The sequence below is a fragment of the Komagataeibacter xylinus genome (assembly GCF_009834365.1).
In the GTDB taxonomy this organism is placed as follows: Bacteria; Pseudomonadota; Alphaproteobacteria; order Acetobacterales; family Acetobacteraceae; genus Komagataeibacter; species Komagataeibacter xylinus_D.
This window is the reverse complement of the sequence record NZ_CP041349.1, coordinates 1-57671: the sequence shown is the minus strand read 5'-3', so window position 1 is coordinate 57671 and position 57671 is coordinate 1. Positions and strand designations below refer to the sequence as shown.

General features: G+C 58.6%; 48 protein-coding genes and 10 pseudogenes (1 of these 58 running past the window's edge). 32 read left to right on the top strand and 26 right to left on the bottom strand.

Features of this window, described 5'->3' with window-relative positions; all coding sequences use genetic code 11:
* On the bottom strand, positions 1 to 765 hold the 5' end (the start) of the coding sequence (gene betC, locus FMA36_RS17095) for a choline-sulfatase (protein WP_110560939.1). Its footprint begins 768 nt before the window's first position; 765 of the gene's 1533 nt are visible here — the first part of the coding sequence; its start codon is at positions 763 to 765; its stop codon lies off the left edge, out of view.
* Between the two features lie 121 nt (positions 766 to 886).
* Here betC and FMA36_RS17090 point away from each other — a divergent pair, with 121 nt between their 5' ends.
* Together FMA36_RS17090 and FMA36_RS17085 are read left to right on the top strand one after the other, a co-directional pair.
* Complete coding sequence (locus tag FMA36_RS17090; protein ID WP_110560940.1) at positions 887 to 1813, top strand: LysR substrate-binding domain-containing protein; 927 nt, start codon at positions 887 to 889, stop codon at positions 1811 to 1813.
* Positions 1814 to 1982: 169 nt separating this feature from the next.
* Positions 1983 to 2339 (top strand): annotated as a pseudogene (locus FMA36_RS17085) (IS3 family transposase); the annotation flags it as partial.
* Here the strand turns inward: FMA36_RS17085 and FMA36_RS17080 are convergent.
* Positions 2265 to 2627 carry an MFS transporter gene (locus tag FMA36_RS17080; protein ID WP_346766534.1) on the bottom strand — a complete coding sequence of 121 codons (363 nt, stop codon included), beginning with the start codon at positions 2625 to 2627 and terminating at the stop codon, positions 2265 to 2267. The pseudogene FMA36_RS17085 and the gene FMA36_RS17080 overlap by 75 nt on opposite strands.
* Before the next feature lie 324 nt (positions 2628 to 2951).
* On the opposite strand from FMA36_RS17080, the gene FMA36_RS19815 reads away from it, so the two are divergent.
* Positions 2952 to 3113, top strand: coding sequence for an SDR family oxidoreductase (locus FMA36_RS19815; protein ID WP_346766533.1), 162 nt, complete (start codon positions 2952 to 2954; stop codon positions 3111 to 3113).
* Between the two features lie 176 nt (positions 3114 to 3289).
* On the opposite strand, the gene FMA36_RS17070 is transcribed toward FMA36_RS19815, so the two are convergent.
* Entirely contained in the window at positions 3290 to 4141 is an 852-nt protein-coding gene (locus tag FMA36_RS17070; protein WP_159264183.1) for a helix-turn-helix transcriptional regulator, read from the bottom strand.
* A 94-nt stretch (positions 4142 to 4235) separates the two neighbouring features.
* Between FMA36_RS17070 and FMA36_RS17065 the strand changes: the two genes are divergently transcribed.
* Positions 4236 to 5123 (top strand): SDR family oxidoreductase, encoded by an 888-nt coding sequence (locus FMA36_RS17065; protein WP_159264181.1) that lies wholly within the window; start codon positions 4236 to 4238, stop codon positions 5121 to 5123.
* Between the two features lie 66 nt (positions 5124 to 5189).
* On the opposite strand, the gene FMA36_RS17060 is transcribed toward FMA36_RS17065, so the two are convergent.
* The gene (locus FMA36_RS17060) at positions 5190 to 6251 is read right to left on the bottom strand and encodes an aldo/keto reductase (protein ID WP_159264178.1); all 1062 of its coding nucleotides are present in this window, start codon (positions 6249 to 6251) and stop codon (positions 5190 to 5192) included.
* 103 nt (positions 6252 to 6354) lie between these two features.
* Between FMA36_RS17060 and FMA36_RS17055 the strand changes: the two genes are divergently transcribed.
* Entirely contained in the window at positions 6355 to 6894 is a 540-nt protein-coding gene (locus tag FMA36_RS17055) for a TetR/AcrR family transcriptional regulator (protein ID WP_159264177.1), read from the top strand.
* Between the two features lie 109 nt (positions 6895 to 7003).
* On the opposite strand, the gene FMA36_RS17050 is transcribed toward FMA36_RS17055, so the two are convergent.
* From FMA36_RS17050 to FMA36_RS17040, 3 genes are all read right to left on the bottom strand, one after another.
* Positions 7004 to 7144, bottom strand: coding sequence for a hypothetical protein (locus FMA36_RS17050; protein WP_159264175.1), 141 nt, complete (start codon positions 7142 to 7144; stop codon positions 7004 to 7006).
* Between the two features lie 731 nt (positions 7145 to 7875).
* Positions 7876 to 8652 carry a segregation/condensation protein A gene (locus FMA36_RS17045; protein WP_159264173.1) on the bottom strand — a complete coding sequence of 259 codons (777 nt, stop codon included), beginning with the start codon at positions 8650 to 8652 and terminating at the stop codon, positions 7876 to 7878.
* Entirely contained in the window at positions 8642 to 9979 is a 1338-nt protein-coding gene (locus tag FMA36_RS17040) for a site-specific integrase (RefSeq protein ID WP_206065356.1), read from the bottom strand. Before FMA36_RS17040 ends, FMA36_RS17045 begins: the two co-directional genes overlap by 11 nt.
* A 433-nt stretch (positions 9980 to 10412) precedes the next feature.
* Here FMA36_RS17040 and FMA36_RS17035 point away from each other — a divergent pair.
* From FMA36_RS17035 to FMA36_RS17015, 5 genes and pseudogenes are all read left to right on the top strand, one after another.
* Positions 10413 to 11854, top strand: a pseudogene (locus tag FMA36_RS17035) (tyrosine-type recombinase/integrase).
* An 86-nt stretch (positions 11855 to 11940) separates the two neighbouring features.
* Positions 11941 to 12788, top strand: a pseudogene (locus FMA36_RS17030) (ketopantoate reductase family protein); the annotation flags it as partial.
* 428 nt (positions 12789 to 13216) lie between these two features.
* A complete protein-coding gene (locus FMA36_RS17025) occupies positions 13217 to 14998 on the top strand; it encodes an ATP-dependent nuclease (RefSeq protein WP_159264171.1) in 1782 nt (593 codons plus the stop codon).
* On the top strand, positions 14991 to 16775 hold the full coding sequence (locus tag FMA36_RS17020; protein ID WP_159264169.1) for an ATP-dependent helicase: 1785 nt from the start codon (positions 14991 to 14993) through the stop codon (positions 16773 to 16775). The genes FMA36_RS17025 and FMA36_RS17020 overlap by 8 nt, the downstream gene beginning before the upstream one ends.
* 542 nt (positions 16776 to 17317) lie before the next feature.
* A complete protein-coding gene (locus FMA36_RS17015; protein ID WP_159264167.1) occupies positions 17318 to 18430 on the top strand; it encodes a hypothetical protein in 1113 nt (370 codons plus the stop codon).
* Positions 18431 to 18682: 252 nt separating this feature from the next.
* On the opposite strand, the gene FMA36_RS17010 is transcribed toward FMA36_RS17015, so the two are convergent.
* The 3 genes and pseudogenes from FMA36_RS17010 to FMA36_RS17000 all read right to left on the bottom strand — a co-directional run bounded on the left by FMA36_RS17010 (position 18683) and on the right by FMA36_RS17000 (position 22210).
* Positions 18683 to 20077: a hypothetical protein gene (locus FMA36_RS17010; protein ID WP_159264165.1), complete on the bottom strand. Its 1395-nt coding sequence runs from the start codon at positions 20075 to 20077 to the stop codon at positions 18683 to 18685.
* A gap of 475 nt (positions 20078 to 20552) precedes the next feature.
* On the bottom strand, positions 20553 to 21533 hold the full coding sequence (locus FMA36_RS17005) for an AbrB family transcriptional regulator (RefSeq protein ID WP_240906612.1): 981 nt from the start codon (positions 21531 to 21533) through the stop codon (positions 20553 to 20555).
* Between the two features lie 78 nt (positions 21534 to 21611).
* Positions 21612 to 22210 (bottom strand): annotated as a pseudogene (locus tag FMA36_RS17000) (hydrolase).
* 86 nt (positions 22211 to 22296) lie between these two features.
* Between FMA36_RS17000 and FMA36_RS16995 the strand changes: the two are divergent.
* Positions 22297 to 22902 carry a TetR/AcrR family transcriptional regulator gene (locus tag FMA36_RS16995; RefSeq protein WP_159264162.1) on the top strand — a complete coding sequence of 202 codons (606 nt, stop codon included), beginning with the start codon at positions 22297 to 22299 and terminating at the stop codon, positions 22900 to 22902.
* Between the two features lie 159 nt (positions 22903 to 23061).
* Here the strand turns inward: FMA36_RS16995 and FMA36_RS16990 are convergent, their stop codons facing one another.
* Positions 23062 to 23955 (bottom strand): alpha/beta fold hydrolase, encoded by an 894-nt coding sequence (locus FMA36_RS16990; protein ID WP_159264160.1) that lies wholly within the window; start codon positions 23953 to 23955, stop codon positions 23062 to 23064.
* 954 nt (positions 23956 to 24909) lie between these two features.
* Here FMA36_RS16990 and FMA36_RS16985 point away from each other — a divergent pair.
* Both FMA36_RS16985 and FMA36_RS16980 read left to right on the top strand, forming a co-directional pair.
* Positions 24910 to 25848 carry a replication protein RepA gene (locus tag FMA36_RS16985; protein WP_010515665.1) on the top strand — a complete coding sequence of 313 codons (939 nt, stop codon included), beginning with the start codon at positions 24910 to 24912 and terminating at the stop codon, positions 25846 to 25848.
* An 87-nt stretch (positions 25849 to 25935) separates the two neighbouring features.
* Positions 25936 to 26619: pseudogene (locus tag FMA36_RS16980) on the top strand (IS630 family transposase); the annotation flags it as partial.
* On the opposite strand, the pseudogene FMA36_RS19580 reads toward FMA36_RS16980, so the two are convergent.
* The 3 genes and pseudogenes from FMA36_RS19580 to FMA36_RS16970 all read right to left on the bottom strand — a co-directional run.
* A pseudogene (locus FMA36_RS19580) lies at positions 26614 to 27157 on the bottom strand (transposase family protein); the annotation flags it as partial. The pseudogenes FMA36_RS16980 and FMA36_RS19580 sit on opposite strands and share 6 nt — an antisense overlap.
* A gap of 23 nt (positions 27158 to 27180) precedes the next feature.
* Positions 27181 to 27879 carry a hypothetical protein gene (locus tag FMA36_RS16975; RefSeq protein ID WP_159264159.1) on the bottom strand — a complete coding sequence of 233 codons (699 nt, stop codon included), beginning with the start codon at positions 27877 to 27879 and terminating at the stop codon, positions 27181 to 27183.
* On the bottom strand, positions 27876 to 28550 hold the full coding sequence (locus tag FMA36_RS16970) for a ParA family protein (protein WP_232275864.1): 675 nt from the start codon (positions 28548 to 28550) through the stop codon (positions 27876 to 27878). Before FMA36_RS16970 ends, FMA36_RS16975 begins: the two co-directional genes overlap by 4 nt.
* Positions 28551 to 29099: 549 nt before the next feature.
* Between FMA36_RS16970 and FMA36_RS16965 the strand changes: the two genes are divergently transcribed.
* The 11 genes and pseudogenes from FMA36_RS16965 to FMA36_RS16915 form a co-directional block, all read left to right on the top strand.
* Positions 29100 to 34199, top strand: coding sequence for a lactate dehydrogenase (locus FMA36_RS16965; RefSeq protein ID WP_159264158.1), 5100 nt, complete (start codon positions 29100 to 29102; stop codon positions 34197 to 34199).
* Between the two features lie 177 nt (positions 34200 to 34376).
* Entirely contained in the window at positions 34377 to 36254 is a 1878-nt protein-coding gene (locus tag FMA36_RS16960) for a ParB/RepB/Spo0J family partition protein (RefSeq protein ID WP_159264156.1), read from the top strand.
* Positions 36255 to 36437: 183 nt separating this feature from the next.
* Positions 36438 to 36776 (top strand): hypothetical protein, encoded by a 339-nt coding sequence (locus FMA36_RS16955; protein ID WP_159264154.1) that lies wholly within the window; start codon positions 36438 to 36440, stop codon positions 36774 to 36776.
* Positions 36769 to 37182, top strand: a complete 414-nt coding sequence (locus tag FMA36_RS16950; RefSeq protein WP_159264152.1) for a hypothetical protein — start codon at positions 36769 to 36771, stop codon at positions 37180 to 37182. The genes FMA36_RS16955 and FMA36_RS16950 overlap by 8 nt, the downstream gene beginning before the upstream one ends.
* A gap of 157 nt (positions 37183 to 37339) precedes the next feature.
* Positions 37340 to 38371, top strand: a complete 1032-nt coding sequence (locus FMA36_RS16945) for a phosphoadenosine phosphosulfate reductase domain-containing protein (protein WP_159264150.1) — start codon at positions 37340 to 37342, stop codon at positions 38369 to 38371.
* 31 nt (positions 38372 to 38402) lie between these two features.
* Positions 38403 to 38711 (top strand): DUF5983 family protein, encoded by a 309-nt coding sequence (locus FMA36_RS16940; protein ID WP_010515656.1) that lies wholly within the window; start codon positions 38403 to 38405, stop codon positions 38709 to 38711.
* 124 nt (positions 38712 to 38835) lie between these two features.
* Positions 38836 to 39384, top strand: a complete 549-nt coding sequence (locus tag FMA36_RS16935; protein WP_240906610.1) for a DUF3085 domain-containing protein — start codon at positions 38836 to 38838, stop codon at positions 39382 to 39384.
* A 184-nt stretch (positions 39385 to 39568) separates the two neighbouring features.
* Positions 39569 to 39724, top strand: coding sequence for a hypothetical protein (locus FMA36_RS19240; RefSeq protein ID WP_167518067.1), 156 nt, complete (start codon positions 39569 to 39571; stop codon positions 39722 to 39724).
* A 72-nt stretch (positions 39725 to 39796) separates the two neighbouring features.
* Positions 39797 to 40696 (top strand): ArdC family protein, encoded by a 900-nt coding sequence (locus FMA36_RS16930; RefSeq protein ID WP_159264148.1) that lies wholly within the window; start codon positions 39797 to 39799, stop codon positions 40694 to 40696.
* A 57-nt stretch (positions 40697 to 40753) separates the two neighbouring features.
* Positions 40754 to 41137 carry a hypothetical protein gene (locus FMA36_RS16925; RefSeq protein WP_240906609.1) on the top strand — a complete coding sequence of 128 codons (384 nt, stop codon included), beginning with the start codon at positions 40754 to 40756 and terminating at the stop codon, positions 41135 to 41137.
* A gap of 251 nt (positions 41138 to 41388) precedes the next feature.
* Positions 41389 to 41574 (top strand): annotated as a pseudogene (locus FMA36_RS16915) (IS3 family transposase); the annotation flags it as partial.
* A 22-nt stretch (positions 41575 to 41596) separates the two neighbouring features.
* Here FMA36_RS16915 and FMA36_RS16910 read toward each other — a convergent pair.
* The 3 genes and pseudogenes from FMA36_RS16910 to FMA36_RS16900 form a co-directional block, all read right to left on the bottom strand.
* Positions 41597 to 41722 (bottom strand): annotated as a pseudogene (locus tag FMA36_RS16910) (IS481 family transposase); the annotation flags it as partial.
* Between the two features lie 290 nt (positions 41723 to 42012).
* A complete protein-coding gene (locus FMA36_RS16905; RefSeq protein ID WP_159264144.1) occupies positions 42013 to 43047 on the bottom strand; it encodes a restriction endonuclease in 1035 nt (344 codons plus the stop codon).
* Positions 43048 to 43095: 48 nt separating this feature from the next.
* Complete coding sequence (locus FMA36_RS16900) at positions 43096 to 43629, bottom strand: hypothetical protein (RefSeq protein ID WP_159264142.1); 534 nt, start codon at positions 43627 to 43629, stop codon at positions 43096 to 43098.
* 364 nt (positions 43630 to 43993) lie between these two features.
* Between FMA36_RS16900 and ssb the strand changes: the two genes are divergently transcribed.
* The 3 genes from ssb to FMA36_RS16885 all read left to right on the top strand — a co-directional run bounded on the left by ssb (position 43994) and on the right by FMA36_RS16885 (position 46885).
* A complete protein-coding gene (gene ssb, locus FMA36_RS16895) occupies positions 43994 to 44464 on the top strand; it encodes a single-stranded DNA-binding protein (protein WP_159264140.1) in 471 nt (156 codons plus the stop codon).
* A gap of 580 nt (positions 44465 to 45044) precedes the next feature.
* Positions 45045 to 46244: a DUF3991 and TOPRIM domain-containing protein gene (locus tag FMA36_RS16890; protein ID WP_159264138.1), complete on the top strand. Its 1200-nt coding sequence runs from the start codon at positions 45045 to 45047 to the stop codon at positions 46242 to 46244.
* Positions 46245 to 46549: 305 nt separating this feature from the next.
* A complete protein-coding gene (locus tag FMA36_RS16885) occupies positions 46550 to 46885 on the top strand; it encodes a hypothetical protein (RefSeq protein ID WP_159264136.1) in 336 nt (111 codons plus the stop codon).
* A gap of 377 nt (positions 46886 to 47262) precedes the next feature.
* On the opposite strand, the gene pyk is transcribed toward FMA36_RS16885, so the two are convergent.
* From pyk to FMA36_RS16860, 5 genes are all read right to left on the bottom strand, one after another.
* On the bottom strand, positions 47263 to 48276 hold the full coding sequence (gene pyk, locus FMA36_RS16880) for a pyruvate kinase (protein ID WP_240906608.1): 1014 nt from the start codon (positions 48274 to 48276) through the stop codon (positions 47263 to 47265).
* A complete protein-coding gene (locus tag FMA36_RS16875; RefSeq protein WP_159264135.1) occupies positions 48269 to 49105 on the bottom strand; it encodes a sulfotransferase family protein in 837 nt (278 codons plus the stop codon). Before FMA36_RS16875 ends, pyk begins: the two co-directional genes overlap by 8 nt.
* A gap of 119 nt (positions 49106 to 49224) precedes the next feature.
* On the bottom strand, positions 49225 to 49938 hold the full coding sequence (locus tag FMA36_RS16870) for a helix-turn-helix transcriptional regulator (RefSeq protein ID WP_159264133.1): 714 nt from the start codon (positions 49936 to 49938) through the stop codon (positions 49225 to 49227).
* Positions 49939 to 49986: 48 nt separating this feature from the next.
* A complete protein-coding gene (locus FMA36_RS19575) occupies positions 49987 to 50496 on the bottom strand; it encodes a hypothetical protein (protein ID WP_159264131.1) in 510 nt (169 codons plus the stop codon).
* Positions 50493 to 51386: an IS5-like element IS1031A family transposase gene (locus FMA36_RS16860; protein WP_159264129.1), complete on the bottom strand. Its 894-nt coding sequence runs from the start codon at positions 51384 to 51386 to the stop codon at positions 50493 to 50495. Before FMA36_RS16860 ends, FMA36_RS19575 begins: the two co-directional genes overlap by 4 nt.
* A 434-nt stretch (positions 51387 to 51820) precedes the next feature.
* On the opposite strand from FMA36_RS16860, the gene FMA36_RS16855 reads away from it, so the two are divergent.
* Complete coding sequence (locus FMA36_RS16855; protein WP_159264127.1) at positions 51821 to 52255, top strand: hypothetical protein; 435 nt, start codon at positions 51821 to 51823, stop codon at positions 52253 to 52255.
* Here the strand turns inward: FMA36_RS16855 and FMA36_RS16850 are convergent.
* Together FMA36_RS16850 and FMA36_RS16845 are read right to left on the bottom strand one after the other, a co-directional pair.
* A complete protein-coding gene (locus FMA36_RS16850; protein ID WP_240906607.1) occupies positions 52249 to 52854 on the bottom strand; it encodes a nuclease-related domain-containing protein in 606 nt (201 codons plus the stop codon). The two genes, FMA36_RS16855 and FMA36_RS16850, sit on opposite strands and share 7 nt — an antisense overlap.
* 154 nt (positions 52855 to 53008) lie before the next feature.
* Positions 53009 to 53421 (bottom strand): annotated as a pseudogene (locus FMA36_RS16845) (winged helix-turn-helix transcriptional regulator).
* 100 nt (positions 53422 to 53521) lie between these two features.
* Here FMA36_RS16845 and FMA36_RS16840 point away from each other — a divergent pair.
* The 4 genes from FMA36_RS16840 (at position 53522) to FMA36_RS16825 (ending at position 56630) form a co-directional block, all read left to right on the top strand.
* On the top strand, positions 53522 to 54541 hold the full coding sequence (locus FMA36_RS16840) for a zinc-binding alcohol dehydrogenase family protein (protein WP_159264125.1): 1020 nt from the start codon (positions 53522 to 53524) through the stop codon (positions 54539 to 54541).
* 77 nt (positions 54542 to 54618) lie between these two features.
* On the top strand, positions 54619 to 55053 hold the full coding sequence (locus FMA36_RS16835; RefSeq protein ID WP_159264123.1) for a cupin domain-containing protein: 435 nt from the start codon (positions 54619 to 54621) through the stop codon (positions 55051 to 55053).
* A gap of 523 nt (positions 55054 to 55576) precedes the next feature.
* Entirely contained in the window at positions 55577 to 56257 is a 681-nt protein-coding gene (locus FMA36_RS16830) for a hypothetical protein (protein ID WP_010511735.1), read from the top strand.
* Between the two features lie 70 nt (positions 56258 to 56327).
* Positions 56328 to 56630, top strand: coding sequence for a hypothetical protein (locus FMA36_RS16825; RefSeq protein ID WP_159264121.1), 303 nt, complete (start codon positions 56328 to 56330; stop codon positions 56628 to 56630).
* A gap of 341 nt (positions 56631 to 56971) precedes the next feature.
* Here the strand turns inward: FMA36_RS16825 and FMA36_RS16820 are convergent, their stop codons facing one another.
* Both FMA36_RS16820 and FMA36_RS16815 read right to left on the bottom strand, forming a co-directional pair.
* On the bottom strand, positions 56972 to 57379 hold the full coding sequence (locus tag FMA36_RS16820) for a hypothetical protein (RefSeq protein WP_159264119.1): 408 nt from the start codon (positions 57377 to 57379) through the stop codon (positions 56972 to 56974).
* Between the two features lie 13 nt (positions 57380 to 57392).
* Positions 57393 to 57671: pseudogene (locus FMA36_RS16815) on the bottom strand (hypothetical protein); the annotation flags it as partial.

Genomic DNA, 57671 nt, shown 5'->3' with positions numbered 1-57671 from the left:
TGCCTGTGGCGTCGCTGGGTCGGCCGCAATGCCGCACGCCTCACGTATGCGGATAACGGCGGGATGAGGATCCTGTGCAAGGTCCACCTGAGGCGACGGAATGGGGACATCAGCATACCGGTCCCACCATTCCTGCCCGATATTGAACGGGTCATGTGGATGGGTGAAGGAGACCAGCATACAGAACGGTCGCCCATCGCGCGTACGGGCCAGATCATACAGCTTGCGGCGGGTGGCGAAGGCGACTTCCTCGTCATAATCGATCTGGTTGCTGCGTACGACCGGACCGGCCTGATGAACTGAATCCATGGAATGGTACCAGTCAGGCCGGATTTCCGGGTGCAGCCAGTCAGGCACCCAGCTGAAATCGGCAGGGTAGATGTCGGTTGTCAGGCGTTCCTCAAACCCGTGCAACTGGTCCGGCCCGACAAAATGCATCTTGCCCGAAAGGATGGTCCGGTACCCTGCAAGTCGTAGCCGGTGGCCGAATGTCGGGGTATCGGCGTGCCATTCACAGGCATTGTCATATACGCCGCTTATGGTGGGCAGGAGGCCGCTCATGAGCGCGGCCCGCGACGGACCGCATAACGGGCTGTTGGTATAAGCGTTACCAAACACCACGCCCTGCCCTGCCAGATCCGTCAGGTTGGGGACGATGACGGGCGATGGATCGCGACCGCCCAGAACTGCGGGCAGCAGCGCCGCCGTTAACTGATCTGCCAGCACTACAAGGAAATTGGGACGGTTGGGCTGCTGCTCGGGCATGGTTCTCTTCTCACGAATATACAACGAACTAAGATAGTGGTTTGTGTTATGGACTTAATATGCGACATTAAATGTGATTTGTGATGTTGTTTTGTTCTTATATCTTGTATAATTAATAATTATGACGGATTACACGGTTGATTATCTGATGGGCAATGCGCGGGTGCTCGAAGCGGCAGGCCGTCTGGGCAGTTTCAGCGCTGCTGCGGCCGAACTGGGCATGACCCAGCCCGCCGTCAGTCAGCAGATTGGCCATATCGAACGTGTCGTCGGTATGCCGCTGTTCATGCGCAGGCATCGCGGGGTTGCGCTGAATGAGGCTGGTCGCACGCTGGTCGCCGCGGCGTCGGAAGCACGGGCCACCATCAGGACCGCGCTAGAACAGGCTACGGCCGTTAGCCGGGATAGGGCCCTGAATGTGCTGACAGATTATGGTTTTGCCGCCAACTGGCTGATTTCCCGCCTGCCGGATTTTGAAAAAATCTGTCCGGGCGTAAAAATCCAGATCCTGACAACCCAAGCGCTGCAGGCCCAGCCCCCCTTGGGGATAACGGCGGATGTCTCCATCCTGTTTGAGGCTGCCGTCCGTAAATCAGGCGAAAACCGCATTACGCTGTTTGAGGAGGAAGTCTATCCGGTATGCAGCCCCGCCTACGCGCGCACCTATGGCCCTTTCACGACACTGGCTGATCTGGGACGTGCACATCTTTTGCACCTGAATGGACACGAGAACCTGTGGTTTACATGGACGGACTGGTTTGCCCGGATGGACCCGGATCTGTCAGCACGGGGCAGCCAGAAGACGGCGCGTTTCCGGACTTTTGGCAATTATCCCCTGCTGCTGCAGTCTGCCATGCAGGGGGAAGGCATCGCGCTGGGGTGGCGGCCGCTGGTTGATACCTGTCTGGAAAGCGGCGTGCTGGTCAAAGTCTGGCAGAAACCACTCAGAAGCCGCAGGGGCTATGTGCTGACGGCCCGCACACCGCGTAGTAGCCAGGCTGAGCTGTTCTGTGACTGGCTTGTCAACCTCAGCCGCATGAATATCTGACCAGAATGTCCGGCAAGAACCTGTCCAGGACTGATGGAATAGTCCAGCTCGGCTTCTTCCAGAAACTGAACTGCCCCGGGTTTACCGGAGAATAAACCCTATGGCCGATTGACCCAGCCCCCTGAAATGCCCTCGATTTGAAGTAAGGTCTGTCCACTGGAGACAGACGATGAAAAGATCACGTTTCACGCAGGACCAGATCATTGGGATCCTGAAGGAGCATTAGGCGGGCGCGACGGCTCAAGGCTCCTGAAGAAGAGAACGCGAAGCTGAAGCGGCTCCTGGCGGAGAGCGTGATGGACATCTCGACGCTGAAGGACCTGCTGACAAAAAACTCGTGACGCCCGGTTTGCGGCGGGAGGCCGTGACCTGGGCGATGACCGAACGGGATTACTCGCAGCGGTGGGCTTGCCGCCTGATCGGCATGGACCCGAAGACGTGGCGCTATGCGTCACGCCGCCCGGATGATGCCGAGGCACGCGGTCGGCTGCGCGATCTTGCGGGCGAACGACGCCGGTTCGGCTACGCCCACGCCGACGGCCGTGAAAAGCAGCAGTCCATAGCTGCCACCATCAAGGCGAAGGAGCAGGACGATCGTCAGAAGCGCCAATGCCATTATCATGGAGCGTCTCAGGCCAAGTCGCCGTTCCAGCATATGCCCAAGCGGAGACAGACCGCCCATGCATAGGACTGGAAGTGTGGTCAGCAAGCCCAGTTCGGCGTTGGAGATGGCAAGAGTTCGTGCGATTCGGTCGAGGATGGGAGAGAGGGACGCAATTCCGGTACGCAGGCAGATACCGGCACCGAAGATCATCAGCCAGGGCAGAAGCGTTTTCGCACAACGTGTCATGCCCTCTACTATACAGGCTGATTTTTTATCAAGCGCTCGACAGAATGCCATAGACTATCGAGGATATGCCAGATGAAGCAATCCCGATCCCTGCAGGCCAGCAGTCTTGCTGATCGCACACCGCCCACAGAGCTACGTCCAGTGCGCGTGCATGCGGAGCATCATGTGGAAGCTGCGGATGTCGAGCCTCATTGTCACGCTGGTCTTGGACAGCTTCTGGCGATCACCCGTTTCCAGGAGGTAGCAGCCCAACGGGGACTGGCGGAGAAAGATACGCCATGACCCGAGATCGAGGCTGCCGTTCTGCCAATTTTTGCACAGGTTTCTGTTGGCTATGTTGCAACGCCGGAAGATATAGCGAACGCGGCAGTCTTTCTCTCAAGCCCGCTTGCAGCTTATATCACGGGAGTTAATCTGAGAGGGGGTGGAGGCATGTTTCCGGATTTATAAACAGGCAGACGAAATTAGATCGATCCTTTCAGTAAATTAGTATACTACACCAACATTGTATTGATTGATTACGAAATCTGGGCGGTAAAGAACCTTACTTTTGGTGTCAGATGTTGTTTTCCCGGATAAACGGCTGGAATTGGTATTTCAGGCGATAAATATTCGGACAGAAGCCACTACACACCTGCTACGCTACGGTGAGACAGGACGGCTTCCCCGAGCTTTTCGGCGTCCGCCAGTGTTGCCGGGTTGTAGACGACCAGCGTCAGGTCTGGCCGGCCATCGACCGAAAATGTGGAATGTTCGAAGGCGAAGGAGCCGAGGACCGGATGGTCGATGTGCTTGACGATGTCGACCGGTGCCTCGGTGACGCTATTCTCATGCCACATCGTATGAAATTCGGGGCTGAGCCGGCAGAGTGCCGTCACCAGGGGAGTGACCTCATCCGCCGCGCCGGCACGCGCTGTTTCGATCCGAAAAGCACTCACCACGTAGCGTGCCATGCTTTCCCAGTCGGGCTGCATGGCGCGGGAGCGCGGGTCGAGGAAGATGATCCGCAGGATGTTGCGTTCCGCCGGCGGCAGGGCGCCGTAATCCCCCAGCATGATGGTCGCCGCCCGGTTCCAGGCTGGCACATCCCAGGTTGCGGTCCGGATCACCGCCGGGCTGGGATCCAGTGCGTCGAGCACGCGTTGCAGGCGCGGCGTGACGGTGCCGTTCTTGCGATACCGCGCATCGGGTGGGCGCCCGAGGCCGAGAAGGAACAGATGTTCGCGCTCGACGTCGGTCAGCATGAGGGCGCGGGCGATCCGATCCAGCACGTCGGCTGATGGGGCACCACCACGCCCCTGTTCCAGCCAGGTGTACCAGGTCGGGCTGATGTTGGCCCGCTGCGCGACCTCCTCACGCCGCAGACCTGGCGTGCGGCGGCGTTCCGAGGGAAGGCCGAAGGCAGCCGGATCAAGCTTCGCGCGGCGATCTTTCAGCCAGGTACCGAGCCGCTTTTCGACGTGCTGGTGCTCGCTCATCCTGTTAATCTTTATAATACGATAAGGTCACTACTTTACCAGAATAGGGCATGGACCGAGATTTGTCTTCATCTGAAAACGGGAGACTTAGCTCATGCGTGTATTCGTCACCGGCGCCACCGGATTTATCGGTATGCCGACCGTCAGGGAACTGATCGCTGCCGGCCACGAGGTACTTGGTCTGGCCCGTTCGGATGAGGGGGCTCAATCGCTTGCCGCCATAGGCGCTGAGGTGCAGCACGGTGCGCTCGAGGATCTTGACAGCCTGCAAAAGGGTGCGGCGGCTTCGGACGCCGTGATTCACCTGGCGTTTATTCATGACTGGTCGAACTTCCTGGCAAGCTGCGAAACGGATCGTCGCGCCATCGAGGCAATCGGGTCCGCGCTTGCCGGCTCCAACAAGCCGTTTCTTGCCACGGGAGGACTGGCGGGACTGGCGCCACCTGGCCAGGTGGCGACCGAAAAGGATGTGATTCCGTCGGACTTCCCGTTCCCGCGCGTGTCCGAACAGACGACGCTGGCGCTGATCTCGCAGGGTATCTGCGCTTCAGTGGTGCGTCTGCCGCAGGTCCATGACCGGGCCAAGCAGGGCCTCATCACGCCGCTGATCGAGACGTTCCGTCAGAACGGCACCTGCGCCTATGTGGGCGATGGGAGCAATCTCTGGCCTGCGGCGCATGTGCTCGATGTTGCCCGTCTTTACAGACTGGCTATCGAAAAGGGGGCGACAGGCACCGCCTGGCATGCGGTGGCCGAAGAGGGGGTGGCGATGCGCGATATCGTCGAGACGCTCGGCCGTCGCCTGGACCTGCCGGTCCGATCGATCCTGCCGGATGAGGCACCGACTTTCTTCGGGCGCTTCGCGATGTTCGCGGGTTTCGACATGCGGGCCTCCAGCGCACTGACGCGGCAGACATTGGGATGGGAACCGACCGGTCCGGGACTGATTGCCGATCTTGCGCAGCTTGAAGTCGCGGGCTGATGCCTGCAGAGAAGGACGACGGTTTATGACCGAAACGGGAACGGTGCTGATAGCAGGCGGTTCGGGTTACTTTCTTTCGATGAGATCTGGCGTGTCCTTTTTAAATCCGCTGACCGTTTCCAGGACCCGGGCGAGCGCGGCCGGGTCGGATATACCCTGGTCATCACGACGCGGCGTATAAGGAGCTTCCAATCGCTTCGCTTCATCGTCAGTGAGGGCGATTGAGAGCGCTGCGATGGCATCGTCGATGTGCTTGGGCTTGAGCGCTCCGACGATGGGGGCGGCAACAACGGGCTGGCGGCGCAGCCAGGCGAGCGAGATTTCCGCCGGACTGACGCCGCGTTCGGTTGCGATGGCGTTAACCGCATCGATGATCTGACGGTCGGCGGCGGCGGTGGCCTCATTCTGCTCAGCGCCTGCGGGCTCGGTTTCACTTCGCCTGGTGGTCGTTCCCCAGGGACGCGCCAGGCGGCCGCGTGCCAGTGGACTGTAAACGACGGTCTGCACCCCCTCATCGGCGCAAAGCGGTAGCATCTCACGCTCTTCCTCGCGGGCGAGAAGGTTGTAATTGTCCTGCATTGAGATGAATCGCGTCCAGCCGTTCGTCTTTTGAAGATGCAGCGCCTTGGCAAATTCCCATGCCATCATCGAAGACGCGCCGAGATAACGCACCTTGCCGGCTTTTACGAGGTCGTGGAGCGCTTCCAGCGTCTCCTCCCAGGGGGTGGTCTGATCGCGGCGGTGAATCTGGTAGAGGTCGATGTAATCGGTGCCAAGCCGCCGCAGGCTGTGGTCCACCTCGGTCATGATCGTCTTGCGCGACAGGCCGAACGCATTGGGACCGTTGTGCATGGGCGCGCAAAGCTTGGTGGCGATCACTACGCTGTCCCGGTTCACGAAATCCCTGAGCGCCCTGCCGACGATCTCCTCGCTGTTTCCGTTTGAGTAGAGATTCGCGGTGTCGAAGAAGTTGATGCCGCCTTCGAGCGCATGGCGGATCAGCGAGCGGCTGGCTTCTTCGTCAAGCGACCAGCGAGGATGACCCACCGCGGGGTCTCCGAAGCCCATGCAACCGATACAGACGGGCGACACTTCAAGGCCGGAGCGGCCGAGTTTCACATATTGCACAGAGCGTCCTCGCAGAGTAAATAAACGGATAACTCTCCGCTTATTCATTAGCGGAGATCTCTCCGTTTGGTCAAGGGGTATGATGGCTGATCCTGACATAAGATTGCGCGCCGACGCGCAGGCAAACCGCGACCGCATTCTTGACATCGCGCGCGATGCATTCGCCGCAGATCCGGGGGTGTCTCTCAATGCCATAGCAAAAGCGGCCGGGGTGGGCGCCGGTACGCTCTACCGCCACTTTCCAAGCCGGGAGGCGTTGTTGGTGGGCGTATACCGCAAGGAAATTGACGCGCTGGTGGGTCTGGCCCCAGACCTGCTCACCAAACATCCGCCGTTGCAAGCTTTGCGACTGTGGTGCGATCGCTTTGTCCAATTCGGCGAGGTGAAACACGGCGTTGCCGATACGCTGAGTTCGGCAATCTCCGAAAAAGATTTGCGGGAAACCTATTGGCCCATGGTCGGCGCGGTCCGCCAATTAATGGAAGCATGCGAAAAACGGGGCGAAATACAGTCGGAGGTCCATCCTGAAGATGTCTTGACGCTACTGGCGTTGCTACTACGAATTTCACCCACTTCAGACGGGAAGGCGCAGATAAGGCGAATTCTCGCACTTCTCTTTCGCGGCCTCGGTACTGAAGCGTAGCTGATTCCACACCACCAGCTTGCTAAATACTGCGTGAAAACGAGTGCTGGAGACGGGGCAGATTTGGCGTCTCCTGGCCGATGTAGTCAGGATCCTGCGCTGTTCGTCTTCAGGCACGCTGACGTATGGCGACCGGCAGGAAGATAATCAGACTAAAACCAATGGCCGTCGAAAGCACAAGGCCGAGCGATGTCGTGCTGGTGTAGGGCAGCGCACTTGTCGCGGCCGTCCCGATTGCCGCGAACGCCATCTAAAGGAAGCCCAGCAGGGCGGACGCCAGACCCGCGCGTGCGCTGAAATCCTGCCTGCGCCTCAGTGCGGGAAAGTGCGTGTAATGATACCGGCCGTCTTCCTGTCCTGGCATAATTTTGACAGCCTGACGTGTCCGGTTACGCTTTCAGATGAACCGTAGCTGGACCTTCCGCTTCCCCCGCATAGCCGTCATCCCAACAGGGCCATCATTTCGGGAGTGTACGTGTGACCCCGACTGCGGCCCTCTCCCCTACCCTTTTTTGTACTGCGCCCGCGTGCGCCGGGGCACGCCCATCTACGCCTACTTACGAAGCAGTTGGTTGCGGGTGTCATGGACCCCGATTTGAACCTACGGGAGCCAAGTCATTGAAATAATGGTGAATTTGATAGGCGCGTGGTGTGTGGCGCAACAAAAAACCCCGCCAAGTCAAGGACTTAGCGGGGTTTTGAGGGTGTTTCTGGTTGCGGGGGCAGGATTTGAACCTACGGCCTTCGGGTTATGTGCCAGAAAGCCCGTACCGGCGCGAGTATCGTCGCATCTCTCTCGCACGGGACTCATCGGTAATCCCACGCAGGATATTGAGGGATACTTCATTAGACAGACGCGGTTTCTCATGAGCAATACGCAGTGTAGCATAAACTCAGTCGTGTAGTCCCATTCCTTCGCATGCGAAAGCGGATCTAATGGCGAGATCCTGACCATTCCTGAGAGTCTGCAACCGCTATACATCACGCCACGGGAAATTTAATCATATCGATTGACGCATCTCCCGCCCGCACCAATTCCAGCCCAGCCACAAATGTCGCAGCCACAGCCGTTCGACGACCAATCGTTCCCTCAGGCTCGGTAGACGCCATCGCGGGAACACAGCCCCATATGTTCCGGAAAGTTCCGTTTCTCATTTTCGCTCGGATAAAGGCCAATGCATCGCTCACACGCCAGTAGGAGGGCACATCGATCCGATAGATCGGGACGGATGTCTCGACCCGTGCCAATTCGTGCTCCAGCGTACCGAGACAGGCTTCCATTAGACTGAAATACGTCCCCTGCCTTCCCAAAACGCCGCTCTTCACGGCGCCCCTGCCCCGCGCAAAAACCGACACCCCAAGCTGTGGCTTCGCTTCCAGCCAGTCTGCCGCTGCGCGCATCTCCAGCATCCCCTCGATCTGGCCGACCGTCCGGCGCACCTCTTTTTCGGCAAGCTGTTTTTCCGCCTGCGTGGCAAACAGTAGCCGCGAGCGCAGGAACACCAGCCGGGCGATCCAGATCACCCAGTCCGCGCGCTGCATGAGCGGCGTCGTGCGGGCCAGTCGCTCCGCCTCAGCGACAAACTGGGTCGCCAGGTCCGCGATGGACAGGACGCCCAGATCCAGGCGCTGCCGTTCCGCCAGATCCAGCAGCAGGTCCAGCGGCCCGTCAAACCCCTCGACATGAAACTCCGGTACCAACGGGCGCGGTAGCCGACGCGGCGGATCACCCCAGTCTTCGTCCTCGTCAGGCGGCATCGGCGGTCTTCCCGGTACCAGCACGCGCGTACTGCGGTCGGATGTCGAACACCAGCTCTGGCCAATCCGTCCGTACCCGGTCCAGCGCCTGCCACGGCGTCCACTCCGCCGACCAGAAGTTGTAGACCAGCCGGGCACTGCGGCGGGCGCGCTGGTCGCGCACGGCTTCGACCTCTACCCGGCGCAACGGCAGTAATGTGCCCCACTGCGCCTGCAGCCAGGCTGCCGCCGAGCGGGAGTCCGACCCGGCTTTCAGAACGGGACCGGGAACTGGCACCAGCCGATGCAGGTCAAAGGCACAGGCGGGCGTGCCTGCCGCCTGATGCTGCAGGGCAATCTGATGCAGGCGCTCGGATGCCTGCCGCAGCAACCGGGCCAGCGTTACCGCCTGCGCCCCCATGCCCGCCATCAGTGCCAGCAGGCGGGCCTGTTCGTAGTCGAAATCCACCTGCCAGGGAATGATCCCCGGGCCCTGGGCCGCCGCCCGGAACCGGGCCACCGCGTCCACCGGACCGCTTACCGTGAACGTCGTCCGGATCCAGTCCGGGGCCGGTCTCAGCATGCGTTGACGCGCTGGCGTCCGGCCTGAGGACTCTGGCGGGGATCCCGATTTTGTCCGGCGCGCCCGTGGGGACGGCCGATCCGGGCGCCCCAGCGCCCGGTCCAGCACAAACCGGATCCCCGGCACCGAAAGCGGATCCCCGACCGTGCCATGCGCATCGATCCCCCGGAACCCTGCCCCCCAGCGCAGTTGCGCGGCATCGCGCCAGGCGGCCCAGGACCGCACCGGACAGACCTCCGGATCCCGGCGCCGCCGCAGGCGACGCAGCTGGTGGCGCCCGGACCGGGGCCGCAGCAGGGCGACGGTCATGCCGTCTGCTGTGTCGCTGATGTCTTCCACCGTCAGCCGGGCCAACGCCTCGGCGCCGATGTCCAGCGTGGCCGCCAGCAGCAGCAAAGCCCGGTCGCGCAGCCCGGGCAAATCGGGCCCACAGCGTCGCGCGGCGGCCAGCAGGGACGCCGCATCGACCCCGGCCCCGGTCCGGCGCACCCGCGTAGCGGGCAGGGTGACATCGAGGCCCTCGCCATTGGCGGCACACCACGCCGTCAGCGCCGCGCGATCCACCACCAGGCTCTGCCGCGGCCGTCCCGCCTTCGCCCGGGCGTCCAGCCACGCTGCCACTACAGCTTGGCCGACCGGAAAGCAGCCGTCGACGGGCCGGGTCCCGACGAAAGCGCGCCAGGAGGCCGCATAGGCCCGCGCCGTAGCGGGCGACAGGCCGACCGGCGACCGCGCGGCCTGCAGCAGTCGGCCGGTCTCAGCCATTCTGATCGGATCCACGATTTTCCGCCCCGAAATCCCTGCGGGTCGGCACCGGGCGGGCGTCCAAAGCAGGCCGCCTGCCCACCGTCAGCGGGCAAACGCGCCGCCTGATCCAGACCAAATTGAGGCGTCCCCGTTTCATGCAAAATGTCGTATCACGTTAATGATTTTTAAAGAACGAAAAAGCGTCAAAGTGATCCTGAAAGGTTTGGTTTTCCGGACTTTCTGCTCCCTCCCCTCCTTGCCGAGCAAAATCCGACTGATCAAACTCCTATTTCCGATAAGTTATCTTGTCGGAAGTAGACGAAAATTTCCAAAATGCCTGCTAAAATCCCGAAATGCGCCTGTTTCCGAGCCTTTTCGCCACGCCTGTCTGCGGACTCCTTCCCTGCTGCCTAGGTGACCGTCAGGGGTCATACGCGCAGGCAACCCTGCCATGCTGAGCGACGTCCGGATCCTCGGCACCAGCAGGCAAGCGCAGGCCGCGCTGCACGCCCGCGTTGACCCACTGACACGACAGCGTCTGGCCGAGACACAGGATCCGGCGCGCTGGCGCGAAATCCTCTCGACCGCGCGGTTCACCCCGCCCCTGCCCCTGCTTCTGGCGGGCATCGAATTGCCGGACGGGACCTATTCCCCGGATACCCCCTCGCCCAGAACGTGCCGTATGCGTCGGCTGCCCAGCAGATGGCTCAGGACCATGTGGCCGATGTTCCATCGGGGTTCGAACTGGCTGTCGGACTGGAAATCGATGATGGCATGCCCAGCTTTCTGGCCTGGTTCCGGCCGCTCCAGCCCGTACCCTGTCCCGGGACGGCAGACGCAGCGCCCCCTGCGCCCGTCGGCCAGCCAGCCGCTGCCGTCGCGCAATGGTTTTCCGTCGTCTCGGCACAACCCGTCCCCGAACATGATGGCCGCCTGGCTACGGCCCGTCAGGCCGCCGATGCCTATATGCACCGCAGCAAGGCCGAGAACACGCTACGCACCTATCGCGCGGCCGTGCGGTCCTGGTGTCGCTGGGCGGCCGGTCATGCCCTGCCCGCCCTGCCGGCCCGCGGTGAGGATGTTGCCGCCTATCTGGCCGACATGGCGCTGCAGGGGCGCAGGACCAGCACCATCGACCTGCATCGTGCCGCCCTGCGTTACCTGCACCACCTGGCGCAGATTGCCGTACCCACCGCCCATCCGATGGTGACCGCAACGCTTGCCGGCATCCGGCGGGAGGCAAAGGAGGTCCTGCCCCGCCAGAAAACCGCGCTCACCTGGGACAGGTTGGTCCGGGTCGTCGCGGCCATCAGTTCCCATGATCTGGTCGGTGCGCGGGATCGGGCCATTCTTCTGCTCGGTTTTGCCGGCGCGTTCCGGCGCTCCGAACTGGCCGCACTGAAGGTGGACGACATCACGGTGGACGAGGATGGCATGCAGATCCGGCTGGGCCGGTCCAAGGGCGATCCCCAGCGCAAAGGCGCGCTGATCGGCATCCCGCGGGGCCTGACCCGGAACTGCCCGGTTCTGGCATACGAGACCTGGCTCCGGCAGGCCGGGATCACGGAAGGTCCGGTCTTCCGGCGCATCTGGTCCGCGCGGGGCCACAGGGCGGGAACCACTCCCGTCGGAACCCCGCCCAGGATCGGGCCGCACGCCCTGTCGGACCGGGCAGTCACGGACATCATCCGCAAACGCTGCGGTGACACCCACCTTGAGGGGGACTTTGGCGGGCACAGTCTGCGCCGCGGGGCCATCACCACGGGGGCGAAAGACGGGTATGATCTCCTGGAGCTGAAGCGCTTCTCGCGGCACAAAAGCCTTCAGGTCGTCGAGACCTATATCGACGAAGCCAGCATCAAGGCCCGGCACCCGGGAAGATCGAGATTTTGAGCCTGTCTTGACCCCTGCCGCCAGAGCGCTTCAACTCGCCTTCAACCGCAACACGTCAGGGCGGATCAAGGAGAGGAAACAGCGTGATGGGTTCCAGAATTCTTGTTGTCGGCGCCGGCGCCGTGGGTGGGTATTTTGGCGCGCGCATGGCCAACGCCGGGCATGACGTGACCTTTCTGGTGCGCGAAAGGCGCCTGCAGCAGCTCCGTGCCGGGGGCCTGTGCCTGATCAGTTCCGTTGGCAACGTCACCATCGCCCCCCGGATGGTGATGGCCGGTGGGATTGAGGGTCCCTACGACATCATCCTGCTCAGCGTAAAAGCCTATTCCCTGACGGGTGCAATGAACGATTTTGCGCCTGCGGTGGGATCGCGAACACGGATTGTCCCGTTGCTCAACGGCATGCAGCATCTTGATATTCTGGCAGACCGTTTTGGCCCTGCCGCGGTCATGGGGGGACGTGCTTTATCGTCAGCAAGCTTGATACGCAGGGGCGCATTATCCAGACGGGTTCCCTCCCCCGGCTTTCCGTGGGGGCACGAGAAGGTAGTGAGACGCCAGCGGCGCGCAGTATTGCGAAAATCCTGTCGGGTCCCGGATTTGAAACGGTGTGTTCCACCCACATCCTGCAGGACATGTGGGACAAATGGGTTCTGCTCGCCTCCCTGGGCAGCATCTGCTGCCTGATGCGCGGAACCGTAGGGGATGTCGCCAGCCAGCCAGCAGGTCGGGCCTTTGCGCAAGCGGTCATCCATGAATGTGCGTCAACGGCTGCCGCTGCCGGCTATCCCCTGCGGGATGCCGCAGTGAAGGGCACTGTCAGTCTCCTGACGAAAACGGACTCCACCCTGACGTCCTCCATGTTCCGGGACCTGCTGCAGGGCGCTCCTGTGGAGGCGCAGCAGATTATTGGTGACCTGGTCAGGCAGGCACGAGGCACCGGCAGACATACGCGCTTCGGAGATCATGCCCTCCTTGTTCGACGATAATTTTCCGCGCATGAACAGCTGGAATGGAACGTCTGATTGGGAGGGAAAGCGGTATGTCGGTAATTGGTGAGGAGTGATCGAAAGCTGCCAATCGGTCCGTTGGAAGCAGACCGTCGGCAACGTCCTTCCATCTCAGTCATCGGAGTGAATAGTCGCTTATCCCGTAGGCGGATATTCTGACACGAGCTTTTGATACCGGTGAAGCTGCAGAAAACCGTGCATTAATGTGCAATATCATAACCTTCCGGTTGTGACACTCTAGGCCCGCATCCGACATCCACTAGCGAATCTCGAGGACGTGGTTGACTTCTGGCCTCCAGCACTAAAGCCTGCGCTCAGCGTACAACCAATAACCGACCGCGGAAGGAGAGATAGTGCATCTGGCTAAGCTGAGCATCCGCAACTTTCGCAATTTCCAGGCAGTCGACATCGCGCTCGCCGGCAATGTCGTGCTGCTGGGCGAGAATCGTGTGGGCAAGAGCAATCTTTTGTTCGGGTTCCGCTTGGTTCTCGACCCCACGCTTTCGGATGCAGCGCGTCAGCTTAAGCTGACCGATTTTTGGGACGGCTGCGACCACTCTGGCAATCCGGCGATCGAAGTGCATGTCGATTTCTCAGGCTTTGACGATGATGATGCGCTAATCGCACTTCTGACCGATTTTCGAACGGCGGCCGATCCGGGCACCGCGCGGCTGAGTTATGTTTTTCGCAAGAAGGCGGACGTTATCGGGCCGCCGAAATCGAGCGAGGATTGTGAATTTCTGGTCTACGGCGGCGGCGATGAGGCTCGTGCCGTTCAACCACGTGTGCGCCGACGGATCGCGATCGACCTGCTCGACGCTTTGCGAGACGCCGAAGGCCAGCTAGGTTCATGGCGCAGTTCGCCCCTCCGGCCTCTGCTTGAGGATGCGGTTGCCGCCGTCAGCCAAGCCGAACTGAGTGGTGTCGCCGCCGATCTCGAAACCGCGACGAAGAAGCTTGAGGCGTTCCCTTCAGTCCAAATGCTTGAGGCGTCGCTGAGATTGGGCATTCTCGACCTAGCTGGCTCTGCCCACGATATTGACGCGCGCCTGCGTTTCGCGCCTGCCGACCCGCTGCGCCTGTTCCGCGCAATCGCGATGTTCATCGACGGCGGCAAGCGCACCCTTTCCGAAGCCAGCCTTGGCTCCGCCAATGTCGCGCTCATCGCACTGAAGCTCGCCGAGTTCGCCTGGCGACGTGCCAAGAACGAGCGCAATTTCTCGCTGCTCAGCATCGAGGAGCCCGAAGCTCATCTCCATCCCCAACTGCAGCGCGCGGTGTTCGAAAAGCTCTTCAATGCCGGCGATCCAGCCCAAGCGCTCATCGTCACCAGCCACTCGCCGACCTTGGCGGCGGTCGCGCCGCTCCGCTCGATCGTTCAGCTGCGGTCGCATGCCGGCGCGACCCGTGCTTATTCTTTGGCCGCGCTGCCGGTTACGCCGGACGAGCTCGACGATGTCGAACGCTATCTGACCGCGACCCGCTCGGAGCTCCTCTTCGCGCGCGGCGTGCTCTTCGTCGAGGGCGATGCCGAGGAGACGCTCGTGCCAGTCTTCGCCGATGCACTCGGCAAGAAGCTCGATCGGCTCGGCATCACCGTCTGCAACGTTGCGGGCGCCAATTTCAGCCCCTATGTGAAGCTTGCGGTCAGCCTGGGGCTGCCCTTCGCGGTCATCACCGACTGGGATCCGCTTGACGGCACTAAATTGCCACTCGGGCTCACCCGTGTGCTGAACCTGTGCGACGATGTTTGTTCAATCTCCGGCCAACCCCCAATGACGCCCGCCGACCGGCTTAATTGGGAACTCTCGGATTTCGCCGACTTCAGTGCCGCTTGGGCGAAGATCGGCTACTTCCTCAACGACCAGACCTTCGAGGTCGCCGTGGCGGCGACGCCGGGCCTGCAGACTGCGCTGCTCGACATTCTCGACGAACAGGGCTTCGGCGCAGTCCGAACGCGCCGGATCGCCGCTTGGCGCGCCGGGACGCCGGTCGAGCCGACTCAGTTGCTGGCCATGGTCGCTGATATCGGCAAGGGGCGCCTCAGCGCCAAGCTTGCGAAGAAGATGCCACTTGGCGTTCTCCCGCCGGCCTATATCACCGCTGCCATCCAATTTGTCGCCGACCGTGTCTAACAGGAAGGCGCTCGCTGAGGCCTTGGCCGAACTCGACCGCAATCTCGAACAAGGCGTCGCTGTGCGCGAGCGTGGTCACTGCATCGTGCTGGCGGGGCCGGGCAGCGGCAAGACCAAGACTCTCACCACCGCGATGGCTCGCGCGCTTATCCAAGACGTTGTCGATCCTCGCGGGGTCGCTTGTATCACCTACAACAACGAATGTGCGATCGAGCTCGAGATCCGCCTTGCGCGGCTCGGCATTCATGCGAGCGAGCGCAGCTTCATCGGCACCGTCCATAGCTTCGCGCTTACTCAGGTGATCACGCCCTATGCGCGCTGCATCCCTGGGCTGCTGCCGGCTGAGTTTCGCGTGGCGGATACGGTCGAGCGGCGCGCAGCGGTCGAGATTGCCTATCGAAGTGTATTCGGCGAGGACCAGTTCAACCCGCACGACCGGTGGAAGTTCGCCGAGGAGAAGAGGCGACGTAACGTCGATCGTGCGTTGCCAGACTGGCGCGGCCAAAATCCAGAGCTCGCCCAGTTCATCGAGGCCTACGAAACGGAGCTGCGCAACCGCGGGCTCATCGACTTTGACGACATGCCGCTCATCGCCTTTCGTATGATCCAGTCGCACGCCTGGATCCGCGACGCCTTGCGCGCACGCTTTCCCGTTCTATTCGTCGACGAATATCAGGATCTAGGCCACGCACTCCATGAGCTTGTCCTACTGCTCTGCTTCGAGGGCGGCATGCGTCTGTTCGCTGTCGGCGATGCCGACCAGTCGATCTACGGTTTCACCGGCGCCAATCCCGAACTACTTCAGAGCCTGCTAGCGCGGCCGGATGTCCGCGAGGTACGGCTGCGATTCAACTATCGTTCGGGCGCGAAGATCATTCGTGCTTCGCTCGGCGCGCTCGGTGAAGAGCGCGACTATCGCGGGCTCGACGATGCTCCAGAAGGCGATCTCGCCTTCTGGACAGTGAAAGGCGGGCACGATGCCCAAGCCGGCGCGATCGCTGCAAGCGTTCTTCCCAAATTGCTCGAGCGTTACCCGCATGAGGAGGTTGCGATCCTCTACCGGGCAGCTTGGCTCGGCGACAAGGTCGCCGCCGCGCTCGACGAGCAGGCCATCCCCTATGTCCGCACAGACGGCAATGCGCTCATCAAGCGGAGTTCACGCCTCGCTCGCTTCGTAGAAAGCTGCGCCTCTTGGGTCACCGGCGGCTGGCACGAGGCCGACCCACCTTATGCACGCCTGCTCGGCCAAGCGCTGGCGCTCGTGTTTGACGGTCGCGTGAGCGATGCTGAGGAGCAGACCGTCTCCCGCCAGCTCATAGCCTTCCTACGCAGCGGTATCGGCGCAAGCGATAGCGCACATGTCTGGCTCCAGCGCTTTTCGTGCGAGTTGCTCGCGCCTTGGCGCAAGGTTGCGCGCAATCCCCAGCAGGAGTGGGAAGTACTCGCAGACCTGATTTCCCGAACCAATCCCACACAAGACAAGGACATGCCGCTCAACGTCTTCGCAGGCCGGATCGAGGGCAGCGGTCGCGTCAGCTTGAGCACGTTACACAGCGCCAAGGGGCGCGAATTTGACGCAGTGATCCTATTCGGCATGAACGCCGGCGACATACCGTCCAACCGTGACAAGAAATCGCCCGGCTCGCTTCGCGAAGCCCGGCGGCTCTTCTATGTGGGTGTCACCCGGCCACGCAAGGAACTCGCAATCGTCTTTCAGGAGCGCAATTATTCGCCGTGGGTCGCCGAGCTGTCTCGGCGCGGCAAGGGCGATGCATAACAGGCGGTAAAAAGCGCTTCAGCTCAAAGTAATCCCTAACGATAGCGACCCAAGGGCCGTCGTTGGAGCCGACCGGGCGGCGTGCCAGAATTAATGAGCAGGATTTCCGCCAACGCGTCGTCGCGAGTTGACCACTCTAGGCCCGGCGAGAAGCAACTGCTTATCCAAGTACAGCCATCCCGGTTTCCACCCTTTTTGAAGGTACCACGGTTTCACAACTGAGCAGTTGTGAAACCGTCTCGCACAAGCTTCTGCCTCTTCCTATTGCGAAAGGTCGGAAGCAGGAAAGCCGATTGATCCTCGCAGTGAACCCTCGCCCAAGGAGAAGCTGATGTCGGCTTTCGGAGAAACACCATCACCAACTGAATGTCTGCCGTGAGGGCGACTGCGACCCGTCTGCTCAAGATTGCCTAGCAGACAAGCAGCTTTGGGGGGTAAGCGGAATGTCCGCAATCAGTCCGATTAGACAAAAATCAGACGTTATCTTGACGACGAATGATATCCCAATCATTCTTTTCCAAAATAGATGGAGCCAATGTTAAATGTCAAAACTCATACATACATTTAAGTCAAGCTATACTGATAGTGGGTTAGTCGAGATAACACCAGAAATCATCTATTCGAATTACAAAAAAAATTATGCTACAAATATTATATTGGATACGAATATATTGATTGACATTGAGGATGCTTATCAAAGCGGAATTCGCCATAAAAAGCTCAAAGAAGCTGGTGTAATTGATTTTGTAAAAATAATTAAAAACAGAAAATCTAAAAACGTTTTCTTAGCTCCTGCATCTGCCTATCAGGAGGTTCCTGCAAACAGAAAGAAGTCAATCGAAAGCGCATTCAACTTATTTGTTAAAGATTATCTTCCGAGTTTTTCTGATGATCCGAATGCTACAAAGGTAGAGATATCCGAAGAAAATAATTCAGATTATTTTTTCGAAGATATTGATCCCATATACCAGAGTCTTATGGCGTGTTCTTATGCTTCTTTAATTGCAATCCATATTATAGACGAATTCAAAGAACTAACAGAAGTAGAAAAATTTCAATCATATTTAAAATTTGTCTCTGATTGCTTAGACTTGGTTAGTCTAAAGGAATTAAATATAGCAAGATATGTATTCGCGCCCGAAAAAGGAATAACAGAAAATTTACGTTGTAGAATTGTCGATACTAGAAAAAACTTTTCCAAAATCAAGAAAAACAAAGAACTTAACGGTCCAAAAAAAATAATGAAAATGGCTTTAAATGGGGCCATGGATCTTCGCATACTAAATGCTGCGGATATCGTTGACTCTACGAGTGAGGTATCAAATTTCACGGAAATAACTATGGATGTCTGGATTGCCACCAGCGACGAAAAATTATTTAATTTTTGTCGATCTTGTCCTGGAATTATTAAATCAAAATCGGGAGGAGCATTGGCAAGACTAATGGAAACTCATCAAGATATTAAAGGAACGAATTACTGGGAGAAAACTACTTCTATCATTCAAGAAAACTCTGTTAAGAGACTTGATAGGATCGAGAAAACTCCAGATATGGATCGTATTGTGGGCATTGCGTGTGATCTCGATAAAAAATTAAAATCCAATAGTATAAATAATTATTTTTCTGAAAACTTTTTATGTAAGACTGACGCATAAGTTGAATTCTCTCTTTTTGCGTTCCTCCAAAGCAGCGTTGCCAATTTTTACGTCTTCTATTCCGAAAGGCATTCAGACGCTTCTGTGACTGATATGAGGCGTAAGCGGAAAGTCAGCGGTTAACTTGGAATACCAGAAAGCTGACATTTGCTTGTCGGGCGCTTGAGGCTCTGTTGCAAAGTTGGTACTGCCGCCTGAAACCACTGCTGTTTTGGTTGGACGTGGGTTCTTGGTGATCCGCTCGCATGGTCTTCAGCCATCTTCACCCCATTTGAGCGCAATTCTGCCAATTCTTCTCAGAAGGCTAGAGTTTTCTTGTTCTAGGTTTTGGCCCAGCGGCCGATGCAGCAGCAGGTGCTGGATTCCAGTACGCATCTTCATCTCGGGGTGCGTGCGCTCTTTTCGTGCTGAATAATTTTGGTCGTTTTCGAAGCCCATGGTTTCGATAATAATTTCCAGGGGATTCTCCTGTTGCTGATCTCGGGTACAGTGCAGGATAAAGTCGGGGATACAACAGAAGGTGCAGGTCTCCGCGTTATCGTTGTCGTCTTCAACAGGCGCGAGCGAAAACAAGGGTTTCTCGAGATCAAAGCTCAGGCCTTGTTGTTTGCCCGCTACCCATTCGCAAGCCTTGTCGATGACCTTGAACGTAGAACGCTCAGCGTTGCTGTCGACAGGAAATAAACTGCCTTTATGTAGGCACGGATGCAGGTAAGCGCGGATTACCTCCATGCCGTCTCCGGATGCGTTTTCGCTGATTAGGCACAAAGCGATGTAGGGCGAACGCGCCGTCTGCTCAACAGTCCTTGGTTCCTCGCCAAAAACCCTGACACTGGCGTTTCCACACGGAATTGGGCAACGTCCGTCCCCAACCGGAAATATCTCGTTGCCATCAGTATGGCTGGCGATGAAGAGCATCAATCCAAATGGGATATAGTCTCCAAACTCGTCCCGGCTTTGAAGCAGGCTATCTTTCAGATCGTTAAAATAGGCGGTGTCCGTTTTAAGAAAACGGGAAGCTTGAATTCCTGGAGACACCTCGATTCCGTTCGCCGCGGACCGGATGGCCGCGAGCTGGTCGCTCAAGGACAGGCTTCTCCTCCAGACGAATTTCTGCGATTCCTGGTCACGCACCCGCCTAGGAAGTTCAAGGCGATTGAGTGCCGCCCGGTCTATCAGCGTCATCAACAGGCGCGCGAGCGTGGAGCGCTTCTCAGCAGAATGCGAGTGCCGTTGCCTGATACCGCGCGGGCGGGAAGGCGGCCGGGCGCGCCGGGAACCTAAATTGATGTTCCCCTCTACTCGGCTGAGCGAGCGATTGATGCTACGCTGATAACCTGGAGGGCGGGCGAAATCGCATTCGACGTCATGGTCGGCGCTGCCTTCCTTCAGACGGAACGTTGCTCGTTCTCCTCTGACCGGTACCATGATTGGCTGCTGTTCTTTTGAACAATCGCACTGCAACCAGCGCTCTCGATCCGCCAAGCCAATAACCGTCGCGCGCGCAGCTTCAAGGTGCTCTGGCTTGGCGAAGCGCCCAAGGCCCAGGCGAAGTGTCAGGTCATCGTCTTCAGAAAGAGCTTCTTCAGAAAGAGCTACAGTATGTGACGATCTGTTTTGCGCATTCTTACGGAAGCTTTTGAGCATCTGACCTCACTTTCGGTTGCAAAGAACCTCGATAAAAGCAAACAGGATCGCATCACAGTCGTTACCCGACACGGGGCATCGATATCGAGCAATTATCGGATGTGCGTGGGTGTATTCGTGTAAATAATCTACTTCTAATTTATCGGTGTTAGTAGCAGAAAGCGTGTGATTTGACCAGCCAACGGGTGTGCCGCTGGATCAGGATTGGCTTCATGTCGGCTTTGCAGTCAGGCAAACAAAGCACCTAATGTCTGCAAAGAGGCGGAAACCGTCTGTCTGCTGGACGTTCCGTAAACAGACAGACGGCTTAGGCGGATACTTTGGTGAACAAATGGCTGCTCCCGTCATCCACCGGAAACAGTCGTCAAGTTTCAGCACCAGCGAGTTTGCGATGGAAGGATCTGTCACACTGGCCTTCGGCAACTCCCTCTTTCCCTGCCACCTGTTTCCCATGTGTCTCTCGCGATACGACCTGTTACCCCTTTGCCGACGACCTACGAGATAGAAAACGTGCCAGAGCTGGCCCGGTGACCAGAACGCAGAAAAACCGGGCGACCTGCATGGCAATGACGAAAGGCATGTCCACTTTTGTGGTCGAAGCGATAATGGAGACGGAATCAGCTCCACCAGGGCTGGTTGCAAGATAAGCCGTCAGCAGATCCACATGCGCCAGCCGGGCCAGCACCAATGCAAAGCCGCCACACACCGCAATCAGCGCGAGGATGGAACCCAGCACACGTGGAAAGACACGTCCGGCATAAGCCAGCACATCTGGCGTAAACCGCATGCCGATGCCCCACCCGACCAGAGCATAGGCCGCGACCAGCAGAAGATGCGGCTGTTCGATCGGCAGATGGGCGCCAAGCCTTGCGGCCATCCCGATCCCCATGGGCACAAGCAGTCCCCCGGCCGGCACGCGCAGACGGGTGCCCAAGGCGCTGCCTGCCAGCGCGATCACAAGCGCAAGTAAAGCACCCTGCCATGAGAGGGTCTGTGCCACGACCAGCGGGGCGGACGGCGTTCCGGCCACGCGCGCAATAACAGCCGCAATGACAGCGCAGCACGCCACGCGCAGATATTGCATGAAGGCGACGAGCCGCATATCCGCCCCGTATGATTCCGCCATCAGGGTCATGACCGTGGCCGCACCGGGTGACGAACCCCAGATCGCGGTATTGCCGGGTAACAGGCGCGAGCGTGTCAGCAGCCAGCCGAGAAGGGCTGCCGCAGACAGGGTAGAAAACGTACCGGCAACAAAGACCGGCCAACTGGCTGCCATTTCGTGAAAGATCGAGGCTGAAAGATAGCTGGCGATCATGACCCCAACTACGCCCTGAGCGCCGAGAAAGACCCAGCGGGGAATACGGACCGCGCTACCCCGTGTGGCCAGTACGACCGCCGCCCCCAGTGGTCCCAGCAGCGGCGCGGCCGGCAGGCGTAAGACGGTCAGAAGCATACCAAAAACCAGCGAAAGCAGCGCCAGTACGCCCCATCGCCCGGTCAGCAGCCACGCTGATGGCCCTACCCTCACCGCTTAACCGCCAAACACGATTGTATCGGAAGGCAGCACGCGTGCAATCCGCGGGAGGATCGAGCGGATGGAAACATCATGAAGGTCTGCTGACAGGCTGGTGCAGAGATCCTCGGCAATGACGATGTGATAGCCAAGTTCCCAGCCATGCCGTGCGGTGGATTCAACCCCGAAATTCGTAGCAATACCGCCCAGCACGACCGTCCGGATGCCCCGCCTGCGAAGCTGAAGGTCCAGTTCCGTGCCTGTAAATGCCCCCACTGATGTTTGGTGATGACGATATCGCCGGGTGCTACCAGCCCATCCGCCAGGTGCGCCCAATCCGCTGGCAGGCCGCCTTCCGGCGGGCTTAAGGGCTGGTCGGCGGGACCGGGCGGCGCGTCGGCAAAGTCGGGCGCAAACGCAACCCGAACCAGTACGACCGTAGCACCTTCATCCCGGAAGCGGGCAGCAAGCGATTTACCGCTCTCCAGCACCTGCGACGATGGCCGCGGGGCGGTTGGCAGGGCAAGTATGCCATTCTGCAGGTCAATGAGGACAAGGGCTGTGGTTCGCGGGTCAAATCTGTTCACGGATCGGCGCCTTCCGGGATCTGGATACATGGTCGGGTCAAACATCGACCGGCATTGGAAAATCGGTTATGCGAGGACTGTCTCGCATAAAAGAAAGTTGAGGGTACCCTCGCATTATGTCAAGCCCGCCCCGTTCATCACCACTCGCGCCCAAGCGGCAGCGCGGACGCGACCGCGTTGAAGCGATCCTTACGGCCGCGACAACGGTCTTTGGCGAGAAATCTTACGAGGCGGCGACAATGACCGAGATCGCTGCCCGCGCCAGCACGGCAATCGGTTCGCTCTACCGTTTTTTCCCGACCAAGGACGTGCTGGCCGCCGCAGTGCTCGAACACTACGGCGCGCGGCTCCTGCATGCCCTGGATGAGTTGGTCGATCACGATCCGCCGCTGTCGCCACGTGATGCAGCAGAAGGACTGCTGGACATCATCCAGCGTCTGCGAACGGAACGCTCAGTCGTCCTTTCCCTGCTCGACAGCGGGATTACCCTGCCAGATGGGACAGGAACGCTCCGCAAAGCGCTGATCGGGCGCATGAGCCAGTTATTGTCACGGCTGGGTGGTCCTCCGGGTCCACATGACGAACGGGCCGTGATGCTGCTGCATCTGGTCAAGGCGATCTTTGCCCTGCCACAGGATCACTCGGTCCCCCGCCCGGCCCAGGATAAGGAAGCCGTTACGATGCTGCGGCTCTATCTGGAACATGCGGCCGCTTCCCGCTAATCCGGGTCAGAGGTCGCTCCGTAACCTCTGAATCCGCACACAGCCGATCGATATCTTCAGCGATCGCGTCATCTGGATTGAACGGGTCTGCTTTTCACAGCATAACTGGCTGTAATGCGGTGAAAATCGAACTTTTACTCACCATCTGTTTCGCGAAGGTCAGAGAAACGCATCAAGCCGATACAACAGTTCTGCCGGTACTTCTTCCTGCGGACTATGACCACAGTCGATCGCGTATCCCCGCACGTCCACGGCTTTTTCGCGCCATGTCTCGACAACGTCATATAGCGCGCCCACGGTGCCGCGTGCGCCCCACAGAGCCAGTAATGGGACCTCAATCCGCCTGTCTGCATCAGCTGCATCATGAACGAGGTCGATGCCTGCCGCAGCGCGGTAGTCTTCGCACGCTGCATGACGCATTCCCGGGTCGGCGTAGCATCGACGATATTCGGCCATGACACGCGGATCGACCGATCCTGGTATCTTGATCTGTCCTGCAATGTGGCTTTCGAGAAAAAAGTCCGGATCCCCACTGATCAGCCTTTCAGGCAGGAGGGCGGGCTGGATCAGAAAAAACCACCAGAAATAGCGTCGGGCGAATTCCATATTGGTCCGGGCATACATCGTTGCTGTCGGTGCGATATCGATCAGCACCAGTTTTTCCACCGATTGCGGTGCATCCAGCGCCATGCGGTGCGCCACCCGTCCGCCCCGGTCATGCCCGACAACCATGAACCGTTCAAATCCAAGCTGGAGCATGACGCCAACCAGATCAGCCGCCATGGCCCGCTTGGAATAGTTGGCGTGATCCGCCCCACCTTCAGGCTTGGCGCTATCACCGTAACCCCGCAGATCTGGGGCCACGATGGTAAAACGTTTCGCCAGTGCGGGCGCAACCTTGTGCCAGGTCAGATGCATCTGCGGATGACCATGCAGCATGAGCAGCGGCGGTCCGTTTCCGCCGGTAGCGGTGCGGATCCGCACGCCATTTACCTCGATATCCCGCCAGCTAAAGCCTGGCAATAAATCGGGAAATTTCCTGATTGCGGTCATGCTTTCACCTGCATTCGTCCTGTGGACACACAGCAAAAAAGCAGAATATCAGGAAACCAGTATTTCCCCTGATGAAGACCTGTTGATTATCTCCCTGCCGCGACTCACAACGGCGTCACTGGGTAGATCAGTTGGGATATCCGAGAGGGTCGATTCGCAGAGTCTGCGGAAATAGACAGGCCCATGTCACGCGTGATCACAGACGTCAGCCCCCAGTGTAACCACAACATCCAGATGAGGACTTTGGCGGACGTAGCCCACGCCACGACATTATCCCGACAGACCGTAAAACGTACATCGACGGAGCCAGCGTCTCAGCGCGCTACCCGACCAAGTGAGAGTTCTGAACACCTGTTCCAGCCTACATTCCCGCCAGAGTCCTCATGGAGTTTCTTTCAGAGGCAAAAACTGAGGACTCTGGCGGGAACATGCGACGCGCAAGGTTAATTTCTGAGATATGCCAGAAATCTGGAGCCGAAACAGATCGCAAAACGGCCCTCGAAGTGAGGACTCTAGCGGGGTTTTGTGCGCCAAAAACAGGTTTATCCGCCGAACATCAAGGAAAATCGGGCTGTTAGAAGCCTCCTAACCTGAAAATTTCTCAGTTTTGAGGACTTTGACGGGGCGCCAAATTAGCGCTATCTGCAAATCGAGGACTCTGACGGGAAACTTGATGCCCTCAGAGATACCGATTCGCTACACCTCCCTTTTGCGAGGTGACCAACAGGGTACTGAGGACTGTAGCGGAAAAACTGAGGACTCTAGCGACACGTGCTTACGGAGCAAGCACGATTCGCATAAGTTATCCCGAGGACACTAACGGGACAAACTAATATTAGAATACAATTAGCTTTAACTAGTATTAGATCCCGCTACAGTCCTCAGAGACATTCTGAACAAATCCGTGCATCATGGACGCAGAATCGAGCCAACATACATATGCCTAGGGGAGCCATGATGGCGGAAGTGCATGACTTGCTTCAGGAGCATGGTCGACAGCATGTACTCCAGCTAGACATGGACCGCCGCGTCGTTGATGCGGCCGCTGCATATCTGACGGACGAAGATGCCGGACTAGGTTTCATGTATAGCGGCTGGGCACAAGCACCGCTCCCACATAAAAAACAGCCCGACTCTGCACCTTGGCAAGTTCGCACCGACAGAGTTACCCTTCTCGTAGAACCAGGTCGACGAACGCTTCCGAATGGGGAACTTCAATGGATTGGTGTCCCATACGGAAGTCGAGCCAGACTTATACTGCTATATCTGCAAACCGAGGCTCTAAGAACCCAAAGTCGCGAAATTGAGCTCGGAAAGTCGCTTCGCGACTGGCTTAAGAAGATGAACATCTCTCCTGGCGGCAAAACGATAGCCGACGTAAGAGAGCAGGCACTCCGCATCACGCGCTGTCGTCTCACTTTCGAGGTCCAACAAGCAGGAAAGTCAGCATTAGTACAACAACTTATAGTCGACAAAGCACTGTTTACGGAAGATGGCGAGGACTCTAGCGGGGGACAGCTTTTAGCGCGGACGAAGCTAAGTGAAACATTCTACGATCAGCTTCGTCGACATCCTGTTCCTATCCAGGAATCCGCAATTCGAGCGATCAGTAAACACTCGATGGCTTTAGACATATATTGCTGGCTTGCATATCGGCTGCATGTCCTCCAGAAGGACACGCCAATCACTTGGAAGGGTCTTCACGCCCAGTTCGGCGCTGGCGTAAAACGCCTAGACCATTTCCGTGATACCTTCTGCGCTCAACTCAACTTGGCGCTAGCAGTATATCCAGAGGCGGTAGTCAAACTGAGTGCTGTGGGCCTAACATTAGTTCCCTCACCTCCACCTGTTGAGCCAAAACGCACGGTAGTCGCGTTTCCTAGGTCCCGCTAAAGTCCTCACTCAACGTAGACGATGAAAACGTCTGCGTCGCATAGAGGCAAATCAGTAGACTAATTGCGGACGAACAGTCGAAGATAGCCGCATCGGGCTGAAACCTTCAAACTGTCGACGGACCCGCTATTTGTCGACAAGGTTCGGGATATTGTCGGTCTTTACATGTCGCCACCGAACCGCGCGATCGTGCTGTGCGTCGACGAGAAATCCTAGATCCAGGCGCTGGACCGCGAACAGCCCGTCCTGCCCATGGTACCGGGCGTGCCAGAACGACGTACCCATACCTATCTCCGGAACGGTACGACGTCGCTGTTTGCAGTCCTCGACATCGCAACAGGTGCGGTAATCGGCAAATGCTACAAACGTTATCGTACCACGGAATTTCTCGATTTCCTGAAACGTATCGCCGCCGATATCCCTGATGACCTGGATGTTCATCTCGTGATGGATAACTACGCCACACATAAAACGTCCACGATCAAGACGTGGCTCGCGCGCCGCCCGCATTGGCATGTTCACTTCACGCCCACCTCGGCTTCCTGGATCAATCAGGTAGAGCGCTGGTTCGCCGAACTGACGCGCAAGCAACTCCAACGCGGCGTGCATCGGTCAACAACTGCACTCGAAGCCGACATCACAACTTTTATCGATGCACATAACAAAAACCCACGGCCGTATCGGTGGGCCAAATCAGCCGACCAGATCCTCGCCTCGGTGAAGCGCTTTTGTCATAAGACAATGAGCCGAACTTCAGATTCAGGTGACTAGTACTAGGCACTCTCGCGTGTAGTCGTCCTCAACGGTCAGCACGCGGAAGCGACATCCGTTGTCCAGCGCGAATTAGGACCGTCGGGCACCGGCGTCGGCGAGTAGGTGCCCATTTCCTGTTTCTGGCCACCACACTAATGGACCGACAACCCTTCCTTGCGATACAACCGGAACAGCTTCTTGTGGATCAGGATTACTCCTTCGCATTCCAGAAAGATGTGCCGACCCTGATAGGGAAACTGGCATCGTTCGCCCACAAGGTGGCGCGGTAGGCCGCGCACCTCGGTATCGCATGGACGGTACGACGCATAGCGCCACGTCCTTGGGTCGACGGTGATGAGACTACAGGCCCGCCCCCGCCGTTGCGAGTAATCCCGTTTGGACACCGCCTTAGTCAGAGCATTACGCCGTAATGCCGGGCGTCTCACGAGTTTCCTACTTGCTGCTCCTCAAGCTTCGAGACCTCAAGCCCACCGTATTTCGATCGTCTTGTGTAGAGGGTCGCGTTGCCGGTCCCGTAATAGATGCAGGGGTTGGCCTCCTAATGCTCTCTCGGAACTTTTACTCGTCACCGATAAGTTCATCGATTTCACGTAAGCGCTTTCGGATGGCAACAAGCTGTTCCAGCATTTGGCGCCTGGTGGATCTAAGGCGCCGCGCCTCTGTTACGAGCGCGGCAAAATCAACATGAGATGCAGGCCGCTTGATTGACTTTCGGAATGCTATGATTGCAGAACGAGACGCGCTGGGTCCGACTAGGCCCTTCTCGCGCGCCGCTTCAAGCTCCTCTGGTCCCAGCAAAGTCAGCTGATACGCTGCACTATATGAACCCGGTAGTAACGTCTCGCTAATTCGGCCACTATCCACCATGCTTGCGATCCGACGCAACTGGGAGGCCACCGGTTCGGAGAAAGGGAAAAAGCGTTCGAAACTGGCTTTAAGACGGTTTTTTTCTTCTCTCGAAAAAAGTGCATTTTCTAGCGTATTTAATGCTCGGCCGATTTCCAGAAAGGAACGCGCAGCCTTTTCCCACGCAGATGTTACGGCGCGCTGGGTATCAAGAATGATCCGGATGCGGCCCTCGTCCTTCGCAAGGTCCGTTCCGGAAAATACTGATGCAATTGTCTCCAGGGTTTCAGAAGATACGGTGGTGAGTTCATGTAGCTCGCTAGGACGCGCATCAGATGGCTGTATTTCGTCAGCATCAAGGCCCTGCAAGGCTCGCAGCGAGATGCCGCGCGTCGTATTGGCTTTGCTCACAGGTCCAACTCCTGTCGCAAGTATGACCAGAGTGCGCCAAACGCTTCCGCGTTTTTGGGCCGACTTAGATCCATGACGCCTAACCCTTTACCATTTGCGAGTGATATTTCCTCTGCTTGGGCGATTTCTACGGGACATACGGGTCCGACATTTAGCAATTTGGAGCGGATAGTCGCGTAGGAACGAGTTCGAATATTCGCACGATTAATGATGAACGCTGCTTTCGCACCGCTCTGTTTCAAATGGCGCATCCACGGTATCACGCTGTCTAAATCGTCTTGGCTTTGCTGGCAAGGAACCAGAACAAAATCAGAACCCTCACACAAGCCCAAGATTGCTGTCATGTTAATTTCGATCGAAGGCGGCGTGTCGATGACAATAAAATCGGCAGAGGATTGCCTCGCCATTTTCAGGGTAGACCGCCAGTCATCAAGGGACGCGCGATGTACAGGAATATGGGACACGGCCGGAATACTCGCACGGACACGTTCCCTACGTTCTGCCCATGTGGCTAGAGTTGCCTGTTTATCCATATCCAATCCTAATACTTGTCTGCCAGATTGAGCAGCTAAAACAAGTATATTCCGGGATAACGACGATTTTCCAACACCACCCTTTGGCGATGATAGCATCACGATGGATTGTTTTGATGGAGAGGGATGTTTTGTCATTGGGACCTTATCGATGCAGGAGTTCCGCGGACCGTCACCGTATAGAAGGAGTTTTTACAGGACAGCTTTCTGAAGACAAGAGAAGAGTTCCAAATCTTTTACGCCGTAAAAATTTTACCGCGTAAAACGCTTTTGTCTGTTGATTGGGTGCGTTGCTTGCGCAGGATGTATCGTCTGGGACCACAGTTAGATTGCCTATGGTCGGGATCGCCAGAGCTTTGAGCCGATTACCCATTATTTGCCGAAGAGGAATGGCCCAAAAAAGGTCTAAATAAGACAAAACTGCACCAGATCGGCCAGTGCGCCGCAAGGGGTAGCTCCTCCCCGTGCTCGGCGTCTGCGTCGCCTGCGCGCGGGTCCGGTGCTGCCGCTACGCGGCACCCTTGCCCCGCACTGCCCGACCCGGTTGCAATGAGAGCTGAAGGAAAGAGTAATCAGGCAACACAACCTGATTAGCACGCCCGTTCCTGACATCCCGAAAACCTGACCCGGAAACATCCCGGCCTGCAGAAGCAGCGCCGGGTGCCGGCGTTTGTACGGAGCACGGCCATGTCGTTCCAGCTCAACCTCTTCGGCACAACCGCTCTCGCAGATACCCAGAACGACCTTTTCTGGGGCGAACTTGAAGGCGAAGACGGCACGTCCCCCGTCCCTCCCGTCACACCGGCCCCGATGGCCCTTCCCCAGATCGACTTTCATATGGTGACCAACCGAAGTCTCGCTGCCACATGGAAACAGCGGGCTCGTGACAATGCACTGGCAATCGAACTGCTTAAGGAGATCGAAGAAGCAGACCGAAACGCCTCGTCCCCCGAACAGATCGTCCTGTCACGATTCATCGGCTTTGGAGCAGGAGAATTGGCGAACAACCTGTTTCCATCCGGAAGCGATAGGGCCCGCCCGGGCTGGGAAGAGATTGGCGAGGCGATCCATGCCTCCACAACAGATGTTGAAAGGGCAGGACTGAAGCGCGCGACACAATATGCGCATTTTACCCCTGAGCTGATCGTGCACGCACTCTGGAACAAAGTGCTGCAGATGGGCTTCAGAGGCGGTTCCGTGCTTGAACCCGGCTGCGGGACCGGTCTTTTCATCGCGGCCCGACCGGAAAGGCTCGAGGGACGCATCGCCTTTACCGGGATCGAGAATGATCCGATTACAGCAAGGATTGCGCGCAGGCTCTATCCGAACCAGTGGATCCGCAGCGAGGATTTCACGACAGTGAAGCTCGCAGACGGGTATGACCTTGCGATCGGTAATCCACCCTTTTCCAATCGCACCGTGCGTGGTCCGGAAGGTCTGGGACGGCTTGGCCTGAGCCTGCATGATTTTTTCATTGCCCGATCCATCGAGGCACTCCGTCCGGGCGGCATCGCAATGTTCGTGACGTCCCGCCATACGCTGGACAAGACGGACAGCACCGCGCGCCGGACCATTGCCGACATGGCTGACCTCGTGGGGGCAGTCCGGCTCCCGGCCGGAGCAATGCGAGATGACGCCGGCACGGACGTGGTGGTGGACGTACTGGTGTTCCGCAAGCGCATGATCGGCGACATGGCCGATGACGAGACCTGGCTGGAAACCGGCGCCCTTGCGAGTAGCGACCAGGGTAACGGTCCGCTCCTCGTCAATCGCTACTTCCTCGACCACCCGGAGCAGGTGCTTGGCCGTCACGGCTGGACCACCACCCAGTTCGGTCCCGATTACACATGCGACGTGCGTGCCGACGGCAGGCTCGATGTGGTGTTGCCCGAGGCCCTGAGCCGGATCGGGCAGGACGTGCGCTTTCCGGAACCCCTGGACCAGCGCATTGTCCGGCCGGCGGGAGCCGGTGTGCTGGTCGGCACGGCTGCCGATGGCGCCCAGTTGAAAGAGGGCTCCTACTTCGTCACGAAAGGCGTCCTGCAACAGATCTGCGACGGACAGGCCGCCACGGTTGCCATCAGGAAAGGGGATCAGAAGGACGGCCTCTTTCAGAAGCATGCCCGGATCATTACCGCGCTGATACCCATTCGGAATGCGGCACGCGCGGTGCTGCGGGCGCAGCTGGAGAACCTGCCCTACGGACGCCTGCAGGGTGATCTGAAGCGTGCCTATTTCAGCTTTGTCCGACAGTTCGGCCCGATCAACCTGATGAACGTGACGGTCAGGATCGATCCGGAAACCGGGGTCGAAAACGAAACCCAGCGGCGGCCAAACCTGACGCCATTTTACGATGATCCCGACGTCTGGCTGGTCTCGTCCATCGAGGAATACGACGAGGCGACGCAGAAAGGCCGGATGGGACCAATTTTCTCGGAGCGGGTCATTCATGCGCCTGTCGAACCCGAGATCCATTCCGCCCACGACGCCCTGGCCGTCTGCCTGCATGAAACAGGCGGTGTGGAAATGCCGCGGATCGCGGAACTCATGGGACAGTCCGAAGCTGAGGTCGCGGCCGCACTGGGGGATGCGGTTTATCTCGATCCGGTACGAAGCGTGGATGGTCGCGATATCTGGGTCACGGCTGATGAAATGCTCTCCGGCGCCGTGCGGACCAAGCTGGAAGAGGCCCGCGATGCAGCCCGGATCGATGGACGCTACGCCCGGAACGTCACGGCGCTGGAAGCCGTCCAGCCAGCCGATCTGCGTCCGTCGGAGATCACCGCGCGCCTTGGCGCTCCGTGGTTGCCGGTCAGCGACATCATCGCCTTTACCGCCGAGGTGCTCGGGGTCGAGACGATCATTTATCACGCGCCCGCGGTCGCCTGCTGGACCGTGGGGAAACGGGCATTCATGGGCAAGGCCGAGGCAACGTCAGTCTGGGGAACGGAACGGCGACATGCCGGCGAACTGCTGGAAGATGCCCTGACGCAGGCATCGCCAAAAATATGGGATGTCTGGCGTGATGGCGATGGCAAAGAGCACCGCGAACTGAACACACAGGAGACGGAAGCCGCAAAGGAAAAACTGGTGGCGATCAGGCGTGCGTTCGAGACATGGGTCTGGCAGGATGGCGATCGGGCCGAGAGGCTGGTCAGGTTGTATAACGACACCTACAACAACCTCGTGGCACGCGCGTTTGATGGCTCCCATCTGCGCCTGCCCGGTGCAAGCACCACGATCAGCCTGCGCCCGCACCAGAAACGGGTGATCTGGCGGATCATCGCCGCGGGCGGCACGTATATCGCGCACGCGGTCGGCTCCGGAAAGACCTTCTCGATGGTTGCGGCCGTCATGGAGCAGAAGCGGCTTGGCCTGATCAGCAAGGCGATGATCGCCGTTCCCGGTCACTGCCTCGCCCAGATGGCCCGCGAATTCCTCATGCTCTACCCGACCGCGCGGATCCTCGTCGCCGACGAGACGAACTTCGTGAAAGCAAAGCGCCAGCGGTTCCTTGCCCGGGCCGCGACCGGAAACTGGGATGCGATCATCATCACGCATGACGCATTCAGGTTCATCCCGGTGGAGGGGGATTTCGAACGCCAGATGATCGAGGCGCAGATCGCGTCTTACGAGGAAGTGCTGGAAAGCGTCGACGCGGCCGACCGCCTGTCGCGCAAGCGGGTCGAGAGCATGAAGGAGAAGATGCAGGCGAAGCTGGAAGGCCTTGGCACTCGAAAGGACGATCTCGTGCATCTGGGAGAGATTGGCATCGACCAGATCCTCGTTGATGAAGCGCAGCAGTTCCGGAAGCTGAGTTTTGCAACCAACCAGTCCGACCTCAAGGGGGTCGATCCGAACGGCTCGCAGCGGGCCTGGGATCTCTTCGTGAAGACGCGCTACCTGGCGGCAAAAAATCCGGAGCGCCCGCTGATCATGGCGTCCGGCTCCCCGATCACCAATACGCTCGCCGAAATGTGGACGGTCAGCCGCTATATGGATCTTGAGGCGCTGCAGAAGCGCTACCTGCATGAATTCGATGCCTGGGCAGCCAATTTCGGCGAAACCCGTACCGAACTGGAACTGCAGCCAAGCGGGCTTTACAAGCCGGTCACGCGCTTCACCGAGTTCGTCAACGTCGCCGACCTCATGGCGATGTATCGCGACTTCGCGGATGTCGTGCAGCACGATGACCTACGCCAGTACGTGAATCTGCCTGCGATCCGGGGCGGGCGTCGCGAGATTATTGTCGCGCCGACAAACGATAACTTCAGGGCCTACCAGAAGACGCTGGCGGCCCGCATCAACGCCATCGAAGCGCGCCAGGGGCGTCCCCAGAAGGGCGACGACATCCTCCTGTCCGTCATCACGGATGCCCGTCATGCCGCGATCGACCTGCGCTTCGTCGCCCCTCTCGCCGCGAATGACGATACATCGAAGCTGAACCTGATGATCGGGAACGTGTTCCGGATCTGGCAGGAGACATCGGAAAGCCGTTACAGCGATCCTGAAACCGGTCGGCCGTACGACCTGCCGGGGGCGGTGCAGATGATCTTTTCGGATCTGGGCACCGAGAGCGCGATGGAGACACGCGGTTTTTCCGCCTATACGTGGATCCGCGATGAACTGATCCGACTGGGCGTGCCGCGCGCGGAAATCGCGTTCATGCAGCACTACAGGAAGAGTGCGGCGAAGCAGAAGCTGTTCGGTGATCTCAATGCCGGCCGCAAGCGGATCCTGATCGGCTCGACGGCGACCATGGGCACCGGCGTCAACGCCCAGCAGCGCCTCAAGGCCCTGCACCATCTCGACGTGCCGTGGCTGGTCTCCGACATCATCCAGCGCGAGGGTCGCATCGAGCGGCAGGGCAACCAGCACGCGGAAATCGAACTCTACGCCTATGCCCAGCAGGGTTCCGTTGACGCGACCAACTGGCAGCTCCTCGAGCGCAAGCAGCGCTTTATTGGCCTTGCGATGTCAGGTGACCGTTCCATCCGCCGGATTGAGGACATTGGCGGGGAAGGGGGAAACCAGTTCGCCATGGCCAAGGCGCTCGCATCAGGCGATGCCCGGCTGATGCACAAAGCCGGGCTGGAGGCCGATCTTGCGCGGCTCGAGAGACTGGCGGCCGCCCATTATGACGACCAGTTCGCCGTAAAACGTGCCATCGACCGGGCCGAGCGTGAGATTGCGGGCGCGGAGCGCCAGATCCCGCTTATCGAGGCGGATATTGCCAGCCGTCAGCCCACGAAGGGGGATGCGTTCGTATTGCGCAGGGACAAGGGGGATGTCAGCGAGCGCGAGAAGGCCGGGTCATGGCTCCTGTCCCAGGTCCGTCTGGCCGCGAAGAACGGTGAGGCAGGGGTCTGGAACCTCGGACGCATCGGTGGGTTCGCCGTCATGTGTGAAGCAGGGCCAGGCCGTCGCGTGTACTACGAAAAGCGCGCGGTCGACGTGACGCTGTTTGTGGAAGCGCGCTCAGGCCGCATTGAAATCGCCGTCGAGGACGACACGAAGGGCCTTGGGCTGACGTCGCGTCTCGAGCATGCGCTGCTTCGGATCGATGACGCGCTCCGTGACGCAATCCGGATGCGGGAGGAAGCGCAGCGTCGCCTGCCATCCTACCGGGCCCGTCTGGGCCTGCCGTTCGCGGAACAGGCGATGCTTGATGAAAAGCGCGCTGAGCTGAAAGCGCTGGAAGACGATCTGGCGGCGACCGCGACCGATGAAGACCCGGCGCATGACGACACCGAGGACAGGGAGAAGGAAGAAGAGGTGGCAGCCTGAGAAGGGCTGCCATCTCCGGTCAGGCGCCGCAAGGGGTGGCGCCTCCCCGTGCTCGGCGTCTGCGCCGCCTGCGCGCGGGTCCGGTGCCGCCGCTGCGCGGCGCCCTTGCTCCGCCAGCCCGGTGCTGGCCGCCAGGGTGCATCAGGAAAGGTGTCCTGAGAACACGGAGTAAAAACCATGGAACTGCGCGAAGTTGATCCGAAAACCCTGCTCGACAACCCCGAAAACCCGCGGAAATCCGCGCCCAACGAGGCGGAAGAGCGCCAGCTGGCGCTGAACGTCAAGGCCGTTGGGATCATCCATCCGCCTCTGGTCCGCGAAACCCCGGGCGGCCTGATGATCGTTGCGGGGCATCGCCGCCGGCGTGCTGCAGTCAAGGCCGGCCTGAAAACCATTCAGGTGACGGTGGCAGGCGACGATGCGGAACTGGACCGGATGCGTGCCGCGTCGGAGAACATGATCCGTCAGCCCATGACCCAGGTTGAACAGTGGCGGGTTGTCGCCAGGCTCCGGGAGGAAAAAAAGTGGAATGACACCGCGATCTGCAAGGCGCTGATGCTCACACCGGTGCAGCTGAAGCAGATCGGTCGCCTGTCTGCCATCCTGCCCGAGATTTTGGCGTGGATCGAGGCGGGCAAGGGGCCCGGCAATCGTGAACTGGCGAGCATCGCCCTTGCGTCAACCGCGCTGCAGGAACAGGTCTGGGGCCATTTCGGGTTTCCGGTTGGCTCGTCGCCGCCCGAGGATGTCGAAGCCTGTGAAGATGATGGCGTGCAGCTACCCGACGGAAACTGGGAACCCGGTGCTGCCATCCCCGATTGGGACCGGATTGCGTCAGCCCTGCGGCAGGACCGTTTTTATGCAATCGAGGCCTCGTTTGATGACGCCATTGCAAAAAGCTGCCGGATCGCCTGGCAGGAAGATCTGTTCGGTGAAGCCGGGAAGGACGGCCGTTATACAGATGACGGCTTCGCCTATGAGAAGGCGCAGCGCCAGTGGCTGGGTCAGAACACGCCTGAAGACGCCCTGATCCTCCAGAGCGACGAGAACGGCGAGCCGGTCTTCGAACCCGGTATGGTGCGGATCTACTGGCAGCGCGAGGGCGCCACGAAATTCTTCTGGCTCGATCATCGCCTGAAGGTTCGCGAGGGCTGGTGCGTCCTGCCGGGCAGCGAGGCGGCAGGCCGCGTGACGCCGTCCGCCGTCATTGAAGCCCTGCCCGAAGGGCCACGGGAACGGCCCGATATCTCGGGGCGTGGTTTTGACATGATTGGCAGTTTCCGCACCCAGGCGCTGCATGCCGCATTGGACGGCATCCGGGGCTCTGCCGATCCATGGGTCCTGGTCGGGCTGATGATCGCGGCCCTTAACGCGCAGAATGTCCGGGTAGACGGGGATTCCAACGCGCACTACCCGCAGCGCCGTCCGTCACGCCGGCTCGTGGCTGCCGCCGGACTGTTCCAGGATGGCGAGATGGCGCTGGACGAGGCGGTCCTGCGTGGCGCTGCTGTCGACGTGCTCAAAGCCGTTCTGTCCTGCGAGAAGAACGCGACGAATAGCGGCGACTGGGGTGTCCTGGTCGGCCATATCGTGAAAGCGGATGACCATCTGCCCGCTATGGCGGATGACGATTTCCTGAAAACGCTCAGTAAGTCCGGCATCACGAAGGCCATAAAGGCGGAAGGTATCCTGCCGCGCAATACCGGCAAGGAAATGCGCCGCGCCCTGATGGACCATGTCGGGCAGGGGAGCTGGGTGCATCCTGCCGCGCTTTTCCAGGTCGATGTCGCAGCGCTGAACGCCACCTTCGCGGAAGCGCTCGCCCCGTCGTCTGGAGCGGATGACGATGATGGGGACCTGGCGCATGACGACGAGACCGAGTTGGAAGACGACGCGGATGGTGGTGAGCTGGCTGGTGGCCCGGGAACCGATGATCCTGCCGCGACAGATCAGGAGGATGACGTGCCGCACGGCAGGGCGGAAAGTCCGGCTCCGCCATCACAGACACCTGAAGAATTCCTCAGGACGCATGTTGAGTTTGTAGGTTTCAGCTGAGCGAGGCTGTTGCCGCCGTACGGCTCTGGCTCACGGCCCGTCGCCCCTAGTGGTGACGTAGGGCGGTGAGCCAGCAACGGCCTCAGGCAGGACGTCGACCGGGAAATTCTGCGATGCGCCCCAACCGGGCTTATCCAGAACGTCAGGTTACGCGTTCACCTGCGTCGGCGAAGGAGAACCGTGATGACCCATGACTACATGACGGAAAAGCGTCTGATCGGCAGGTATGTGGTTGAACTGGGCTTCCACCCGGACGGTGGGGTTCTGATCCGGACGCCTGAAATCTATCCGCCCGCGGCCCGCCGATGGCGGGGACCCTATGAGAGCGTGGAGGCGGCAGTAGTCGAATTTTCCGCTTTCACGGCGGTTCCCAGAGTCACGTCGGCCGAACTGGCCCGGCTGAGAGAGCGTGGCTCTGTCGCCGAAATCTGCGGAAAGGACGTGATGGTGTGGCACTGCCCATGGCGGGAAGCCAAGACACTGAGCGAATTCGTCCTGGTAAGGGAGGACGGCAATGCCTGATTTTCGTGTCACGCTGGTTGAGCGCCTGTTTGAAGCGGATGCCGGCGATTTCAGGGTCACGGCGACGGACGCCGAGGCGGCTGCGCGGATCGTTCTCGATGCGGTCCCCGACAGTGTGGACTCTGACGGGATCCGGACCACCATTCTGCCTGACGGCCAGGAAGTGGACCTCGAGGTTGAGGAAGTCGTCCATGGCGAGATCGTGGCCATGGTCCACGATGCCGGGACCGGCGTGCTGCAGGGACAGTTTGGGTTTTCCCTTGTTTTCAGCCCGGGCCGAGAGGCAGCCGCCGTTCTCGCCAGAATGATGGATCGTGTCCTTGCGGATGACGGTGAGCGGGACACCCATGCGGCCTGCATGGTGCTGCGCCGGTATCTGCACGAATACCTGAACGCGGACGCATAGGAAAAGCAGAAAGACACAGGAAAAAATATGCCCGAAGGGCCATCGCGCCTCAAACGGTGGCTCTTGTCCCGCTCCGCGGGCCTGCGATGCCGGCGCACGCGCCGCGTTTGACCCACGATACCCCTTCGGACCGCCAGAAGACATTCAGACAAGGAGAATGTCCATGGTGACCGCAAGCCTGTTATCCCGCCAGGGAACTGTCGCGCCGGAGCCCGGAGAGATACCTGATCTGGCGGCTTATGATCACGTCATCGTCGCCTGTTCCTTTGGCAAGGATTCCCTCGCCAGTACGCTGCACCTGCTCGAAAAGGGCGTGGCGCTGCAACGCATCGAGTGGTGGCATCATCGTGTGGACGATGACGGGGACGTTTTTGACTGGCCGCATGTGCCCGATTACGGGCGGCATCTGGCTGCTGCCCTTGGCGTCAGGCTGTATTTCTCCGCGCGTCAGGGTGGGATCGTGCGGGAAATGCTGCGCGAGAATGCGCCGACTGCACCGGTCTGGTTCGATACGCCGACAGGGCGGGTCACTGTCGGTGGCAAGGGACCGCCCAATACACGACGCCGCTTCCCGCAGGTTTCGGCGAACCTGTCGGTCCGCTGGTGTTCCCCATACGCCAAGATCATGGTTGCGGATGGCGCCCTGCGGAACCAGGTGCGCTTCAGTCATGCCCGGACCCTGTTTGTAACCGGAGAACGTGCGGCGGAATCCGCGAACCGTGCCCGTTACGCTGTCTTTGAGCGGCACCGGGCAGACTGTCGTGATGGTCGGAACCGACGGCATATCGATCACTGGCGGCCGGTACATGCCTGGAGTGAAACGGCTGTCTGGCAGATCCTGCGTCGGCATGGCGTGATTCCGCCGCTTCCCTATCTGCTCGGGTTTGGCCGTCTGTCCTGCCTGGCATGTGTATTCATGTCTGCTGATCAGGCTGCGACGCTGCGGCACATGGACCCGGATCGGTTCGCCCGGCTGTGTGAGTGGGAACGCGCATTTGGCTGCACCATCCGACGCGACCGGGACCTCGGCACGCTGGCCAGTGGCGGCACGGTCTACGGCCCCGTGCGCCGGTACCCCGATCTGGTGCGCCGCGCGCTCTGCCACCGCTGGCGTGGCCGTGTCCTGACATCCCCCGAACAATGGGTCCTGCCCGCTGGCGCATTCGGCGAGAGCGCCGGGCCGGTCTGACCCGCCTCATCCTCCAGCAGGGAGAAACCCGATGTTAGCGCCTTTCCAGATCCGGAAATTCCTCGACCTGAGCACCGGCCACCTCCCCCTGTCGGACCGTGGACACCTTGAGAGATATGCAAGGTCAGGTGGTTCCTTTGGGCTGACCTGCCTGTCCGGCCCGCACGGATGGTTTGTCCATGTCCCGCTGGATCCATACTCCCATGATTGGCCGGGGTCGCGGTCACTGCGGGCCATTCTTGCCCTGGCCCGGAATCACGACTGTGATTACGTCCTGTTTGATGCGGACGGCCCGGTCGATGCCTCGCTTCGTTTCTTTGATGACGATGAAGATGAATGATCGGCAACGGCATCGGGGGGCACTTCGGGCCAGATGCGCCAGTTTTCATTTCTTGAGGCGGGATACTTCGGTGTCCCGCCTTTTTTTGTGTCCCCGCAAGGGGCTCACACAAAGGAATACTGCCATGAAACTTCATTTTGACCACGCCCTGGCGGCGCGTCTTCTCGCTCATGCGCAAGCCGCGAGCGAACATTCCCCTACCTATGATCAGCTTGTTGAACCGGTCTTTCTCAAGGCTGGCGTGTCGTCGCGCCATCCGATCGGTGCGGATGTCGACCGTACCAAGATACCGGCAGGCCTCATGCTGGTTGGCGATCATGGGGTGTACCTGATGTCGAATGGTTATCCGGGCTTCAGTGACGCTGAGGGTCAGGCGAACCTTGTCGCCTATACTGTCGAAGCGGACCCGCGCACATGTCCTGACGACTGGTACGATGTCAACGCGCGTCATTTGGTGGCGACGATGGCGCGGAATTTCTTTCCGCTGACACCATCCGCAAGGCACTGGAAGCGACTGCGGGCAATCGTTTGTGGATTGATGTCACGCCTGCGCGGATCAGTTGCCCCTGTCTGGCATCCCCGCAAAAAGCCCGATCCGGACAATCGGATGGCGGCTCTGGAAAGGCCAAATCTGAATAGAAATATAATAAAAATAAAATATAGAAATAAATGAAACAGTAAAGGAAGGAGGCAGGCACCACAGTCCAGCCTGCCGCGCAAGGGGTGGCTCCTCGCCGTGCGCGATGGCTGCGCCATCTGTGCGCGGCTCCGGTGCCGCCGCTGCGCGGCGCCCTTGCCCGCCAGTCTGGCCTGCGGTCGCCGGAAGGGGTCGAAACCCCCGAAAAAAGGATCTGGAAATGGCACAGAACCGCATCGCGCCGCCGTCCCGCCCCGCCGTCGAAATCGCCAAATTCGTCGCCATCGTGCTCCTCTGGACGGCCTCCATGGTCACTCTCCTCCTGGTGCCCGATGTCTTCCTCGACCCGTGCACGGGCATCATCGATCTCAGGTGACACCACCCTCGCCATCCGCTGCCCATCCACGCCGCCCTTCGGGGCGGCGTCTGCATTTTCTGGAGACTGATCATGGCCAGAACTGAACGTACCGACATCCACCAGTCCGTCACTGACCGCATCATCCGCGAACTTGAAGCGGGAACCGTGCCATGGGTCTGCCCATGGAACCGCGCGAAATGCGGCATTGCCCTGCCGCGTAATGCCGCGACCGACCGGGCCTATTCCGGGATCAACATCCTGATGCTGTGGGGTTCGGTAGAGATGCAGGGGTTTTCTTCCCAGAAATGGCTGACGTTCCGCCAGGCGCATGCGCAGGGCGGCAATGTGAGGAAAGGCGAGAAGGGAACGACGGTATTTTATGCTGACCGTTTCACGCCAAAATCGGAAGCGGGTTCCGACGAGCCCCGCCAGATCCCTTTTCTAAAGCGGTTTACGGTGTTCAACGTTGACCAGTGCGAGAACCTGCCGGAGAACATGGTTGCGCCGACCGCGCCGTTGCCGGAACGCGAAATCGTGCCGCATGCGGAAGCGCTGATGCGCGAAACCGGGGCGGACATTCGCATCGGCGGTGACAAGGCATTTTATGCCCCGGATGCGGACTTCATCCGGGTTCCGCCCCAGCAGTCCTATTTCAACCAGATCGATTGGTACAGAACCGTCTTTCATGAGATCGGGCACTGGACCGGGGCTGAAAGCCGGCTGTCGCGCACCTTTGGCAGGCGGTTCGGGGACCATGCCTACGCGGCCGAGGAACTGGTCGCAGAGATGACATCTGCTTTCGTATGCGCGGAACTGCAGATCGAGCCGACTGTCCGCCATGCGGATTACATCGGGAACTGGCTGGAACTGCTGAAGGCTGACAAGCGCGCCATTTTCACCGCAGCGAGTGCTGCTTCAGCCGCGGCCCAATACATTTTCAGCCCATCGGCACGTCAGATGTCCGTCGAGGACGTGGCGTCTGCCGCCTGAAACCCAACCCTGAAAACCCGTGCGCCCGCGAGGGCGCGCTGAGCGATGGAGTTCATCATGCCTGTCTTTTCCCTGATTGCCACTCCCGCCGTGCGCATCCGTTCCGACGGCTGCGCCATCCTTCAGGCGCTGCCTATGGAACACCTTGGTGCACGGGGGATGACAGAAGCCCGGACGCTCGCGGAAATCTCGACTGCCGTAACGCTTTACGGTGAGAGGACCGCCGGCGCGCATCCCGGGCGCTCATTTTCCATCAGTGTGCATATCCGTCGGGGCGATCGTAAGCCACGTGGCTTTGATGCGGCTTACCGCACTGGCGCCCTGGGGACCGACAGATGGGTTCTCATGGTCGATAACGACGCTGATGGCGCGCGGATCCTGCATGGACGATCCGCAGCCGAAACCGGAAACACGGCGTCCTGCAAAGGAGACGTGGCATGATCCGCCAGTATTATACGTCTCCAGTTCAGGGCGGTAATAACCCGCTCCGGGTCGGGACCATTGCCAGTGGAACCATCTTCGATCTTCCGGCTCCTGTTTCGAGGCGTCCCTATCGGACCCGGCCGTGGATCGTGGAATGCTTTCTGAACGGCACGATGGGGCCGGCTGCGCTGAACCCCGTCACCGGTCTCTGGGAAGACCGTTATAAGCGGGGTCGTTCGGAAATGGTCGTATTACGCAACCTCGTCAGTCAGGTGCTGATCCACTCGGATCAGGGCAGCTTGTTTACCGGCATGGACTGGACTGCCTTCATACGGGATCACAATCTGGAACATTCGATGAACTGACGCAGAAATTGCCACGACAATGCCGTGGCAGAAAGTTTTTTCTCATCGCTCAAGCGCGAACTCACCCGGCGTCGAACCTACAAAACGCGCCGACAGTAGGACGCTTCTGTCATTTCGCCACCGTTTTTGAATTGATCCCGAATTCCTCGCTCAGCGCCGAGTGCGAAGCCTGCGATCGCTGTATTGCTGTTCGCACCGCGTACGTGGTCATGGCGCTGCCAAGACGTATCTGTTCCATAATGCTTCCTTCTACTCGCGTGAAAATGCCACACCATCAAACCCTGGGGCTGAACACCTATTAGGTCGCCGATTACGGCAGACGGACGTGCAGCAGGGCATGCCACGTCATCCCGTAGCGCATCCTATTGACCAATGAGCATAATGCCGTTGTTCTCCTGCCTCACATTAGGATCAGATATGAGATAATCAGAGGTTGTTCCTCGTCTGATACGTCGGAGAGATACGTGTTACCTGTAGGCGTCGTCCTTCATTACTGTACCAATTCCGGATGCAATTACATAATATTCTCTAAATATTTCTTAATTCCTCTATCGTGCCGACTGATGGAATATGGAAGGGTGAGTGGGGAGGATCACCAGTTAATCCTCCATTACAATCTATAAAATCAACAAACTTAAGAAAATTTTGGTGGAAGTGGCCTTTTTTTCTAGATGTGTATGCAATCATAAAGTTCAATATATAAAATAGTTTTTTCAAATTATATTTAAGTTCGCATTTTTTTTCGATTATAAATTCCCCCTTTTCATGATAATCCATACCCACACACGGAACCCAATACATTTTCATATAATCACTATTTATGACATCTACGAGATTTCCGTTTAATTGCTTATTTATTTTGGAAATTACTTCTAGTAATTTGTTCGTAGCGATATACATCTCTTTTGATATGTGTCTTTTATCAATTCTATGATAAAATGCATCTAAATTTTGGGGGAATGCCTGTAGTTTTGAAATGAAACCAAATTCAAATTCAATTCCATAATGCCTAAACGGAATAATGTTTGCGTTATACTCAAAACTTTCTATTGATAATTCTTTGCATATAAAATCGTATAGATAGTTATCTATATCGAAACTGTTTTCATATGAATCTTTATAATATATTTTTGCAATATCTTCGTGAATATTTAAATAATTAACAATATCATCCCAGCCGTGTATTGTTATATCTATATTTTTATTACTATTAGATATTTCTCTAACTATTGTTTCTGTTTTTGCATCATTTGGAGCTGTTGTCGCAAATATTAGTTTCGATAATCGTGGGGTAAATTGAATTGCTTTTTCTACTTCTGTTTCGATTTCTTTTTTTGAAAGCGTCGACCCTACAGATATGTCTTTTAATTTGCACTGTATCCCGAGATACGGACCACGACCGTTAATCTGCCCCCAAATGTCAACACCATTTTGTTTTTGTCCTGGACGCCCGTTTTTTTTTGCATGTGGGTCATTCCAAATCTTGCTCCATAGGTCCCGACAAAGAGATTCAAAAACCTCCCAAGAACTTACTGGACGAAATTGCTTTAACGGATGGATCAATTCCAATTTTCCTAATGCTAAGTTGAAAATTGCGTAACGACGTATATATCATGATTCCTGTTTAGATGTGTAGTCTTGGGTTGTCCTCCACAAGCCATGCCCGTCGAGGCACCTGCCCAGGAACGCCAGTGCGGCACGCGGATATTTCCGGATTTCCAGAACGCTGCCGGTGGGTACCTCCATGTGGTAGGCGCCGATCCGGGTGGCGCAATGCGGCTGGCCGCGCAGGAATTTTATGCCCCTGCCGGTGCGAACTGCCTGCCGTGGACCAAAAACGCCGACAACGTGACGGCCACCGAGGTAAATATCGGCGTTGAACTGGCGCCACAGCGGTGCCCGGACATCCTGCTCGTCGACTTCGACCTGCACGGTGCAGCAGTCATGCCATGCATCTGGCGTGCCATCCACGCCATACAGGGTCTGGCAGAGCTGGCGGATCGCCTGCTCATGTTCGGGCAGGAAGGACCAGCCAATTTCCTTGCCGAGAAAACGTCCCCTGTAACGCCGGGCCTGGATTGCCAGTTCGGGATGAAAGTCGGCCTTCAGGGTGATGCGTCCTTCCGACGCAGTAATCACCGCCATGATGAACTCCCAATGTAGAGACAGGGAAATTCGAGGACGACTATCATAATTGTACAAGAATAAATGACACGATTATGAGCGAAATAGAAAAATAAAACAGAAATCAAAATTCAAAATCCAAAAGCATGACCTCGGCCCCTGCCGGGTCTCTGACCTGGTTTTTGCGGTCTGAAGCGGTCGTCGTCGGGCGCAACCCCCAGGCCTGCGGTCGGGACTGCACCGTGAAGCCGCATGCGCGGCTTCCGCACCACTGCCGCCCCGAGGGGTTGCGCCCGCCGCCTGAGGCCCGCTTCCGCGCGACCGCACCAGGTCAGAGATCCGGCAGGCGCCGGAGACGACCAGGAAGGAAAAAAGGAACAAGACCATGAGCCAGTCAGTCAATCGCGCCATCATCATCGGTCACCTGGGCCGGGATCCGGATCTTGCCGCACGCAGGGAAGGGGAGGGCAAAATCGCATCCTTCGGCGTGGCGACAAGTGAAACCTGGACCGATCGCGCGAGCGGTGAGCGCCGGGAAAAAACCCAGTGGCACCGTGTCGTCTCTTTCAACGATCACCTTTCAGCCGTGATCGAACGTCGGTGCCAGAAGGGAACGCTGGTCTATGTCGAAGGCCATCTCGAGACACGCAAATGGACCGATCAGCAGGGACAGGACCGTTATGTGACCGAGATCATCATTGATCGGTTTGATGGAAACCTGAAGGTGCTGGCCAATGGTCGAAGCACGGGCGATGGACGTTTTGATGAAAATCGCCCGTCGCGGAGTAATGCACAGCGCCCGGCCCCTGCCACAACTTCCAGCGCGCAGGACGTGGATGACGAAATCCCGTTTTAGGCCGCGTGGTGTTCCGGGTCGTCAGCGACCCGGAGCATTGTGCCTGTTCAGGGAGAAGAAAATGCGGTTTTTTCTGCGCCAGTTCCCGTCATGAATACTTGTGAGGCCTGTCCGACCTGATGGCGTGGGCGATCGGGGAAGTCTGTCGGCCGATATTGGAACGCCGGTCGTCCGTCCACATCGGGGATGAACTGTGTCTCTCCTGTTTCTCCATCAACCTTTAAGCGGGTTCGTGAACCTTATTTTTTCGTCGGTCGCATGATGTGGGCGCAGACGAGATCCTCCACAGGGAGTATCTGGCATCGTGAGTGCCCGCTCATCCATGGTCCCGGTAATGCGTGCGCAGTGGCGCGGGCACATGCCGTTTGCTGCTGCGCGTAGACTGCGGCCATTCGTGCGTCCCGTATTCTTTTGCAGTTCACGCAGAATAAAAATCCTCAACGCGGAATATCAGGACGCAATATCTCGACGAACCATACAGAGGTCGTCGTGTGTTTCCGCACGATCATCTCAAATACTCACCGTAAATACCGGAGCGGTCTGAAATACAACCCATGCTGTTCGTGAAGGAGTGTCTTTCATGGCTTACGCGTCTTCCCCAGAAGCACAGCAAAGAGAACTTGATGAGCTTCGCAATGCTGTAAACTGCGCCGTTGTTCTGGAGAAAGCCGGGTTCCGGCTGGATCGGCAGGCCACCGCGCAGCGTTCCGCCCGCAACCTGAAATTTCGCCGTGACAGTGAGGCCATTATTGTCAATCACGATGGCAGGGGCTGGTGGGACCCGAAGGGCGACGGCAAGGGCGATGTCTTCAAGCTTGTCCAGTATCTCGATCCTTCAAAGAACCTGGGTCATGTCAGGCAGGAACTTCGCGCCCTGATCGGCAGGAGCCCGACGCTCGAAGTTGTCGAGCGTACGAAGGGAGCCGCTGACAGACCGCGGCGCGATCCCGCTGAACTGTGGAACCGTCGCACCGCACCCGGGCAGGGGACGGCTGCATGGCGCTATCTGACGGAGATCCGTGGTTTGCCCGACCATATTGTCGCGATTGCCGGACAGCAGGGGGCGCTGAAGGAAGGCCCGCACGGAACCGCCTGGTTCGGCCACCGGGATGTGGACGGGCAGTTCACCGGGATGGAAATGCGGGGGCCGGATTACAAGGGGTTTTCGACGGGCGGGGTTGGCAAGCGTCTCTTCGGTTTCCGGGCCGACGGGGGAGAGGCGCCCGTGACGCGCCTTGTCGTCACCGAGGCGGCCATTGATGCATTGTCCTTTGCTGCACTCGATCGCTTCCACAAAGGAACGCTCTATACCTCGACGGGTGGCGGCATGAGCCCAGAGAGCGAAGCGAACCTGAAAAGGGTCATGATGCAGGTCGCCTCCCAGCCTGAAGCGCGACTGGTTGTTGCCGTTGATAACGACCTGCAGGGGGATCGTTATGCCGGGAAGTTCGCTGCGATGGCACAGGACGTCGGTCTCTGGTCAGGACGGGTATCTCCGAAGGGGCCGGGAGAGGATTGGAATGCGGTCCTGAGGACCCGCAGGGAAGGAATGCAGGCAGGTTCTGTTCCCGTTGCGCCCTTGTGCCGCCTGTCCGAAGTCCTGGGTTCAGGGTCGAAGGCACAGCCGGAGACGGTATCTCCGTCATGGCTGGGTCAGGCCGAGGCGCACGGCACGCAGCGGCCGCCGCGGGTTTCGGCCTCCTCATTGCCTGCTTCGTCTGAACCTGTGGGCAAGCCCGTCGGGCCACGTTCAAGTTCATCGCCGGGGATGTCCTTGTGAGCCAGCGTGAATCCTTTCGGCTCACCGGGCAGACGGCATCGCGGGCTGCAGGCTTTGTCCAGATATATGCAGGCCTGCGCGCATGCCCGAACGCCTATGCCAGGGTGGCGACGGATATGTGGAATTACGTGGCGCTTCGATTGCGGGGCAACGCGCGGCCTCGATGGCTCGAGGCCAGGACTTGGCAGGCCGCATCGCCTCCTTCACCGACGATCACGGGATGATCGTCATTTACGGCTGGCGTGCCACAGAGGTTGGCGCTGAACGGATCCTGCGCGCAGGGTCATCTCACACAGGAGAGGGTCATGGGATCTGTTTCAGACTATGCGGATCGGGGTATCGCGCGTCTGGCGATGAAGGCAGACCTTTCGCGGACGTTTGCTCGGTCGCGCCCGGCCCGAAGCATCTGGAACCGCCACCTGCGCCAGCGTTTGGCGCAGGCCGAAGATGATCCCCCGATACCGCAATGTGCAGTCCGCCTTTACGAGCGGTCAGACTGTCATGTCGGCCTGGTTATCGATGGACACTGGGAACGTGGGCTTGGAAACTGGGATCTTTCCTGTCCGGCGACGATCCTGCTCTCGACCGGTAAGATCACCACGACCCCAGGTTGCGTGGCGGAAGGGCTGGAGGAGCTATGACCGGCGATCTTCCCGTTCCGCGCGCGCCTGCTTCAGTCCTTGACGGCCTGACGCCAGGACAGCGGCGTGCCGCGATCCGGCATCTGATCGAAAACCTGGGGGCAGGCTTAAGGAATGCCGGTCTGTCGCAACCCGATACGAGAAGACCGCCGCATCATTTCTCTTCGTTGCTACAGCGGACTATATCACAGACTATAGTCAGATTGGGATAACCCGGAGCCACGGTGTATCAGGAACTGCATGGTGGTTTTTTCGAGACGATTCAAATGGGACCGAAAGTAGTCAATTATCATCGCGTTCCCGTTGGTCGAGTATGTGCCGCCTGATCGTGGTCCGTTCCCAGTTATCACACCTGGCTCAGGGTTCGCGATCAAACATCAACTGCGCTGGTGTTGTATATACGCGCTAACAGCTTGCCCTATTCGCTGCAAACGTGATGTTGCCTCCACTGGATAAGATCCGATCGCCGTTTCACCCGACAACATCAGAAAGCTGGCCCCGTCCAGAACTGCGTTGGTAATATCGCTGATTTCAGCCTTGGTGGGGTATGGGTGCTCGATCATGGTGTTCAGGAGTTCGGTCGCTACGATAACTGGCGTTTTCTGTCTTTGTGCTGCTGTCAAAATGCGTTTCTGAAATAGACATACCAGTTCGGGACTGGTTTCTACCGCAAGATCACCGCGGTCGATCATCACCATATTGGATGCGGCGATAATTTCATCCATGTGGTCCAGCCCTCCCTGGTTTTCCAACTTGGAGACGACACCCAATGGCTCTCGCATTATAAGCTCCCGGATCGCTGCGACGTGCGCCGCGCTTTCCACGAAACTGACGCCAACAAAGTCCACGTCATTTTCGTGGGCGAAAGCCATCATTTCACGGTCATGCTCTGTGACCAATGGGCGTTCGAAGCGAGCCTGCGGCACATTCACGCCTTTGCGGCTCCGCAGTACACCATCGACTTTTGCCCGGATATGCACGTCGCACCCGCGTACTTTTTCCACGGTGAATGATAGATGACCGTCATCGGCCTGGATCTCGAAGCCAGGTATTATGAATTCATGAAACTGCTTGAAATTGACCGGTATTTTGATTGAACCGTCATGCTGGCGGTCAGTGGTCAGGATAATGACATCCCCGGCCCTGAACGTTGGTTCATGAACCAGAGGCACTGTCCTAATCTTCCTGCCTGGAATGTCCAGAAGGATAGGAACGCCGGGTAAAGTTTCCTTTATCAGCCTGATTGTTCGCCGATGCCATTCGCTTGTGTTATGGGATCCGTTCAACCTCGCCATGGTCATGCCCGCACCAGAAAGGGCCAGCAGCATTTCATGATTTGCAGAAACAGGGCCGATTGTCGCCACGATCCCAGGCGGGGAGGACTCAGGCAATGATCGTAGCTCCACCCGGATTTTTGCGGGGATCACGCCAGAAAGTACCACCTGCCAACCGGGAAGCAATTTCGGGAGGAATAGACAGTCTCCGGGGTATAGCCCCAACCCGCTCACGCACGATATGCTGACCGGGCGAATTCAGGTTCTGGTCGAATGCAACAGGTTCTTCGAACTGTACGCGTTCAAAATCGTAGCTCCATGCAGGAAGCTGGAGTGCATCGGTGAGGATGGCCATCGTCCCGGCTGGATCGTTCACCAGACGGTCATAATCGACGATAATAAGATTATGCGCCATATCACCATGATAGGCTTCGTTGAAGGCTCGCCAGCAGAAGCCGAACGGACCGTCTGCCGCAAGGATGTAGTCTATGCGGCTGTAAAGATTGCCCCGGCGTTCGATGGGCACGATTTTTGATCCCAGCAGCGGATTTTTCTGAATGAGGCGCTCGAAAGAATCAATAATCCAGACCGGGTCCCTTACGCAGCAGATGACTTTGGAACCGGGAAAGAGTGCGTTTGCCAGTCCGAGACGGGTGCACCAGATGCGGCTGTTATCAATGATCATCGGTTGTTGACCTTCGGGCGCTGACAGCTTGCCGTAATAGTTCAGCAGCACGCCCTGCAGGACACGATCGCGGGTTTTGGTGTCAAATTCGGTCTGGTATTCTCCCTCGACCATGACTGAGGTGAGTTTAACGATCATTGGTGCAACGGGAGAAATATACCCCGCTTCGGCTACAACCGGATTCTGGCGTAGGATTGCGGCTAGCAGGGTCGAACCTGAGCGTGGCAGACCGGACATGAAGTGGACGAGCGGTGAAAGCATGAACACAAAGACCACAAAGTTCGCGATCTCCGCATTCTAGAATCTTGATAAATATGGCCTACTACCCATCCGGGTAGTCGATATGTTACAATATGTTTCAGTTGAGTTGTCCATACACATCATGGATGTATCAGGCCAAGTTGAATGGCGCGTACGACAGCCTGCACACGATTGTGGCACCCAAGTTTCTGCATCAGGTTCTTTAGATGATGCTTGACGGTATTGTCGCTTATCGAAAGAATGGAACCGATCTCGGTTGTGTCCTTGCCCTGAGCAACCCAAAGGAGACATTCTTGCTCTCGCTCTGTCACAAGCGGGCGGTCATCATGAGCCAGCAGTTTGGCGAGTTGACAATAACGCGTGTGATATTGACCAACAATCAGTTGAAGCAGTGCTTGCGTTCGGAAGTCGATCTCTTTTTCAGGGGAAGCCACACTCACCAGAAGTAGTATGCTCGGGGTTAAGTAAAACGGGATGGCGTGCCCAGTCTGAAAACCAATATCCCTGAATTCATTCATTATTTTTCGCTGGTCTGCATTCCGGATATAGACCTGCTTCCAGTCATAGGGCGTCAGGCCGTGGCTGACGGGATCTATGACGGGATCAATCTTCTGGTAATTATTCCGGACGTAGTGTTCCAGCCATTGTTCAGGATAGGTCGTGTCGATCAGGTAGCGCTCACCAAGCCTGGTCTTGTGGACTGTCCCCGCAGCATGAGCAAACGGCCCAAGTCGGGCCACGAGTGTCCGAAAAGACCGGTTCAGTTCATCTATTTCGGATGCCTGCCGCATTGCAGCAGCCAGATCGATGACGTTTTCGAAAAGATAGATCATTGTCCGGTCAACGACGCCTATATACAGTCATCACATCACGTGCCGGCACTACCATTTGAAACGCACGCCAGCGGTTACGGCGGCGGAGCCTACGTTGCTACCTGTATTGGTCTGTCGATGGCCACCAAATGCGTTTACGACGAGGTCCATGCCCTGTACGCCTTTTACGGGATAAGCTGCGGTGATCGTTGTCCCCTGCTCCAGCGGAATAGGGCTGCTCTGGCTATGTTCGATTGCAAAAGGACCAACATGATCCAAATTCTTGAGGCCGGGCGACGTCGTAAGCGAGCGAGGAGCGGGAGCGCTTTGATAAAAACTTTCCTGTAAGGTGCGCGAGTTCGGTGTTGCGGACGGATTGGAAAGCGGAATCGAATGCGGTGAAGATGACGAAGCGTTCTGGGGAGTAAAATAAGCGACCCCTGGTGCCTTGGCTGGCGTGGCAGATGCCTTCCATGGAATACCGAACAGGCAGAGCTGCAAGGTCAGTGGAGCGTATGTCCGAAGAAATAACACTGGTCGCATTCGCATCACAGTATGGTATCCTTCGAAAAGCATCATGTTTCCCCAACGACAACCGGGATATGTTTGCGGTCTGTTGTGCGTACGACACATATAGCGTGTAAATGCCTTGCTGTCCGTCGTGTGAGCATGCGGATCGAGGCGATCAATGTCCATGCGGTTGAGGACGCAATGGATTGTTCCCAATCTTTGGCGAGCCGCCTGCACCGTCCCAGCCAGGCGAATGTCCGTTCAACCACCCAGCGGCGCGGCAGGATCTGAAAGCCTTTCACCGTATCGGACCGCCTGATGATTTCGACCGTCCATTTTCCCATGGAGGCGAGCGCGGATCGCAATTTCTCGCCAGCATAGCCGCCATCAGCGAAGATGTGGCGCAGCCAGGGAAAGCGCCTGCGTATTGCCGCCAGGACATCAACGGCCCCATCACGATCCTGGATATCGGCGGCATGAACGAGGAGAAAGATCAGGAAGCCGCAGGTATCAGTCACGATATGGCGCTTGCGGCCCTTGACCTTCTTGCCCGCGTCATAGCCCGAAAGCCCGCCGCTTTCCGTAGTTTTCACCGACTGGCTGTCAATCACGCCCGCGCTCGGGGAGGCTTCACGCCCCTCGATCTCGCGCAGGCTCATGACCAGCACCGTATTCATGACCTCGAACAGCCCGGTATCACGCCAGGCGTAGAAATAGCGCCTGACAGTCGAGACCGGCGGAAAGCATTTCGGCAGCAGGCGCCACGCGCACCCGGCCGAGGCTATGTAGAGCATCGCATTGACCACCTCGCGCATATCCGTCGTGCGAGGGCGACCGCCCCGTTTCGCAGGGGGCACAAATGGCATGATCAAAGCCCATTCCCCGTCCATCATATCCGATGGATATCGCAGTCCTTCCCGGCTATGTTCACGTCGGGCAATACCAGTCCATGTCACCATTCACTCCATCTCTTCGTAAAGACGGATGAATCACAACAGGCTGGTATTGTTCAAAAACTTTCGGATCAGGCTCTAATGCGATTTGGTTCCATCAATATATATTTCGGTATATTTCTACACAAGCAGAAAAGTGACCTTATTGTGCGCCAGAAGTCTTCTTAGTAAAATATCCCAATATTACACTTGGATGGCTCACGAACTATAATGTAATATCATCTCGTTGTTTATATGTTTTTATTGTTCGTGACAAAGAAGTTATCTTACCCTACTTAGGGTAGCCTGTATAAACATGCTCGGAAAACCTCTGGTGCTCGTCTAGCAACAATCATGTCCCCTGAGACGATGATGCGTATATGTGTACAACCCAAACAGGCTGTTCCGTCCGACGCTGTGGTCGTAAATTGCTTTTCTTTTGGTCGAAGGACGTCTGCTTTATGGCGAAAAAGCCGGTGCCGCCGATTGAGCCCGATGACTGGGATGATGACGAGGCGGGTTTCCTGCAGCCCCTGGAGCCACCGCCGCCCGTCCGGGATCCGACGGATCTCAGGCCGCATACGCGCCAGCTCACCGACCTTCTCCGGGCCAGATTTCCCGACAGATGGGTCGGTGTGGAAATCGGCACGCTTCCGCTTCGGTGTGAGGACGACCTGCTCTCCGATTTCATCGACCTTGGCGATGGCCTCGGGGTTCGCCTCGATTATGATCCCGAGGAGCCGGAGCGGGTGCTCTGGATCAGTGCCGGCAACCGTGACCATGGTGGTGAGCCGCTCGATTTTCCCCGCGATAGCGAGGCCTGTCGCGGACGCATGCTTTCAACCGGGGAAATCGCGGAACTGCTCGATTTTCTCGACAGGGAGGCCGCTTACTGATGCCCGCTGGCATGGCAGACCAGCCCGATGCGCCGCCATGCGTTAATCAGTGTGCCCTGCGGCACGTTGCGCTCAAGATCGTGCAGCAGGGTTTCCAACTCGGAAAGGGAAAGGGTGCAGGCGACAAGCGCCGGTGACAGGACCGCAGTTCCCGTCATCACGACGTGGCTGAAGACCTGGATGGTCGGGTCCACGAGGCGGGCCAGCGCGTAGACGGCCCGGCAATGGGCGGCATTCTGCATCACCGGGCTGTAAATCAGCCGGGGCGGGGCGTCGGGCGCCTCGCCAGCAAAACGCTGTCGCCACCGTTCATCTTCCGGGTGTCCGGTCAGTTCGCCGCCATGCCGCTTTGTCTCCACGACATGGATGCCCCGCGGGCTGAGGAACAGGTGGTCAATCTGGGTGGTCCTGCCGTCACCTGTCGGCAGTATGGCGTTGTGCAGCACGGCCAGGCCGCTCCGGTCGAGTACGTGGGCTACGGCGCTCTCTCCTTTCTCGCCCTGGATGGCGGCGCGAAAGGACCGCCAGACCTGCGCCTCATGGGCCGTCAGGCGGCAGCTGCCGGGAGGCTTCACGCGATGACGTCGAAGTCTTACCACGCAGTCTCCCCCTGTGGTTCCATGGCCCGATAGCGTGTGCCGTATATATGTCTGTCATGCGACTGGGGCAGGAAATACCGGGAACCGCGTATGTTCCGGGTGAGAGTCCGGGTGCATGTCCGCAACGTGGATGCGGATCACCAACAGTGCCTGCTCAACCGCCAGCCTGAACGCAGGAGACCGGACAATCGGCGGCAGGCTCGTCCAGCTCCGCAGGGGATTCAGGATCCCGCCTGAACCCGGTATTCTCGTCCCCCCATTTCTTGAGGGCCATGATGACCGGCTCCAGGGTCCGTCCCCGCAGCGTCAGGCTGTATTCCACCTTCGGGGCACCTCGGCGTAGACCGTCCGCAGGACAAACCCGTCCTGTTCCAGTTCGCGAAGCTGCGCCGTCAGCATGCGCTGGGTGATATTGGGCAGGCGCCTGCGGATTTCGTTAAAGCGCAGGGTTCCCTCAAGCAGGTGGTAGAGGATCACCCCTTTCCATTTCCCGTCGATCAGCTGAAGCGTCGCTTCAACGGCACAGCCGGGACTGCAATCAAGTGATTTATGCCGGATACGGGCCATGACGGTATCATTTCCGATACTATGGGCGTTAAAAGTGCGTTCTTGTCCGAACCCAGCATAATGCTCACTGTTCTCCTTCATCAACACAGGAGCAGACATCATGCGCGCCGTCGGTTACCAGACGCCTCTCCCGATCGACAATCCCGCATCCCTTCAGGACATCGATCTGCCGAAGCCGGTCCCTTCAGAGCGGGATCTCCTGGTGGAAATCAGGGCTGTTTCGGTCAATCCGGTCGATACAAAAGTCCGCCGCAGCGCCACGCCGGATGCGGGTCGATGGCGGGTTCTGGGTTGGGACGCCGCCGGGATCGTTGTCGGCACCGGGCCTGACGTCACGGATTTTGCCATCGGGGATGAGGTTTTCTACGCAGGCGCGCTCGATCGCCCGGGAACCGATGCCGAATTCCACCTGGTCGACGAGCGGATTGTCGGCCGTAAGCCCCGTTCCCTGAACTGGGCTGAAGCCGCGGCCCTGCCGCTGACAGCGATCACCGCCTGGGAGATGCTGTTCGATCGCCTGGATATCCGTCGGTCAATCCCTGGCGTGAAGCCGGCCGTGCTGATTATCGGGGGTGCGGGCGGGGTCAGCTCCATCGCCATCCAGCTGGCCCGGGTCCTGACCGATGTCACGGTCATCGCCACCGCCTCCCGGCCAGAAACGCGCGACTGGGTGACATCCCTCGGGGCACATCATGTGGTGGACCACAGCAGGCCTCTTGCCGCGCAGGTCGCGGCCCTTCCGACCGGTGCGCCCGGCTTCGTCTTTTCCACGACGCAGACGGATCGGCATATGCCAGAGATTGTCGCGCTGATCGCGCCCCAGGGGCATTTCGGCCTGATTGATGACCCGGCCGCGCTCGACGCCCTGCCGCTGAAGAAAAAAAGCCTGTCGCTGCACTGGGAGCTGATGTTCACCCGTCCGCTGTTCGGCACAGCCGACATGGGCAGGCAGGGCGAGATTCTCAACGACGTCTCACGCCTCGTGGATGACGGGCGTATCCGCACCACGCTTGGAAGGAACCTCGGCCTGATCACGGCGGCGAACCTGCGGCAGGCCCATGCCCTGATCGAGAGCGGTCAGGCAAAGGGCAAGATCGTGCTCGAAGGTTTTTCGGGCTGAAATGGAGAAGACCATGACTGAATCCGCAAAAGCGCTCGTCGAGACAGGGTGTGGAACATGGGCGGAGAACAGGCCTCATGACTGATGAAGAGCATCTGATGACCCTGAACCGTACCGGTGGACGGTTCGATCTCAACAGGATTGCGGCAGCGTTCCCGCAGACCGCGGATACGATGCTGCTGGATACCTATCTGACCGACAGGCCTGAAGCCAGCATCAGGGTGTTCCGGATCTATCGGGACGTGCCGCCGCATTATCATACCCAGTGTGATGAAGTCCTCCATGTGCTTTCGGGAGAAGGGACATTCTGGATTGATGACCCGGCTGAGGAAGCGCCGTTTGTCCCCGGGCACCTGCTGGTCTTTCCGCGGCGTGCGGTGCATGCGGTGCCGCGTATCCTGCGTGATCCTGTCATTTTTCTTGCCATCGACACACCGCGTCGGGCACCGGATGACGTGGTGTTTGTCGATCCTGCCGAAGGCACGCCTTCCGGTTTCATCAAGAGTATCTGAAGTCATGTCGCGGGTCACAGACGAATGGGAGTTGTGTCCCTGCAGCGCATGCCCGCAAAACGCGGCGTAAGCCCAGGGCGTCTGGTTATAGCTGCCTCTCCCGGAAGGCCCGGTTCGGGAAACATCTCTGTTCAGCAGGAAAAAAAGAAAATCAGGGGCGGCCCCTTCGGGGTTCTCTCACTCTGGTTCGCTAAGCGGCTGCGCCGCTAACCTCACTGGAGCCCCCTGCGGGGTCTCCACGCTTTCGCGCAACGGTTCGACCGCTCGCCCGGGGGTTCTTTAGGATGAATACTTATGATATTACTGATAATTCCGCGATTAATAAAATGGGCATAAGGAAATAAAGGAAATAAAAACAGCAGTAAACTAATATTTACTTTTAATATATTGTCTTTCTTATTGTATTTATATTCTGTCTGTACTATTCTTTATTTGTGGAGAGGGAAATGGTTCCCGCCACAGACGCCCCGCCCGGTGCTGGAACACCGGACAGGGCTGACGCCAGACAGAAAGGTTAGGTTTCATGTCCAACGCTACCAACACAATGACCGCCGCCCTTGCTTCCGCGCAAGAGAAGAAAGCAGCCAGCAAGGCAAAATCAGGCCAGAAGGCCCCTGCTGCCCGCCGTTTCGAGGAAGCGGCCCGGCGCGCGCCTGTCATCACCATCGAGGCCGCCGAAGCCCTGATCCCCGTTCCCGACCAGATCACCAAGATCGTTTCCCATTTCGGTCTTGAGGACTTCGACGCCGACGCCCTCGCGGAAACGGCCCGGCAGGCTTTCACCGTCATCGCCCGCAGCCTCTCGCCCGTGCTGGTCGTGACCACATGGAACGGCGAGCAGAACGACAAGGGGCTGGAAATGCACCTCCAGCGCATGGCGGGCGCCGCTGTCGCGTCCGCCTTCGGGGCCGCCCAGTTCTATGACGCCAAGCGCGCGCAGGCCCGCGAACTGTCCTCACAGTTCAACGAGTATCGCGAAGAGGACCGGATGGGCGTCGACGGGCTGGAAAACAGGGCGGCCAACGCCCGCCGCTTCGCAGCCGAGCAGGGGATCAAGGCCGCCGCTCTGGTCGCGTCCGCCCGCGGGGCCCTTGCCGCCTACGAGGACATGATCGGCACCCCGTGGAAGCCCTACACGGCCAGCAACGCCCGCACCATCGACCAGCGGGCCGCAGCCGCCGAGATGGACGCCCTCGGCTTCTGACCGACCCGGCCGGACCCACGGCGGGTCCGGCCACCCACGGCTAGGTACCTTTCCGCAAGGATCGACCCGCATGAGCGAATATGAATCCATGGCAGACCGCGACGAAGCCCTTGAGCTTTCGCGTGCTGCGCCCCACCACGCCTGGGTCCTGACGGACCGGGACGTCTGGCATCGCAATCCTTTTTATCATGGCCCGGAAATGCCGCACCCCGAAGATGACGGCGCCCATGACTTTATTGCCGACCACGGCATCGACGCATGGCGGGAGGCGACCAGGGCCGCAAGGGCCGCAGCCATCGCCGCAGCCGAAGCGAAAGCGCGCGAGATCTCGGACGCCCCCGACCCCTGGTGGCCCGACGATCCAACGCCTTGAGAGACCACGCCGCAGGAGCCCGGAAACCGGGTTCCTGCTTCTGGTGTCCGGGGTCGCCATCGTGCTTGTAAAAAAATGCCCTGAAACCAGCATGTCGCCGCGAGGCGCCCGCCTCAAGCCCGCTACGCGCCGCGCTTCGCGCGGTGAGGACACGCCCCTTTCAGTGAACAGGGCCGCCCGGATCGCAGGGCGGTGCCCCGCGCTCCGGGCAACCCGGTTCACCTCAGGGGCATGCCCTCAGGCCTGACCCGGGCGCCTCGCGGCCCTCCCGGCGGGCAGGATCCGCTCCCGGGGAAAACAATGTAGGCCATGCAGTATGCCGGACTGTGGAGATGACAAACCTACTGTGTCGCCCTGCCGAACATGAAGCCCAGCTTGCCGTCATTCATGATGTAGGGCGTGCAGGTCATGCCGGGATGGACCGCGTCGTAGGCTTTTAGCCATCTTGTCGAGACCCAGCCGGGACGCAATGCGAGATTCATGCTCCGGACGTAGCCGTTCGTAGGCGGTGCGTTCGTGGCGACCGGGAGTACCGCCAGCGCGGGCGCAAGGCTCGGGGCATCGTCCCGTGGTTCGCTCTGCAGCGGGATCGGATGCCTGAAATCCATCATGACCCGCTCAGGTGCATCAAGGGCCATGCATCTGTACCCGTCGAGCGCACGGACCGGGGTTCTATGCAGCGCGAAGGCCGGGTGGCTGATGCTGCAGGTGATGGCCGCAAGGATCGCGGCCCGGTGGGAAAACCTCATGCTGGACTCCTCGTCAGCCGGTCAGGATCGAACTGGACGCGGCACTGCCCATTTTTGCTGCGACCGCCGCGCGCCATTGGCCGACCGTGGTGGTTGAACTGAATTGTTCCCCGACATTCGTCGATAGTGTAGGACGATATGAGGCTGCTGTGTCGTCGGCCGTCGCGATTTCAGCGCCCGCGCTCGGGCCAAAGTTATAATAGGCCCGGGCATCAAGGGCTGTCGGGTTGCTGATGCCACTCTGCTGCAGGCTGGTTGCGGCATCCTTGAGATACTGCGCTGCAGCCACTGC

What these genes read in the sequence shown, in the direction of transcription:
- FMA36_RS17090 (WP_110560940.1), top strand. Translation starts at nt 887, where the DNA reads ATGACGGATTACACGGTTGATTATCTGATGGGCAATGCGCGGGTGCTC.
- FMA36_RS17080 (WP_346766534.1), bottom strand. Translation starts at nt 2,627, where the DNA reads ATGATCTTCGGTGCCGGTATCTGCCTGCGTACCGGAATTGCGTCCCTC.
- FMA36_RS17070 (WP_159264183.1), bottom strand. Translation starts at nt 4,141, where the DNA reads ATGAGCGAGCACCAGCACGTCGAAAAGCGGCTCGGTACCTGGCTGAAA.
- FMA36_RS17065 (WP_159264181.1), top strand. Translation starts at nt 4,236, where the DNA reads ATGCGTGTATTCGTCACCGGCGCCACCGGATTTATCGGTATGCCGACC.
- FMA36_RS17050 (WP_159264175.1), bottom strand. Translation starts at nt 7,144, where the DNA reads ATGGCGTTCGCGGCAATCGGGACGGCCGCGACAAGTGCGCTGCCCTAC.
- FMA36_RS17045 (WP_159264173.1), bottom strand. Translation starts at nt 8,652, where the DNA reads ATGCCGCCTGACGAGGACGAAGACTGGGGTGATCCGCCGCGTCGGCTA.
- FMA36_RS17040 (WP_206065356.1), bottom strand. Translation starts at nt 9,979, where the DNA reads ATGGCTGAGACCGGCCGACTGCTGCAGGCCGCGCGGTCGCCGGTCGGC.
- FMA36_RS17015 (WP_159264167.1), top strand. Translation starts at nt 17,318, where the DNA reads ATGTCAAAACTCATACATACATTTAAGTCAAGCTATACTGATAGTGGG.
- FMA36_RS17010 (WP_159264165.1), bottom strand. Translation starts at nt 20,077, where the DNA reads ATGCTCAAAAGCTTCCGTAAGAATGCGCAAAACAGATCGTCACATACT.
- FMA36_RS17005 (WP_240906612.1), bottom strand. Translation starts at nt 21,533, where the DNA reads ATGCTTCTGACCGTCTTACGCCTGCCGGCCGCGCCGCTGCTGGGACCA.
- FMA36_RS16995 (WP_159264162.1), top strand. Translation starts at nt 22,297, where the DNA reads ATGTCAAGCCCGCCCCGTTCATCACCACTCGCGCCCAAGCGGCAGCGC.
- FMA36_RS16990 (WP_159264160.1), bottom strand. Translation starts at nt 23,955, where the DNA reads ATGACCGCAATCAGGAAATTTCCCGATTTATTGCCAGGCTTTAGCTGG.
- FMA36_RS16985 (WP_010515665.1), top strand. Translation starts at nt 24,910, where the DNA reads ATGATGGCGGAAGTGCATGACTTGCTTCAGGAGCATGGTCGACAGCAT.
- FMA36_RS16970 (WP_232275864.1), bottom strand. Translation starts at nt 28,550, where the DNA reads ATGACAAAACATCCCTCTCCATCAAAACAATCCATCGTGATGCTATCA.
- FMA36_RS16965 (WP_159264158.1), top strand. Translation starts at nt 29,100, where the DNA reads ATGTCGTTCCAGCTCAACCTCTTCGGCACAACCGCTCTCGCAGATACC.
- FMA36_RS16960 (WP_159264156.1), top strand. Translation starts at nt 34,377, where the DNA reads ATGGAACTGCGCGAAGTTGATCCGAAAACCCTGCTCGACAACCCCGAA.
- FMA36_RS16955 (WP_159264154.1), top strand. Translation starts at nt 36,438, where the DNA reads ATGACCCATGACTACATGACGGAAAAGCGTCTGATCGGCAGGTATGTG.
- FMA36_RS16950 (WP_159264152.1), top strand. Translation starts at nt 36,769, where the DNA reads ATGCCTGATTTTCGTGTCACGCTGGTTGAGCGCCTGTTTGAAGCGGAT.
- FMA36_RS16945 (WP_159264150.1), top strand. Translation starts at nt 37,340, where the DNA reads ATGTCCATGGTGACCGCAAGCCTGTTATCCCGCCAGGGAACTGTCGCG.
- FMA36_RS16940 (WP_010515656.1), top strand. Translation starts at nt 38,403, where the DNA reads ATGTTAGCGCCTTTCCAGATCCGGAAATTCCTCGACCTGAGCACCGGC.
- FMA36_RS16935 (WP_240906610.1), top strand. Translation starts at nt 38,836, where the DNA reads ATGAAACTTCATTTTGACCACGCCCTGGCGGCGCGTCTTCTCGCTCAT.
- FMA36_RS19240 (WP_167518067.1), top strand. Translation starts at nt 39,569, where the DNA reads ATGGCACAGAACCGCATCGCGCCGCCGTCCCGCCCCGCCGTCGAAATC.
- FMA36_RS16930 (WP_159264148.1), top strand. Translation starts at nt 39,797, where the DNA reads ATGGCCAGAACTGAACGTACCGACATCCACCAGTCCGTCACTGACCGC.
- FMA36_RS16925 (WP_240906609.1), top strand. Translation starts at nt 40,754, where the DNA reads ATGCCTGTCTTTTCCCTGATTGCCACTCCCGCCGTGCGCATCCGTTCC.
- FMA36_RS16900 (WP_159264142.1), bottom strand. Translation starts at nt 43,629, where the DNA reads ATGGCGGTGATTACTGCGTCGGAAGGACGCATCACCCTGAAGGCCGAC.
- ssb (WP_159264140.1), top strand. Translation starts at nt 43,994, where the DNA reads ATGAGCCAGTCAGTCAATCGCGCCATCATCATCGGTCACCTGGGCCGG.
- FMA36_RS16890 (WP_159264138.1), top strand. Translation starts at nt 45,045, where the DNA reads ATGGCTTACGCGTCTTCCCCAGAAGCACAGCAAAGAGAACTTGATGAG.
- FMA36_RS16885 (WP_159264136.1), top strand. Translation starts at nt 46,550, where the DNA reads ATGGGATCTGTTTCAGACTATGCGGATCGGGGTATCGCGCGTCTGGCG.
- FMA36_RS16875 (WP_159264135.1), bottom strand. Translation starts at nt 49,105, where the DNA reads ATGCTTTCACCGCTCGTCCACTTCATGTCCGGTCTGCCACGCTCAGGT.
- FMA36_RS16870 (WP_159264133.1), bottom strand. Translation starts at nt 49,938, where the DNA reads ATGATCTATCTTTTCGAAAACGTCATCGATCTGGCTGCTGCAATGCGG.
- FMA36_RS19575 (WP_159264131.1), bottom strand. Translation starts at nt 50,496, where the DNA reads ATGATGCTTTTCGAAGGATACCATACTGTGATGCGAATGCGACCAGTG.
- FMA36_RS16860 (WP_159264129.1), bottom strand. Translation starts at nt 51,386, where the DNA reads ATGGTGACATGGACTGGTATTGCCCGACGTGAACATAGCCGGGAAGGA.
- FMA36_RS16855 (WP_159264127.1), top strand. Translation starts at nt 51,821, where the DNA reads ATGGCGAAAAAGCCGGTGCCGCCGATTGAGCCCGATGACTGGGATGAT.
- FMA36_RS16840 (WP_159264125.1), top strand. Translation starts at nt 53,522, where the DNA reads ATGCGCGCCGTCGGTTACCAGACGCCTCTCCCGATCGACAATCCCGCA.
- FMA36_RS16835 (WP_159264123.1), top strand. Translation starts at nt 54,619, where the DNA reads ATGACTGATGAAGAGCATCTGATGACCCTGAACCGTACCGGTGGACGG.
- FMA36_RS16830 (WP_010511735.1), top strand. Translation starts at nt 55,577, where the DNA reads ATGTCCAACGCTACCAACACAATGACCGCCGCCCTTGCTTCCGCGCAA.
- FMA36_RS16825 (WP_159264121.1), top strand. Translation starts at nt 56,328, where the DNA reads ATGAGCGAATATGAATCCATGGCAGACCGCGACGAAGCCCTTGAGCTT.
- FMA36_RS16820 (WP_159264119.1), bottom strand. Translation starts at nt 57,379, where the DNA reads ATGAGGTTTTCCCACCGGGCCGCGATCCTTGCGGCCATCACCTGCAGC.